Annotated in this window: 35 protein-coding genes and 1 pseudogene (2 of these 36 running past the window's edge); 19 read left to right on the forward strand and 17 right to left on the reverse strand. The window is 41.5% G+C overall.

Annotated features, from left to right (window positions below; translation table 11 throughout):
* The 3 genes from NST84_RS03185 to NST84_RS03195 form a co-directional block, all read left to right on the forward strand.
* On the forward strand, positions 1–230 hold the final stretch of the coding sequence (locus tag NST84_RS03185) for a stalk domain-containing protein (RefSeq protein WP_342564213.1). 3,436 nt of this gene lie to the left of the window's left edge; only the last 230 of its 3,666 coding nucleotides appear in the window; its start codon lies beyond the left edge, outside the window; the stop codon is at positions 228–230.
* A gap of 111 nt (positions 231–341) precedes the next feature.
* Complete coding sequence (locus NST84_RS03190) at positions 342–740, forward strand: hypothetical protein (protein WP_076140575.1); 399 nt, start codon at positions 342–344, stop codon at positions 738–740.
* A gap of 304 nt (positions 741–1,044) precedes the next feature.
* Positions 1,045–5,403, forward strand: a complete 4,359-nt coding sequence (locus tag NST84_RS03195; RefSeq protein ID WP_256715921.1) for an AAA family ATPase — start codon at positions 1,045–1,047, stop codon at positions 5,401–5,403.
* A gap of 545 nt (positions 5,404–5,948) precedes the next feature.
* On the opposite strand, the gene NST84_RS03200 is transcribed toward NST84_RS03195, so the two are convergent.
* A complete protein-coding gene (locus NST84_RS03200) occupies positions 5,949–6,335 on the reverse strand; it encodes a hypothetical protein (RefSeq protein ID WP_342564214.1) in 387 nt (128 codons plus the stop codon).
* Between the two features lie 200 nt (positions 6,336–6,535).
* On the opposite strand from NST84_RS03200, the gene NST84_RS03205 reads away from it, so the two are divergent.
* The 4 genes from NST84_RS03205 to NST84_RS03220 all read left to right on the forward strand — a co-directional run bounded on the left by NST84_RS03205 (position 6,536) and on the right by NST84_RS03220 (position 10,583).
* Positions 6,536–7,507, forward strand: coding sequence for a restriction endonuclease (locus tag NST84_RS03205; RefSeq protein WP_342564215.1), 972 nt, complete (start codon positions 6,536–6,538; stop codon positions 7,505–7,507).
* A 306-nt stretch (positions 7,508–7,813) separates the two neighbouring features.
* Positions 7,814–9,379 (forward strand): DUF6119 family protein, encoded by a 1,566-nt coding sequence (locus NST84_RS03210; protein ID WP_342564216.1) that lies wholly within the window; start codon positions 7,814–7,816, stop codon positions 9,377–9,379.
* A 64-nt stretch (positions 9,380–9,443) separates the two neighbouring features.
* On the forward strand, positions 9,444–9,758 hold the full coding sequence (locus tag NST84_RS03215) for a hypothetical protein (protein ID WP_342564217.1): 315 nt from the start codon (positions 9,444–9,446) through the stop codon (positions 9,756–9,758).
* Positions 9,759–9,821: 63 nt separating this feature from the next.
* A complete protein-coding gene (locus tag NST84_RS03220) occupies positions 9,822–10,583 on the forward strand; it encodes a hypothetical protein (RefSeq protein ID WP_342564218.1) in 762 nt (253 codons plus the stop codon).
* A gap of 235 nt (positions 10,584–10,818) precedes the next feature.
* Here the strand turns inward: NST84_RS03220 and NST84_RS03225 are convergent, their stop codons facing one another.
* Together NST84_RS03225 and NST84_RS03230 are read right to left on the reverse strand one after the other, a co-directional pair.
* Complete coding sequence (locus NST84_RS03225; RefSeq protein WP_342564219.1) at positions 10,819–11,997, reverse strand: site-specific integrase; 1,179 nt, start codon at positions 11,995–11,997, stop codon at positions 10,819–10,821.
* Positions 11,998–12,211: 214 nt separating this feature from the next.
* The gene (locus NST84_RS03230) at positions 12,212–16,225 is read right to left on the reverse strand and encodes a reverse transcriptase domain-containing protein (RefSeq protein ID WP_342564220.1); all 4,014 of its coding nucleotides are present in this window, start codon (positions 16,223–16,225) and stop codon (positions 12,212–12,214) included.
* 168 nt (positions 16,226–16,393) lie between these two features.
* Here NST84_RS03230 and NST84_RS03235 point away from each other — a divergent pair, with 168 nt between their 5' ends.
* The gene (locus tag NST84_RS03235) at positions 16,394–17,761 is read left to right on the forward strand and encodes a hypothetical protein (RefSeq protein ID WP_342564221.1); all 1,368 of its coding nucleotides are present in this window, start codon (positions 16,394–16,396) and stop codon (positions 17,759–17,761) included.
* Between the two features lie 219 nt (positions 17,762–17,980).
* Here NST84_RS03235 and NST84_RS03240 read toward each other — a convergent pair whose 3' ends face one another.
* From NST84_RS03240 to NST84_RS03255, 4 genes are all read right to left on the reverse strand, one after another.
* Entirely contained in the window at positions 17,981–18,910 is a 930-nt protein-coding gene (locus NST84_RS03240) for a site-specific integrase (protein WP_342564222.1), read from the reverse strand.
* 17 nt (positions 18,911–18,927) lie between these two features.
* Positions 18,928–20,028, reverse strand: coding sequence for a tyrosine-type recombinase/integrase (locus NST84_RS03245; protein ID WP_342564223.1), 1,101 nt, complete (start codon positions 20,026–20,028; stop codon positions 18,928–18,930).
* A gap of 14 nt (positions 20,029–20,042) precedes the next feature.
* Positions 20,043–21,533 (reverse strand): tyrosine-type recombinase/integrase, encoded by a 1,491-nt coding sequence (locus NST84_RS03250; RefSeq protein ID WP_342564224.1) that lies wholly within the window; start codon positions 21,531–21,533, stop codon positions 20,043–20,045.
* Positions 21,534–21,650: 117 nt separating this feature from the next.
* Positions 21,651–22,508, reverse strand: coding sequence for a hypothetical protein (locus tag NST84_RS03255; RefSeq protein WP_342564225.1), 858 nt, complete (start codon positions 22,506–22,508; stop codon positions 21,651–21,653).
* Between the two features lie 454 nt (positions 22,509–22,962).
* Between NST84_RS03255 and NST84_RS03260 the strand changes: the two genes are divergently transcribed.
* Complete coding sequence (locus NST84_RS03260) at positions 22,963–23,292, forward strand: helix-turn-helix domain-containing protein (RefSeq protein ID WP_342564226.1); 330 nt, start codon at positions 22,963–22,965, stop codon at positions 23,290–23,292.
* Positions 23,293–24,264: 972 nt separating this feature from the next.
* Here NST84_RS03260 and NST84_RS03265 read toward each other — a convergent pair.
* Positions 24,265–24,600, reverse strand: coding sequence for a hypothetical protein (locus NST84_RS03265; protein ID WP_342564227.1), 336 nt, complete (start codon positions 24,598–24,600; stop codon positions 24,265–24,267).
* A 453-nt stretch (positions 24,601–25,053) separates the two neighbouring features.
* On the opposite strand from NST84_RS03265, the gene NST84_RS03270 reads away from it, so the two are divergent.
* The 3 genes from NST84_RS03270 to NST84_RS03280 all read left to right on the forward strand — a co-directional run bounded on the left by NST84_RS03270 (position 25,054) and on the right by NST84_RS03280 (position 30,851).
* Positions 25,054–25,368: a hypothetical protein gene (locus tag NST84_RS03270; RefSeq protein WP_342564228.1), complete on the forward strand. Its 315-nt coding sequence runs from the start codon at positions 25,054–25,056 to the stop codon at positions 25,366–25,368.
* Positions 25,369–25,558: 190 nt separating this feature from the next.
* Positions 25,559–28,126: a DUF262 domain-containing protein gene (locus NST84_RS03275; protein ID WP_342564229.1), complete on the forward strand. Its 2,568-nt coding sequence runs from the start codon at positions 25,559–25,561 to the stop codon at positions 28,124–28,126.
* Entirely contained in the window at positions 28,110–30,851 is a 2,742-nt protein-coding gene (locus NST84_RS03280) for a DUF262 domain-containing protein (RefSeq protein WP_342564230.1), read from the forward strand. Before NST84_RS03275 ends, NST84_RS03280 begins: the two co-directional genes overlap by 17 nt.
* Before the next feature lie 424 nt (positions 30,852–31,275).
* Here NST84_RS03280 and NST84_RS03285 read toward each other — a convergent pair whose 3' ends face one another.
* From NST84_RS03285 to NST84_RS03310, 6 genes are all read right to left on the reverse strand, one after another.
* Complete coding sequence (locus NST84_RS03285) at positions 31,276–32,346, reverse strand: acyltransferase family protein (protein WP_342564231.1); 1,071 nt, start codon at positions 32,344–32,346, stop codon at positions 31,276–31,278.
* Positions 32,347–32,442: 96 nt separating this feature from the next.
* Positions 32,443–32,994 (reverse strand): GNAT family N-acetyltransferase, encoded by a 552-nt coding sequence (locus NST84_RS03290; RefSeq protein ID WP_342564232.1) that lies wholly within the window; start codon positions 32,992–32,994, stop codon positions 32,443–32,445.
* A complete protein-coding gene (locus tag NST84_RS03295) occupies positions 32,987–33,439 on the reverse strand; it encodes a helix-turn-helix domain-containing protein (RefSeq protein ID WP_342564233.1) in 453 nt (150 codons plus the stop codon). Before NST84_RS03295 ends, NST84_RS03290 begins: the two co-directional genes overlap by 8 nt.
* A gap of 382 nt (positions 33,440–33,821) precedes the next feature.
* A complete protein-coding gene (locus tag NST84_RS03300) occupies positions 33,822–34,880 on the reverse strand; it encodes a hypothetical protein (protein ID WP_342564234.1) in 1,059 nt (352 codons plus the stop codon).
* Positions 34,881–36,719, reverse strand: coding sequence for an HSP90 family protein (locus tag NST84_RS03305; RefSeq protein ID WP_342564235.1), 1,839 nt, complete (start codon positions 36,717–36,719; stop codon positions 34,881–34,883).
* Positions 36,720–37,084: 365 nt separating this feature from the next.
* Positions 37,085–42,559: an S-layer homology domain-containing protein gene (locus NST84_RS03310; RefSeq protein ID WP_342564236.1), complete on the reverse strand. Its 5,475-nt coding sequence runs from the start codon at positions 42,557–42,559 to the stop codon at positions 37,085–37,087.
* 651 nt (positions 42,560–43,210) lie between these two features.
* Between NST84_RS03310 and NST84_RS03315 the strand changes: the two genes are divergently transcribed.
* From NST84_RS03315 to NST84_RS03330, 4 genes and pseudogenes are all read left to right on the forward strand, one after another.
* Complete coding sequence (locus tag NST84_RS03315; protein ID WP_342564237.1) at positions 43,211–47,236, forward strand: S-layer homology domain-containing protein; 4,026 nt, start codon at positions 43,211–43,213, stop codon at positions 47,234–47,236.
* A gap of 405 nt (positions 47,237–47,641) precedes the next feature.
* Positions 47,642–47,728 (forward strand): annotated as a pseudogene (locus tag NST84_RS03320) (alanine acetyltransferase); the annotation flags it as partial.
* A 17-nt stretch (positions 47,729–47,745) separates the two neighbouring features.
* On the forward strand, positions 47,746–50,598 hold the full coding sequence (locus tag NST84_RS03325) for a nuclease-related domain-containing protein (protein ID WP_342564238.1): 2,853 nt from the start codon (positions 47,746–47,748) through the stop codon (positions 50,596–50,598).
* A 12-nt stretch (positions 50,599–50,610) separates the two neighbouring features.
* On the forward strand, positions 50,611–52,452 hold the full coding sequence (locus tag NST84_RS03330; RefSeq protein ID WP_342564239.1) for a hypothetical protein: 1,842 nt from the start codon (positions 50,611–50,613) through the stop codon (positions 52,450–52,452).
* Between the two features lie 111 nt (positions 52,453–52,563).
* Here the strand turns inward: NST84_RS03330 and NST84_RS03335 are convergent, their stop codons facing one another.
* Entirely contained in the window at positions 52,564–53,100 is a 537-nt protein-coding gene (locus NST84_RS03335) for an NAD(P)H-dependent oxidoreductase (protein WP_342564240.1), read from the reverse strand.
* A 188-nt stretch (positions 53,101–53,288) separates the two neighbouring features.
* Between NST84_RS03335 and NST84_RS03340 the strand changes: the two genes are divergently transcribed.
* The gene (locus tag NST84_RS03340) at positions 53,289–53,657 is read left to right on the forward strand and encodes a helix-turn-helix domain-containing protein (RefSeq protein WP_342564241.1); all 369 of its coding nucleotides are present in this window, start codon (positions 53,289–53,291) and stop codon (positions 53,655–53,657) included.
* Complete coding sequence (locus NST84_RS03345) at positions 53,657–55,000, forward strand: hypothetical protein (RefSeq protein WP_342564242.1); 1,344 nt, start codon at positions 53,657–53,659, stop codon at positions 54,998–55,000. The genes NST84_RS03340 and NST84_RS03345 overlap by 1 nt, the downstream gene beginning before the upstream one ends.
* A 26-nt stretch (positions 55,001–55,026) precedes the next feature.
* Here the strand turns inward: NST84_RS03345 and NST84_RS03350 are convergent, their stop codons facing one another.
* Positions 55,027–55,920 (reverse strand): LysR family transcriptional regulator, encoded by an 894-nt coding sequence (locus NST84_RS03350; RefSeq protein ID WP_342564243.1) that lies wholly within the window; start codon positions 55,918–55,920, stop codon positions 55,027–55,029.
* A 190-nt stretch (positions 55,921–56,110) separates the two neighbouring features.
* Between NST84_RS03350 and NST84_RS03355 the strand changes: the two genes are divergently transcribed.
* Positions 56,111–56,677: a sugar O-acetyltransferase gene (locus NST84_RS03355; RefSeq protein WP_342564244.1), complete on the forward strand. Its 567-nt coding sequence runs from the start codon at positions 56,111–56,113 to the stop codon at positions 56,675–56,677.
* 41 nt (positions 56,678–56,718) lie between these two features.
* On the opposite strand, the gene NST84_RS03360 is transcribed toward NST84_RS03355, so the two are convergent.
* Positions 56,719–57,671: the 3' portion of a phosphotransferase gene (locus NST84_RS03360; RefSeq protein WP_342564245.1), read on the reverse strand. It continues 25 nt past the right edge of the window; the window shows 953 of its 978 coding nt (coding positions 26–978); its start codon lies beyond the right edge, outside the window — the gene reads right to left on this strand; the stop codon is at positions 56,719–56,721.

Genomic DNA, 57,671 nt, shown 5'->3' on the forward strand with positions numbered 1-57,671 from the left:
TCTATTGGAATGAGTATGGGGAAGAGGGGATCAACTATCACGTTTATATGAATGAGGAGCTGATCGAAACCACCCCAACCACCCATGTTTCACTTAGGAATCTTAATCCGGAGACGGTGTATAATCTGCGTGTAATTGCGGTTACTCGCGATGAAAAGATCATAGCGTTATCCGATTATTCGGTAACGACACTTCCTATCTACTTTGAGCCTATACCAAGTGACGGCTGATTCAATTACCGTATGTGGAACAAATAAATAAGCAGCTTTTTTGGAGGACTTTACGCTCCTATCATTTGTCTATGTTGTTTAGATAAAGCGAAATGATAGGAGACTTTTTATATGGAGACGACCAAGAGGCTTCTATTAATATTGGTGGCTTCTAGCGATGAAGAATTCTTTATGCGTAAGGACAAAAGAATGATGACAAGGAAAAGTAGGAAATTAGCAATAATGTTATTGATTATCCTTTTTATAATAGGAGGTATTTCGGGAAGCGTAGAATTTGGCGGCATATCGACTGTTGCAGCCGCTACAAACATCTCCGGTCAAGATGGAATTGGGTATAGTGGCTCCATTCTTGGGGATGAAGTGTTAGGAAGAACATTTACTGGATATCAGGCATGGCCAAGCGGATTTATAAAAGGATCTTCTGCCTTTGCCGGCGGTGTCTATGACGGAACTAACACAAGGTCGAAGCGGGAATCGGTTCGAACCGGAGTCGGAGGCCACACGGGCTGAGGAGGCGGTACTTATATTACGGTTGCTTCAACAGAAATAGTCAGGCGAATGCATGTGTTTTTGCCAATAGTTTCGCTGAGCTGAACCCTATAAGGCACCCGGACCGGGTGTCTTTTTTTCGTGCGCCCATAGTATATTTGAGTTAACTTACAGGGGGGGAATTAAAACTAATGGACTCCAAAAGCATCATAGATTAATATTTATAATAAACTTATCTTCCTAACCAAAGAGATCAGGACCTTTCGAACCATCTATAACTCAAAACTTAACTTATATTTTAGGTAGGTGCGTACGATTGTCGGCTATGATTAAGAAACTAAAAGATTACATAAAGGAGCCTCCTATAGAGATTGAAGGCTTCATTGAGCTCTCCATCCCATTGACGGAATTGGTGCTCCGTGAGCATCAAGAGAATGGGATGATCGGATGCTTGAGCCCCGTTAACATCAGTATTCAATGGGATGAAAAGACGGCGCGCATGATAAAGATCGGGGTAGGTAATGCTGCTTATCGGTCTCCTGAGCAATCAGGACGGATTAATCGTGTGCCGGATGAACGCAGCGATCTATACGCAGTAGGCGTTATTTTTTATGAGCTGTTCACCGGACAACTGCCTTTTCTTCCTGAAGACGGTGAAGATTGGAGTACTGTACATATTAGCAGGAAGCCTCAGCTTCATAATCGGTTGGAGGGAGAAGGGCCGCTGCAAAATATTTTGATGAAGTTACTTGCCAAATCTCCGGAGGATCGGTACCAGAGCGCTTACGGGTTACTTGAGGATCTGAAGTGGTGTCGGGACATGCTGAATAAACAAGGATCGCTGACGCCCTTCGAAGTAGGCCGCCTAGACCAAATTCGTTCGCTAGGTCGAACCGATAATTGGTACGGGCGCAGCGCTGTAGTAGAGCAAGTGGAGGCCAAACTTGAGCAGGCGGCTCAAGGGATGAGCGTATTTTCATGGGTGAGCGGCCAGGAGGGCATTGGCAAAACGACGCTCGTTCGCAGATTACAGTTAAAGGTCGCTCGGCGTGGAGGCATGTTTGTTGAAGGGAGAGCAGAACCTCTTCAGCAAACTGCACCGTATGAACCGATTCTTCAAGCTTTGCGACAATGGGTGGATCAGCTGTGGAGCGAGCCGGCAGATGTCATTTCACAGCTTAAAATAAAGCTGCAGGCGGAGTTTGGACGAGATGTGAGGGAAATCGTCACTATTTTGCCCGAGATTCATTCGCTGTTTGGAACCGAGACGGAGGTATCGGCTGCCGTGGACGAAGAAAATGGCTGGGATCGTGCCAGAGATCATCTGCCACATCTCATGCAATGCATGGCCGAATGCAAGCCCCCGCTTGTCCTGTTTATTGATAACCTGGAATGGGCCGACCATGGAACGCATGCGGTACTTGACTCCCTTGTGAAGCATACGGTACCCGGTTTGTTCCTGATTGGAACGAGCCGGATGACAGTTGAGCAAGCTCCCACTTTGGGAGAACCTAATTCGAATCACTTCCCAGAGATTACCTGGTTAGTTGAGAGATGGCGTACCAATTCGGAGGAAATAGTGGCCCTCCTGCCACTGACATACGAAGAGGTGAGCCAATATGTCTCCGATGCCTTGCATGAAAATTCTGCTCGTATTCGTCTTCTGGCCAGATCTGTCTATAATCAAAGCGGTGGTAACCCTCGGGCGATACGTCTGATACTAGAAGGCTGGCTGCAAGAGAAAAAACTCAGCTTTGACGATAATAGGCATCAGTGGTCATGGGATCCGGAAGTCATCCGGCAAATGGGCGATCCAGAAGCTCACCTCCGTCTGATGGAGGTGAGCTTCACTAAGCTATCGAACGATACAAAGCAGCTTCTAGCCATGGCTGCCGCGATTGGCTCTGCTTTCCGATTGTCGATTCTTGCCAAAGCATGCGACATGGTGCCGGATGCCGCTTTCCATGGGCTACAAGAGGTAGAGGCAGAAGGAATCATCTATCGTGAGGATGAGCAGGAAGACAGACAGGATCGAATCTATTTGTTCGTCCATGAGTTCATTCACCGAATGGCATATGATTTCGATTCAGGCCGCAACGCGGACAGGCACCGTAGGATCGGGCAACTGCTACAGCGCAGCTTTCCCAATTGGAGTGATAATACGACGCTGACGGCAATTGATCACTTGAACCTAGCCGCATCGGTTCTGTCAGGGCAAGAGGCTCGGCAGCTGATTGAGCATAATCTTCAAGCGGGAAAAAAGGCATTAGCTGATGGGCGCTATGTAAAAGGGAAAGAATATGCGGAGAATGGGATTCGCCTATTAACGGAATACAAAGAGCTCGAATCGGGCGAGCTCAATGTTCAACTGCAGTTGGTGTTAGCATGGACGGAGTATATGGGCGGACAACCCGACCGGGCGAGAGTACTATTATCGGATTTAAATAAGAACACCAAGGGGATGAGCCGATCGAAGCGTTCTCGCATATGGGTGCCCTTGATTCAATTTTACGCGTTTGTGGACAATGAGGCGGTAATTGCAATCGGAAAAGAAGCGCTGGAGGCTTATGGATGGAAGCTTCAGGAGAATAGCTCCTTGTTGTCCATCGCCAAGGAAGTGACTCGGACAGGGCTTATGTTGTATCGAAAACGCAATAAGTCTTATCTGTTGTCCGACGCTCTTGATGAAGAGCATACGGAGTTAAGCCTGTTATTAGTGCAACTATTTTTCCCTCTCTTTATGCATGACGCCAGAGCGCTGCTGGAATTGTATGCTCGGTTTATCCGTTACGGGCTTCAGAAAGGGTTAAATGAGTCACTTGCCGTCATGATCGGAGGATACGAGCTGATCATACAGAGGGTGCTTCCAAACTGTGTTCAAGCGCCTTCAATCACCGAACGGGTAATTTTGGAAATGGGTAATGTCTCCAAGTTCAGGAACCAACATTCAATTAATTTTGCGATTGGAATGTTTAAGCAAATGGACAAGCCATCGGATGCTTTCATCATGATGTATAAGTCGATGCGCCAAGGGGTAGAGAGCAGAGAAAGAGATTTCGCCAATCTGGCCCTGATTACCTGTCTCGTGACGTACAGCGGTGACCTGGATACTTTAAAGGAACTACTCCAGTATTATGAGGAGAATATGCGACAGTTCGCCAATGACAAGACACAGGAAATAGTACGAATCGCAGAGAGCTACGTGTTAGCACTGCAGGACGAATCCAAGAGGGAAGACTCCATTTCCACTCCGCAGCCTCCGTCAAGCGGCACTTCGAAGCAACAGGAAGTGGATAACTATGATTGTGTCTGCAGGCTAGAAGTGGCCTACTTGTCGGGTAATTATGAGGACGCGTTGTACTGGGCGAAGCAGGCAAGGCAGAACGAGCTGTCACTGGATTGGACAAGAATTCGCAAGCACCGCTTTTATGAGAGTTTGAGCTTAACCGCTATATTTTTGGAGAAAAACGAGGAAGAACGCAAGCAGATACGGCAAGTTATACGTCGTCAATTACGTAAAATGAAAAGCTGGCGAGGATTTCTAGGCAAGACGTCCTCCGCATATCTGCTAATGAAAGCGGAGGACGAACGAATGGCTGGAAATCCGATGGCTGCGGTACACGGATATATGGCTGCGATTGGGCAGGCAAGAGCTGAGAAATACGCTTTATTAGAAGGGATCGCCTGCGAACGGCTTGCAATCTGCTATAAAGATGACTTAAGTAGCGGGTCCGGTGCAATGATTAACATGATGGATGCCTGTGCCGCTTTCGCTGAATGGGGTATCACCTCCAAGGTAGCCCAAATCAAAGGTAAATATGCCGATCTGTTGGTTTACCCAGCTGCCAGGCAGCATGAGGAGCAGATCTTGGGGCAGGAAGTGGAAAGCGACCGTAAGCGCATGGACATGCCACAGCTGAATACTTCAGTGGAAGGCAGGAAGGAGGCGAGGGAAGGTGAGTATGAGCTTGTGCGACAACTCATTGAGGGGGTTAGCAAGCCGAAGCAGACTAACTGGATGACAAGTCTGCTGGAAGCAGCGCTTCGCCAGTCTGGCGCCGATTGGGGTCTCTTGTTGAGCCGCCAAGGGGAGAGGTTTGCTATTGAAGCAGGCGGATCAGATCGGTCGGATAAGCAAACGGTATCCGGATTGTATGCAGAGAGCGTCTTGAGTCATACTGCGTTGACAGGTAAGCCGCTAATTCTCTATGATGCGATTCGGAGTTTTTGGGTGAAGGATTATTATATTGAAGCACAGCAGCCCAGATCGATATTGTGTCTGCCGATCGCGGTTCCGGGTGATCAAGCTTCCTATTTACTCTACTTGGAAAATCGGCAATTACCAGGTGTGTTTACGGATCGGGACGTACAGGTGTTAGAGCTTATCGCGACGCGGATGATCTATGTCGAGCTGCTGGAGGGCGAAGTTGGAAGTGCCGTAGAAAATATCTCGTTGCCTGTCCCAAGTCCCGATCAAACGGAGCTGAGTGATCCACTGACCGACCGGGAGTACGAAATCTTAATAAACATTACAGAAGGGCTATCGAACCGAGAGATTGGCGAGCGGCTCGGTATTGCTGAAACGACGGTCAAGACGCATGTATCGAGAATCATCGGCAAGCTTGGTGTGAAGCGCCGGGGTCAAGCCGTTGTCCGTGCCAGGGAGCTGCGATTGATAGAGTGACGAACAAGGAAGCGAGCCTTTAAGGGGCTCTTCTTTTCGTTTTTTTTGAGGTGTACGGTCTGGAATATCTTGAAGTAGAGTCGGATAGATGGAAGTGATCCCTGTTAAATCCTTTGGCGAAGCCGGCCGTCAGCTGTCGGGAAAGAGTATCCACTTCGCGTGCCCTTAAAATTTCGCCTTTAGAGTGTTACGGGGAACCGTATCATAAATGAAGCGGAAAAATCGTCATTAAACGTTTACAGGACGAGGGACGGGGCTTCCGGGTTCTTGAGGAAGGAGCAGTATTGTGTCACTCAAACCGGACATCCCCGGATTAATTTACCCAGTAGATATAAAAAGGCATGGATTCTTTAAGCCATTTAATACGTGGTGAAAGGTTCAAATAAGTGTTGAAACCGTCAGGCATAGCTACAGCTAGATTAACATCAGGATTCTCCCCATGGTAGAGAACAAGATCGAATACCGCACCTGAAAACCAATGTCTTGCTTAAACGTTGGAACTCTTATCAGGATAACCCTTCACGCTGACCTATAGTTCCTTTCCTTCATGAGAAACGGCAATAATCTTTACCGGCTACTTTAGTTGAAGTATCTGCAACACTGCGGATTGAAAAACCGTTTAAAGCTAGGTGGGTTACCACTTTGCTTTGTACATTGCCTTCCCAATACCAAGATTGATTCAACGTAGGTGCTGATTCTTCAGTGTCAAAAAAAAACTTTAATTGAAGCAGGGGCAGATAATCGGTTAGTTGTTTTTTTCGATGACACTTGTTACATATCCCTCGTTGTCGACAAACAATCGCTGCTTCTGCAAGTGATCGACACTGTGTATATACGGTTTGTCCCGGCTTCACTCCAGAGGCTAAAGAAAGGCAGTCATCGTATAAATCAAGATTTGTAAGCGCTTCTAATATATCTCGCTTATTGGACATCCGATTCACTCCATAACTTTATGTAATTTATACCATAACTAATGTTGATTGCCCTGTTGCAGTCACAGAATTGACAGAGCTAGATTAACGACTTATATTGTGGAGGGGCCTTGAACTACTCTTGTTGAGTAGTGAAAGTCATTTAGCATAATCAAATAATAAATTTATGTAAATACAAAAGCCTAAGGTGATGAGTGAAAATGAAACATAGTATTATATATCACTACCCTCCAGAACTACTTAACCTATTAATTGATACAATCCCTCTTTTGAACCGTTCTAAGAAAGACGTTGTTATGTTCTTCAAAGGTGCTGGTGTTGAAGATGATCTGATGATTGATATTGCAAGAACAGTACAGTTCAACCCTCAAAGCATAAACAAGTACGAAATTACACGAATCATTTTATCCCGCTTAAACGAAAAAGGAGAAGCAAATCTTAGAGAACGCCGAGAGATTCTGAAGAGAATTGTTGAATTTGAGAGTTTTGAATCATGTTGGGATTCTGATCGATTAAAAGCTAAAGGACTTGTTCATGAAATTCGGCAAGTAATTAATGTAAAAGATACCTTTACGCGTATGAAAAATGAAAAAGAGAAATTTGAACAGAACAGTCGTGAAGAGTATTTAAAGAAGGTTGAAGATGCAAATAAAATTACCCAAGCTAAAGCCTTATTTAATGAAGAAATTAGCAAACTCTATTTTATGGAAAATCGTCAAAAGAGAGGTAAACTATTTGAAGACGTTTTGAACCGACTATTTAAATCGTTCGGTATATTGGTTAAGGAAGCATTTACACTCAACGGTAATAACAATGAAGGCATTGTCGAGCAAATTGATGGGGTAATTGAACTTGATGGCCAAATATACCTTGTTGAAATGAAGTGGTGGGGAGACGCTGTAGGAAGAGAAGAAATTGCTAGCCATTTATCCAGAATCTTTATACGCGGCGAAGCAAAAGGGATATTCATTTCAGTAAATGGCTTTACTGCTCCCGCCATCAAATTATCCCAAGATGCATTAAGTAAAGCATTTATAGTATTATGTGACCTAAACGAAATATTAAAAATGCTTACAAACACTGGTGACTTAAAAAATCTATTTAAACAGAAGATTCAGAAAGCAATTATTGAAAAAGACCCTTATTGTGCATACAACCCTGATAATGAATAAATGAGAGTCCCGCATCTACTGAAGCGGGACTTTTTGTATTAATTTCGTTTTGTTTTACTATAAAAAGAAAGTACTATACTCAACCTACATTTTCTTCATTAATCGAAGAAAAGCATTTTTCCTGTTCGAAACGTTATATTTTATAGTATGAGGTTTACGGAGTCCAACAATTCATCGGTTAATCATAATAAATGAGGAATTTGATTATAGAAAACGCAGACCCTTTTTCGTCAAATTTTGTAAAGACAGTTGGATCAGAAGGAAGTAAAATATAGGTAAATAATCCTATTTAAAAGAGGTGATTAAATGAAGCTGTCTATTTACTTGCTTAATGAAGATGTGAAGGATTTCAAGCAGGTAATACAACGAAAATATCTGTCTGGAAAGAATCCTTTTGTTGAATTACCTAAAATGGGGAAATTGAGCTATGAATGTATTGCCTTTGTACAGAGTAACAAAGTTAAAGCTCCTAAATGGCTAGATTTTGTGGGTAAGAACTTTGACTTATCAAATTTTGCATTACTGAATGCCTCAAACTCTTTCTTGATTGTTCTGAGAGTAAAGAGTCGTATATTTGCTGTGCCCTTTGGGTTTGCCTATAGCGCTCTTGAAAGGTCAAGAATAGAACAGGGTTTTGGCATGCGAGTTACTTTAAATGAGATAGACCCCGAACGTATAGAAACGCTAGATACAAGGAATATTGATTTGGTTACCAAGCAAAGAAGAACGCATGTGACGGTGGGAAGTAAGGTTTCCGAATTTGGTTTGAATCAAAATATTGATTGGATTAGATACGTAAGCGGTAAACCAACGACAAAAGAATTTGCATCTAAACTTTCAGGTTCGGACTCCTTAGCAATTACTACAGACACAACCATTAATGAACTTGGTGAACTCTGTGAAGAACTCTTAGAAAAATTTCAGGCAACTACATACAAAAAGCATTTTGAGTTTATAGATTATCTTCGTCCATTAAAGCGTACAGATTCGAAAGTTCAAAAACTAAACATGGAATTAGAAGGATATTTAGATAAAAGATCGACTCAAAAAGTCACTGTCGCATTACCTGAAATTCCTGAGTCCAATATTGATCATTATAAAATTTTCATAGGAGCTCGTAACAGCAAATTGTCTGATGTAACATTGGAAAGGTTTTATGATTTTTTGGATGATAATCCTGATATTAATGATTATCTTGATAAAGTACATATTATTGGTTTAGACAGTGAGGGAGCGCCTGTAACCGCTAAGTATAAAATGCGAGAATTTATAGTGGCAGAAATAGCGAATTCTTCAGAAACCTTTGTATTATCACTGGGGAACTGGTTTCAGGTAGACAATGAGTATGTCAGAATGATTAAAGAAACAGTTAGAAGTATTCCTGATATGACAAATATTTTAAAATTACCTGCTATAAAGGTGGGGGAAAAGGAGGGGGAGTATAACGAAAGGGTTGGTAAAATTAAAAACTGGCTTCTTTTTGACAAGGAACTTCTTTACTTTAGTTCTAATGAGAAATATGAGATATGTGATCTTCTAACTAAGGAAATGCAGTACTTATGTGTTAAGAAAATGTATAGCTCTGCAACTCTCAGCCATCTCTTCGCACAAGGAAGCGTTTCTGCAAGGCTTCTAAGAGGGGACCCTAGGGTAGAAAAGAAAGTGGAAGAGGCATACAGTATAAAGTGGTCTAAACAGGATTTTTTGGCCCATGATGTTCCTGAGTTTATTTATGTGATACCTACAACTAAAGAAGGTGCTCTTAGTGAATGTTTATTCTTTTTTAGTCTTATAAATTTGGTTGATCATGTGCGCTCAATAAAAGAGGTAGGCTATAGGGTTTCACTTTGCAAGGTCGAATATGAAAATTGATTCAACTAATAAATATATATCAATAAAGTAACAGCGGAAATCCAACTAAACACTGGAGGTTAACATGAATAAGAAAGACTCAGAGGAAATTATAAGATTAGCTAGAGAAGGAAAGCATATTTCAAAAATATGGTCAGAACATTTTCATGAATATGATTATTGGGAAGTTTATATGGAAGCATACGGGGCTGGCGAAAGGAGCTCTGTAGGTGTTAAGAGAATGATAACTGCCAGACTAAATAAACTGGCAGATACTGATTCAAAAGATATTCGTGAAGAACTTACAGAAGAAATCAATGAATTAGTCGTTCATTTATATTCAAGATATAGGGCTAGCCAGCAAAAGCTTGAAAAGGTAAGGGAAATTATTAATAATTGATGCAAAATTCAAAGCCTGTGTATAAATAATATACCTAGAAATTTATGTTGAGGGATGGTATTTGTGGACTTTATAACTAGATTAAATGAATTGATTAATGAAGGAAATAGATTGAAAGCTACAGCTGCAGATGATGGGTATATGGGGTTTATTGTCGTTGACTCTTCTTGGTTTAAAGCATGGCAAACAAAGTCTCAACAATGCCTTATGGAATTATTGCAAGCGGACAGCTACTATTTGAAAAGTTTTAATGATCATGTTTCCGATGTTTATGAAAGCAACGTAACAACTGGAATAAGGCTATTAGAAAGCATAAGAGATGAGGCACAAGTAGGTCGAATTGTAGTTAAGCAAGTATTAAAGGAAACACTACCAATAGATAATCTCGAAAATATATTTAATAAATTCCACAGAATAGCAAAACAATTACGCAGTAGGCATAATGAGCGTTCTACATTAGATATTACAGATGAGTATGATGTTCAAGATTTATTACATAGTATCTTGCATCTACATTTTGATGATATTCGTGCTGAAGAATGGACTCCTAGCTATGCAGGCGGAGGTTCTAGAGTCGACTTTGTACTCAAAAATGAAAAGATTATTGTTGAAGTGAAGCGTTCTCGTAAAAGCATGAAGGCAAAGGACTTGGGAGAACAGTTGATTATTGATATTCAAAGATACAAGGTTCATCCAGATTGCAAAACACTTTTATGTTTCGTTTATGATCCAGAAGGTTATATAGCTAACCCTCGTGGAATTGAGAATGATCTTAACAACAAAACAGACAACATGCCAGTTTATGTATTTATTCGTCCAGAGTAATAATATATATACTTTAGGGCTCAATTGCTCTCTGCGAGTAAACAATATCTACAATCCTCAAAGTTAATTCCTGTGATTCATAAGGGAGATATTTTGTCTTGGTTGCTCTGTATATGGGGGATAAGGAACCAGGCTAACATGGACTGAATAAGGCAAAGTTGAAGTGTTCAAAAGGTTAGTGTTACTATCACTAAACAGAAAAAAGAAGACGTCAGAAAATCCTTGCACGTCTTCTTTAGTGTTCTTGTACAGCATCAGATGTAAAAAACGATTCGAACTTATCAGCCGCAGCTTGGTCAGCAGTCCTGAGCGCGTGTCCATATATATTCATAGTTGTGGCGATGCTCCCATGTCCAAGTCGCTCTGAGATAATTTTAGCATGAACGCCCTGGTTAATCAGAATTGTGGCTGAGGTATGCCGGAGATCATGAAACCGAATGTACCGAAAGCCATTCTTCTTTATAAATTGTCTAAACCAAAGGTAGGGACGTTCATGATGAAAAGGTTGTCCATCGGGATGTGAGAACATAAAAAACCAATTTCCGTTATACCATGAATCGCCGACATCATTTCGCTCTTGCGTTCTATAAGCGTAGTATTCCTTTAGCTCCTTTAACATGGAACTTGGCAACGCTACTTTCCGAATAGATTTTTTTGTTTTGGGGGATTTGACGATGACTTCACCCTTAAGAGCATGAATCATAGATTGTGACACATCCAAAATCCCATTGTTGAAATCAAGGTGCTTCCATTCCAGCCCGAGTAATTCGCCCCGCCGTAATCCAGTTATAAGAGCCAAAGTTACCATAACCCTCCAGTGATATGGCTCTCTTTGCAACGCTCGAAGCATTTGTTCTACCTCTGTTTCATTGTAGGGAACTATCTCTTTTGCATTGACCTTAGGTTTCTGCACATCGGTAACTGGATTTCGCTTAATAATTCTCCATTCCACTGCACGTTTGAGTATGTTTTTTAAGATTCGGTGTTGAATTTCGATTGTTCCAGAAGCTAAGCTTCCTGATTTTTTATCTCCACGGCTACCGTTCTTTTCGAGCTGATTCAGAAAATTTAAAATGTGAAGTGGTTTGATTTCCTCAAGCTTTAGATGTTGAAAGTATGGAAGAATTCGAGTCTTAAGATTAGAGTCATAAGTGTATAGAGTCTTGTATGCCAAATGCTTTAAGGCATATTTATCCCTCCATTCTTCTACGAACGTCCCAAAGGTTAGTTTCTGAGGAGACACATATTCATCCGCTTCCACTTCCATCCGAAATTTAGCATATTCGATTTCTACTTCTCGTTTTGTTCGACAATGAACGGTCTTTGTGAAACGAATGTATTTTCCTCTAGCGTCTTTACCAGCATTAACTGTTAAGAACCATGAATTATCTCCACGTTTTTGGATATTAGCCAACTCAAAACACCTTCTACAATGGATTTTTAATAATATTCATTATATCCATTTATGAAGAAGTGAGACCTTAGGCGTTGACTGATTAGCATAATAACTCAATCATATCACTTAAACTATGCTACAGTTGATACTACATAGAGGAGCAAAACACACCGCCCAATTTAAGACGGTGTGTTCATGAAAAATTATTTGGGCATATGTAACTCTGTCTATTTCATACTCGCCCTCGATAACCAGCTGGGGGTGTCTTACGTTGAGGTGGAGTCGGTGGTTGGTTAACGGATTTAAAAATAGAAGCATCGATCTCGAACATGCTGACAGCTACCTGATTATTTCCATGTACATGAGCAATTTGCCGTGCATGTTTTGTTAGAGGGGCCTGTACAGTCGATCCTCCAAACTCTCCGGAATTAGCTAGGATAACAGGTTGGTACATGTGATAGTGTAAAGCGCCCACCATGTTATCAAACGTATTTACATCTTGATTCATTGCAGCGATAACAAAAACATCAGATATATCCCTCAAATCGGCTACTAAGCTGAGATCTGTGGCATCATAACAAATTGCTCCCGCCAAACGAGTCCTCCCAATCTCCTCATTACCAAACTCAACAATTACTTGATACGGTCGGTAGCCCTGTACGTTTAAATCCTGCTCTGATTTGGTCATATGCTGCTTACCCTGGTAAACCAGCGTGAACTCACGTCCCGTAAGACGTTCTGTACGAAGTAACCACAGTGCCTGATTTCGAACTTCATTCGTCTGCGCCGATTGAATGAACGTCATTCCTGCATAAATATTAGCTCCTGTTGCATCCGACAAACCACGCAAAAGGTCCAAATCGTCTGGATGAATTGTTAACTCAGGGAAGACAATCAAGTCCATATCTTGCTTTTTACTGACTTCTCTGCTTACCGTCATGGAGGCAGAATGCTTCGCTTTAATATGACTGTTTACTAAATTACACATAGAAGCAATATGGTTGCGGTGGCGAGCGCGGAAAGATGGCGTCCAGTGTAATGGGTCTTGTACGCAAAAGTCGTCATTACCTGGTAACAAAGGCTGTACAATAGCGACTCTCAAATTTCTATTCTCAGGTTTAGCTCGGGTGAAAGAAGGAATGATGTAGAAAGGTGTGTCTGACAAATTACCATAAATCTGTCTTTGGGCGTCAATTCTCTTTTCAATAATGAACAGGAGGTCACCGATATTTCTGATGGAATCAATGTCTGGAATATGCCCGTCTATTGTTCTAACTCCTGGCCATTGTAGCAAGCGGAACAGTAATTCCGTAACCCATGGCGATAAAGGGCTTGGTTCACCTAATAAACCTTTAACATGATTGTTCATTCCCAATCGTCGTGTATACCAGGTGGAGCGCAATCCTCGATAGGAGTGAAGCTGATCCCTCATCAGATATGTTTGTGCCGTGAAATCATATTCACCTGTTATGCAGGATCTAAGGATTTGGCCTAAATTGTACATCCAGCTAAACTCTTTCTTGACCCAAGATGGTATGTAATACAATTCACTCGTTGATATATCTCCACCTATGGCTACTTCTAGGAACTTCTCTTCTTTAATTTTTCCGGGATTCTGAATGCTGTTCCAGTCTTTGCACTTTACAGTAATTGAATTTATTGAGAGGGTGCTCGTGAGTAGAGCATGTGCTTCCTTATCTTTTAAGATAGTACGGGCAAGCATTAACAAAGCGTTTTCTTGCTTAAAGGGATTTCGGTTCCCTTTAGTTATACGTAGCAACGATAAGTCTGAGTTATTAGTCAACTTGATTTCACCAGAGTTAGAAATCTTTTGCGCCTGCCTAATTTCCGGTGGTATAACATTTCTCCATGTTGCTGAGCGAATTCGTGTAGACTTAAGAATATGATCCATCAAATCCGGTCTATTATAAAACAACTTGTACAATGCTTCTTTACGCTTACTATCATCTAAATTTTGGTCATTCAACAATGAGATAAACCAACTACTGAATCTAACTGGACTGGGATGAACTTGCTGTGCGACTAGAGATACAGTAACGACTTCCGTTAAATTCTCATTTGTTGCATTCAACTTAAATTGACCGACTTCTTTCAACATCTTATGGTGCTTTAGAATTTTAATCTCTGAATTCTTAGCATTAATTGTGTACGAAAAGATGCCTATTGTAGATAGGAAAAGTATCGCTTGCTGTTTTACATACCATGGGTTAGATGACCGATGTTTTAACAACTTTGTCGCAAACTCTCCGAGCGCATCACGGAAGCAAGAAATGTCTGCTGATTCAGGATATATCCGTTCATTCTTATAGCCTATCGTTGTAGCGGCCGCTTGAAACAAATCGGCTGCTACATATTCCGCAACTTTAATTTCACGAGTGCACTCAATTGTACTTATATCTGGCGCAAATAGCTTAGTCTCTAATGCTTCGATTACAACCTCAAGCAATGAAGCATCAGGATACAGATCAAATGCACATCGAAGCAGCAACGTCAAAGATGGATTTTCGGCCCAACTGGCTATTAGCTTGCGCGCAATGGATTCAAATTCATGATCCAGTAATTGACCAGCCTTTACGTTACCATATCCGTCATCACTATTTGCAATCAGCTCTTCTAGGTCTGTCATGGTACGCTTCATTCGCAAAGAGTGCACTACACGAGTTGCAGCAAATCGCTTCAGTGTATCATCCCGAACGTCCACATGTGTAGCAGTGACCCGAGATAACTCCAAGCTATTTCTGGTTTTTCCCCGCTCATCGGATTCATGATATTCGGTCAAATGGAATAACCCATCCAAGGTTCCTATCGTCTGTTGAATCGTGTCTTGGTCAGGTGTTCCGCTAATAGATTGCTGGATTTGGTTCATAACAGCCGATAAATGATAGCCAGGAGCAAGTTGATGAAAAGGTAGTACCTTCGTTTTGTCTTTATTGATCGTTAGCGTGGCATCTTCAGTACTCACTCCAATTCTTTTCTGGTGCTCCTTCAGCTTCTTATCGATCCATTTTTCAAATATATCTTTAACTTTGTTAACTTTCTTTTCACCAATTACTTCTACGACTAGACGAATGTCATCGACATAACGGCAATAATCACGAATAATAAACGACTCTTTACTATTTTCTCGGTTAATTTCTTGCCCAATCATTCTGTCGAAACCGATTAAGTAAGCATTTGCTAAAAAACCACTTGCAACAAGCCCTTGCGGTAACCCATTAGGGGCAGATAGGTTTACAGTTTTTTCGGCTACTAGAGCATCTCGCTCGTTCCATTTCCATGAAAAAACTGTTTCGACGGTTTCCCAAAAGCCCGTTGTGCTCTCTAAAAATTCATCTATAGAATGGAGCGTTCCTGTATCATCTCCTTCAACGGGGAAACTTACCTCACTACTAGAGTTAATGTAATACTCCGAGACATAATGGCGAAGTTGATCGATTAGCGCTTTACGGTCAATATGGTTATAAAATCCTTTTAGATCAAAGGATAGGATGAACAGATCGGAAGTTGGAGGAGCGATAGAGGCGTAATACTGAGCCTGGGAGCGCGGACGTTTTAAAAATGTCTGGTAATCGGTATAGTACTGCCGATAGCAGTGAGAGCTCCCCCAGCTAAAACTAGCCAACTTTCGATTATTAGGCGGAGATGTCCAGGTACATTGAAGCCGATTTCCATAGCTGAAGATTTGATTCTTCTGTGCAGTATTAAAATTCGACTCATCTGATGGACCTTGAGCTGTTTCAATAGCATCAGCAAGACACATCATGAGAGCAGAGGCTATCGTCTGGTCTTTTATCGATAAATGAGCCAGTGGGCGTAAAGGCTGCGTGCTCTCAACGCCTGTTAGGCTAGTTTCTTCATTCTCTTCAGGCAGCTCTGTTTCAGAAGTTGAGTCGTCCTTTTTCTTTTCCTCTAATAGTCGTGGGCTCCAAAGGTCGATCCGCAGCTGGTTTATATCAGGTTTGAAAGTCCACTTGCTGTTTTTTGGTGCTAATACAAGCCTCATCTCGCCTGGCTCATAGGTCCAATTCATTATTTCCTTCGACCACTCAATAATTTTTTGCTCTAGATTGATAGTTGAACAATCCAACTCAAGCGGGTCAGCATACCAATTATGCTTTCGAATGTATGTATGTGTTTTTTTCCAAGCCTCTGCTAATACGACCATATCCCCCAAATAACTAAGTAAGGGGTACAATTTATCGTAATTTTCCTTAATAATCGACATTATGATTTCTCCTGTCCATGACGTTAGAAGTATACCTAATACCTTATCCCTATTACTTCTATTTTACCACATATAGACAATACTCTTGTATTCCTTGTATTATCACTTATAGGTTATTATTTCTACAATTAATCAATAAATGATATAAAAACAGGAGGAAAGTAGACGATGAATATAAACGAGCGTCTTTTACTGCATTTTCGTAATGGAAATGGGGCTGCGAGGTATTTAAGGAACCGCATTATGAACTTCGACAAGTTGCTGGTCGACTTTTTCAGCGCACGCTCCGACATCAAGCGGGTTATCTTTGGGGAAAAAGTAGCGGAGAAAGTACTAGAAACAATGGAGTACACAGAAATCTTAGGCTTACGTAAAGAAGTTGCTAGTCTGGAAATCAAACGTATTATAAATTATGGAAAACAGAACGATCACACGGCCCATACAGTATATTTGTTTTTACTCGGTATCTGGATGTATGATAATGTTTCTGATCTTCGCGAGGCGATTAATTCCAAAATAAATAGCAATCAAAAAGAAAAAATGTTTGTATTCCAGTGGACGCTTGCCGCTTTGTTACATGATATTGGATATCTCTTTTACGAAAGTCGGATGGTTGGCAACGAAACAGCTAACGTATTCCCAGACTCTAGTAAAGAAGAACAACTTCAAGCATTCCGGGTATTTGGGGTTTATTACGATAAATTCTTTAGAGACGCATTTGAAGGGGAATTCGATGATTTTTCGTGGGTAAAAGATGAAGTTGAGCTTAATGTTGCGAAAGACACTCTTAGAGAGATTTGGAATCAATTTGAGAAAAAGTTTATACAAATTAATACTCGTCATGTTGAAACACCAATGGCGATAATTGAAGAGCTCTCAAGGGTTCCTTGGTTGAAAGTACTCGGTATAGAACCAGTATCCGGAAAAGGAGATTCTGGGTTTGATTATCTCATTTCGCCAACGGTGAAAGAAGATCTGGTCAGAAACGCTGAGAAGATAGCAAGTTTTGGGTACGGAAACGAAAAAGAGGATCCTCGAGTCGATCACGCAATTGCCAGCGGTTTAATGTTGTTACAATACACCTCCATATGGTACTGGCTTTCCGCTGAACTTGAGAAAAAAGTTGATGTTAAGAGTCCAGAGGATAAGAAATATAAAGAACTATACCATAACTTATATACTAACTATCAGTATCCTGTTAAAGTTTTGACTGATTACGTGATACCGGCTTGCCGAACGGTAATCTATCACAACATGAATGATAAAGAATCTATTAAGCTTGAAAATGAGCCGTTGTTGTATTTGGCGATTTTATGTGATGAATTGCAGGTATGGGATAGATTTATCTCTGGTAGTGCTCACCTTAAGGCTTGGGACAATGCAGAGACCCACTGCATGGCAGAGAATGTTATGGCTGATGCGGAGGGGGATGAGTCCTTTGTCTCATTCGGTTTTGAATATAGTCGCTATCGTCACAAAGTCAAAAGTACGTTAGACAAACGACTGAGTGGTTGGAAAAAATATGTGAAACTATAGGAAAAAGCTATAGTAATTTCGGAACGAGTTTTCTCAATTGCTACTTAAGAGAAACTGATCGTCGGTAGACGATCAGTTTTTTATTGTTTTATCAGCCTCTAAAATAAATAGAGATGATTTTGGAGAAATAATGTTATCTAATAGAGGACCGCCTTGGTGTAAGATATTGGCGTATAAGCGATCTAGGTCCTGCATTATGAAAGAAGATACACCCTCTCTTCATGTGTCCTCAAGAATCTTAGTTAAATCACTCAGTGGAGGTACATAACGAAGCGTGGTTCCTATATTTTTATGTCGCATCTGATGCTGGATATCGATGATGCTCATGCCGCCAGTCTGCATCAAATATCCTGCTGTTCGTCTAAGATCATGTGGCCGAATATGTCTGCCAAGGCCTGCATCTTGTGCTAACTCAGATAGTATCCGTTTAATCTTATCGACGGTCATGATTTTTCCTTGTTGATGGAATAGATATTCATCCCCCTGATTCGCATATTTAAGATATTCAGGATGTTGGATGTACCGTTCAAGTTCTACTGTGAGATCCTGAGGGAGGGCGACAGGTCGTTTCTCGGTTTTTTGTGCATCAAACACGTGGACGATCCGTGTATTCAATTGTACCCGTTTCCGCTTTAGGTAACGGACCTCTGAAAGTCGAAGACCCGTGATCAGCATGAACCAGAGAAACACAAATTCTTGACGGTAGAACGGGCTTCTATGCAACGCAGATTGTAGAAGGGCAAGACACTCTGCTTTCGACAAGGCCGTGTTTTGAATGGGGGACTCGAATTTTGGCCTAGGATATCCAAGCAGTGGGTTATGTTGAATCAGATCCGCCTCATACAGGAATTCAAAGAAACATCGTAACACGGTAATGGTAGCTGCGAGATTCATATTCGACATATTTTCATGATGTTTTAAGTCCATAAAAAAACGATCAAAGACCTGTCGTTGAATGGGGAGGAATCTGCCGGGATGCTCACGACTGGCATGAAATTGATCAAAATCAAGTGCTCCTTCAAAACCATTGTCGAGTAAGAAGGTTTCGAATTTTTTGATTACGCTTATATATTTTTGTTTGGTTGAACTTCTTAATGTGAAATTGTTGCTCCAGATCTGGAAGTAGGCGGACTGAAGTAAAAAAGCCATAGGGATCGCCTCCTGATTCAAAAGAGATCGCTTGCTTTAAGCTGAGCGAGGGGATGCTGGTCGATTGCTTTAACCAGCATACTATCAAACAATTTTAAATAAACCTCCGTGGAGCTCAGCCACGAATGTCTCATTAGTTCCTTAATCGTGTATAGATTTACACCGGATTCAAGCAGATAGAGTGCAAAGGAATGCCGCAAAGAGTGTACGGAAAGCTTATAAGGTTTTTTGTCGGATTCGGGTATAGAGGTTGCTTGATCAATCAAGGCAGTAAACATCTTCTGAACCGTACTTTCGTGTAAAGGGGATTTTCCACTATCGTCCGAAAAAATATATCGTTCCAGATAATCTTGCGCGTCTTTCACGCCATGGTAACGAAAGCTCACGTATTTACTCAGTATTTCAAGGGAGGATTTGGTTATTTTGCTAGGCTGTTTGTATCCTTTTTTTCCTTTTCCACGTACAAGGATCTCTTGCCGGGATGAAACAATATCACCAATCTGTAGATGTAACAATTCACTCAGCCGAATACCGGAACCTAAAAAGGTCCATAAAATGGTGAAATTTCGGTGCGCTTCGCGACCAAGCCTAACAAGGCATAGTAGCTCATCCAACTGTTCCTTGGCAAATGCACGTGGCTCACGGTTTTGATCTATTTCCACCGAGAGGGTTCGTTTGAGTTTCCGGATATCCTGGTTGAAGAAATGAGTAAAAACCTCTCCTAGAAAACTTCTTAAAAAAGCAGCTTTTTTGTTGCGTGTATTCAGTTTTTGAACAGGGGCTAGATAGTCGTTTAAAAAGGCTGCAGAAGAAATCTCCTTGATGTTTGGGTTTGCTCCTTTTGAGCGTTCGCAATACCGTAAGAACAAATTCATTTCATAGCGATATGCCTGTTGCGAGGTTTTTGCTAAGCTCTGAAACGCATCACTCTCGTAATAATGGAGAACCGCAACATCCAGCAGAACCGATTCCTTCATTTTTATCGCATCAGCATGGTTTTGAGGAGACAGGCGCTGCAGCATGCGTTTAAACGCATCTGGTCCGTATTGATCCGCCAGTTGGAGTAGGTTTTCTTCAAAAGCAATATCATTGGCTATCGTATCATCAAATATAGGCATAACGTACCTCCTCCTTACTCATATTTGAGCAGATCAATTTGACTAATCATGTGCTGATCTCGGTGTGCCATATGCATGTATAGCCCTACGGTATCCAGCATTCGTACACGGGCTAATTCTTTTATCGCTTGAGGAAGGACGCCCTTGTATGCAAGACGCGTAATAAACATATGGCGAAAGATATGAACGCCACCTGGAAACGGCCAACCGGTAATCATCGCATAAAGAATGAAATATTCATATACCTCGTGTTTAATCGTAGAGATACTTTGTCCCATGATGTAGGTTGTCTTCGGCTGTGTGTGAAGCTCTTGTAAAAGGGAATAGAGCTTTCCAACGAGAGGTAAAACGTGACTCTTCTTGCCTTTACTGTGGATGACGATCGTTCGTGTTCCTAAATTAATATCACTCCATTTGATATGCGCTACTTCCGATAAGCGTAACCCCAGATGGAACATCAATCGGTACCCAATCTCTTCACGGACAGGATTTCTTGCGTATTGCGCCACCACATGAAAGAATGCTTCGATTTGCTGATCCGTTGGAAGTTCACGAGGGCTGTATCGGGGGGCCTTTATGGAGTAGAAGCGCTGTAAGGGGGCCTCATAGCCAAATTTCTCATGCAAAAAGCGATAGAATAAGCGTATGGCATATATACTGTGTGCAAATGAGATTCGGCTGTTGCCATCATCCCTTACGAGCCTTAGTTTGTAGGTGCGGTACATCAGCAAATGTTCATTTTGGATTTGGAAAATTGAGATCGTATCTGGACTTGTTGTCCTAAACATCTGGACATTTGCACAAAGCCAAACCAAGAGTTGGTGTACGTGGGTAGCTGTATTCCGAATATATTTACGAGATAGTCCTTTTTCTTCCATATGTATTTGGAGGTTGAGGATTCTCGGATGCATTCGTGACTCTTTGTCTGATGCTTTAACGAATGGGAAGTCTTTATCTAATATTCCGTTATGAATGGATTTTCGCATTAAAAAGTGGAATAGAGTTGACGTGACCCCATCCTTCGCTAGTTGTTCAAAACCCTGGTGAAGGGTTTTGGGATCAAGCAAGTGTCTATCTTCAATTTGAGAAGGAGCGATCTCAAAAAGCTTCGCAGTGTGAAGCACAAGATTGTGAGTAAGTTGGAATTTTCTGAAAAAGTTATGCGGTGTATTGTGCATCCTACGACGTAAATATTCTCGTAATAAACTTTGAGGGATTTCAGGTTGCACTCTGTTTTCCCATATCCAATTATTGATCCCTTCTGCACCCAGATACGTGTTGCCCTCGATAGGTTGAATTTCAGGTATCCGTTGTTTGGCATACAGCATAAGTTCCACCTTCTCACGCGTGACTTTTCTAATATCATGATCGTCACTGAGCGTGGGAAACATACCCTGAACGTCAAGAATCTTTTCGGCAAAAGAAAAATTCTGCCGAAAAGATTCTTGGGTCTCATCAGTTTTCGACTGCTCGTTCTTCGTGATTAAGTGGTTTTCATGATCCATTTGTTTAAGGCCTCCATATTTGATCTTTACCTTTATGATGGCCATGAATGAAGTGAACTTTATAATTTCTCAGTTAGACTGAGAAAGCCGTCTCCGGAAGGAGACGGCTTATTATGGCTACCTTAGTTGACAGTGGACTGTAGCATCTCTAAATGTCTTGAACTCTGTAATAAAGCCCTTATAGTCTTGCTCCCGGCCCACTTTTGGCATCATGATCCAAAGGGATCTCATTTTTGATCTAAATGGGATGTAGGTTCTTATCACATCGTTTGCTAATGGAAATGCGTCAAGGATGCGTTTTTGTAAAGCTTTGTCCAGTACGGGCTCGTGGTAGAGATGGAACTCGAAGTAATCCATTTCAGGATAAGTGGTAACCCAGCGTCCGGTTACAGGAGGCAGTTCTAGTGGAAATAGCTCCTGAGGGTTTAAAATGACAAAACCCGCAATGCTCTTTACTTGGTTTCTCTCAGTAAATAGATCCTTAATGTGAATTTTTTTTGCAACTGCTGGGTCGAAGTACTCTGCTGGTGTAGAGTATGAAAATTCCTCAGGATTATTTTTGTTAACCAATTGCCAAGGATGATTAAGTAAAATGGAAAGTTGGAATGGTCTAGGCCAATGTGGCATTCCAGATGAATTAAATAAGTTATGTGCCGCGCCTGCTCTTATAGCAGAATACCCAAGTGCTTCTGCTACATCAGGCTCTGAAAGATTAAATAATCTTCTGCAGAGTGTGCGTCTAAAATAAAGGTCTGAATCATTCATGAGTAAATGCCAAAGCTCAATGGAGTTTTGTAATGCCAACACATCTACATAATCCAACTGACATAACTTGCGTTTTGTTGATTTTAATTTTGCTTGTAGACGTTTTAAATCACTTTCATTCTCTAGCTTGTGCATTATTGAAAAATACTCATCTACAAGAGAACGAATATGACTTTGATAGACGCCATCATATTTGATGGTAGGGTTCATAGTATCACCACTAACCATATTAATGCATTTTCGTTAGCATTATAGAAACTCTCAGTTGAACTGAGAGATTGGAACCAATGTATTGAATGGGGGAAACTGATAATAAGACACCTCCGAAGTACTGTTGTTGAAAAGACTCTTGAGTTGATTAGAGGGAAAAATGATTGTGTAGTTCATCGGATTTGCTTGAATATTTTATATCTGTAAGTCCTAGGTAGAACTTAGGAATGCTGAAGTGAGTTAATACCTAACAGCTACATTACTAAAACTACAATTAGAAAAACAAAGATGTTAAAACTCCAAAGATTAAGCATTCCGGCAATAACACGTCTATACGGAATCATATCAAGTCGGAATCTGTATCCTTAAAAAACTCTAAGCAAAAACGTCAATCACTGTTACTACAACTTTATGTAAAGTTTTGAATTAAACAATACTATTGGAGGTGAACTTTATGAAAGAATATGAATTATTACGAATTCAATTATTAAAAACACTAGTACAAATGGAAGAGAAGCTTATAGGTGTCGAGAAGAAAAAGCTTCAATTTTATGATACTGTTGAAAGTAGAGATGAGAATTTAATCTTTCGCCAAAACAGTCCTCAGCAGCAAGCTATAATGTCTGTATCTGAGTTGTCTGAGTATCTCGGTGTCTCTACAGACTGTATTTATACAATGGTACGTGAAAATCAAATTCCCTTTATAAGAGTACGAAGACGAATATTATTTGCCAGAGAGTCAATTAATGAATGGATTCACATTAACACCCCATATTCTGAATAACGGTTTAACGTTAATTAGTCTCATTTACTTCCAAAATGAGAGGGAAAAACCACCACGAAAAACCACCACAAAAAAACCCTCCGATTCGGATGGATTTGACTGTGGTGGTTGATCACTTAAGATTACTGTATGATTAAAATTCAAACAAGCGGTAAATAATTCCTAGTTTTAAGGAATTGGTTTTTATAACCTCTACCTCGAAGTTACAATGGTGCAAGGCCCTGACGTCCGGGTTGGTCATTATCATGTACATCGCCATTAATTAGAGAAAGTGTCGCAGACGTGGAAGGCCCATCTGCCCTAATTATTGACAAGTATATAGCATAGAACGTATTATTAGGTTAACTGAATACAAAAAAAGCGGAAAGCATCCGTAAACAGGCGAAAGCCTTGTTTATGGATGCTTTTTCTATTGAGGGGACTTTTAATATGATATCACGAGTTAGAATAACTACAGATTTACAAATCGAAAATTATATTTTTTGTAAAAAACGAGTGGAGGTATGGATAGGTGAAGATATGGTGTATTATGGTAGAATATTTTCTTTTACCTCGGAATCTATTACCGTTCGTGATGGGAATCTCTATTTGCGTGAATGTTGTTCAATTAAATCAAGATACACATATCTTGAAGTAGTAGGGAATTAATTATATGAAAACCTATCATTAAAATCTCTAAATTTATGCCGACTATTGTTCGAAGAAAATAAAGTATTAGATTGACGTTGTTGATTTGACGCGGTTTTTTGGTTGCAAAATCGTCAGGTATTGAGAAATGAGTTTTAGACTTATCAAACAAGTGAGTGAAACTAAAAGCCAGTAATGAAAAATAAAGCATTAGACTGGAAAAATCAATAATTTTAGTCTGCTACTTCATGTTTCATTTTTATTAAGGGGAACTAAATCGACCATCGCCTGTTTCAACCAGAATTGATAGTGAAAAAAATTAAAAGATAGATCGACTCAAAAATGTCAGGATCGATGCGAAAGCAGCTCCGTCTCATCATCGACCAATACGACATCATCGGCTTCGATAGCTGCTTTTGCGCCTTTAGAAACCATACGTTTGTAAAAGGAAGGGACCATATCTACAATGAATAGCTTGTAGCCATAAGCGTTAGCTACAGTTAGGATTTCATGGAGCAAACCAAATCCGTAACCCTTATTATGCTCTGTGATGGGAATGAAAATATTAGACAGGTGAAGTTGCTTAGTTCGGTGAGAGATACCCAACTGGAGAACAAGAGTTTCAGTAAGTTTATCCTTAGTTTGTTGAACTTCCACTCTCAGCGTTTCATCATAATCCATAGAACCAAAATAGGTTACATCGTGAGAATACATTTTTTTTAAAAGGGGAGATAGAAAAGTTTTAAATATGAAAATGGAATAGATCCTTAAAAGTAACCAAGCATTTCAATGAATTTATATCAAAGAGCCGGAGAACAATCTCAAGGCTTTTTGTTTTGTCTTTTTCTATAGAATTACGTGATGATTATTAGATTCCAAGTTTATTCAAATATCTATATTTTCATGCTATTTGTTATGGTAAAATAATCCTACATAACAAACATGAATTATGGAATTCTAATCACAGGAGACTACATAAATGGGGCAGAGATATATCAACAGAAAAGAATATTAGAAATATTAAAAGAATAAATATTTCTATTTGTAATTTAAGATTGATTCTTAATGATTTCTTAAAATAAGGAAATTCTAACACTTCAAATTGATGAACTAATGTCTAAGGAGTCGTAAAAAATGGAGAAGCTAACACTTAGTATTTTTGAACGGTATAACCTCCTATCTCTTGCAAAAAAACAGAAATTGGGGAAAGGTGATAGTAGCGATTTAAAACAATGGGATTATTTATTATCCAAAGCTTCATTTACACCAAAAGGATATTATATATCTGAAAGAGTAAAACATGAATACATAAACTATGTAAAGCAATATCATCCTTATGTGTATGATTATGAAAAATACTTCATGAATGATGATGTGATTAAATTTTCAGTTAAAAATGACAATAAGTTAAGAAAAATATTAATGACTTATCAAGGAAGAACATTGTAAAAGGAAAATTATAGTAAACCTGTTGAAAGATGCAATGATCGTAATTTATATTTACCCCTATCTTTTAAAGAGGGGGTTTTTGTTTGTAAATACAATAGAAGATAAGATGATAATTACGATGGGGAACATCCAACTTATTTTAGATAATGAAAATAAAAAAATATAATCCTAATAAGGAGTGATAGACTAAGTGAGTATTGAACTTTATTATAAATCGGTAAAAGAGATATTACATTTCCATTTTATTGTTCCTTCCTATCAAAGAGGCTACCGCTGGGGGAGCAAGCAGGTTGAACAACTTATTGATGATATATATAAAGAGCAAGGTAAAAAGTATTATCTTCAGCCTCTTGTTATAAGTAATGTTGCTAACTCTGAGCTGAAATGGAATGTTATAGATGGCCAACAGCGTCTAACAACAATATTTATTATAATAGGGGCTTTAAATTATTTAATCTCACAAGATCCGGGCAAAACAATTCATGATCCAAACCTAACGATGACTTTAGAATATGAGAGCCGTACAAGCAGTGCTATATTTCTGAGTTTTTTAACTGACTATAAAAACTTAGCTGATCTGCCAATGGAGGTCTTAAACCAAGAGTGTTTATGGGAAACGTTTAAACTGTATAAAATAGGAGGAGATGTAGAGAAAAATTTGGATTTTGAATACATGCTCGATGCATTTTGCACATCCGTCAATATAGTAAATGAATTATTGGGAAAAAGTGAGTTGAACAATTTAATTGTTTTAAAGCAGCGATTATTGAATGAGTGTGTTTTCATTTGGTGCCCAATCAATGCAAATGAAAATGATAAGAGAAATTCGGAAATAACACAATTTTCAAAGATAAACATGGGGAAAATAGAACTTACAGATGCAGAACTTATAAAAGCAGAGATAATGAATCCTTCACGATTAAACAATGAACTCGAAAGAAACGAGATTAAAGAAAAACAATTTGCTATTTCAGAAGTATGGTATTCTATGGAAAATGAATTGAGGAAACCGGATTTTTGGGCTTTTGTCCCTCATGAAGGCCAATATAGTATTGAAAATCATAGTAGGTCTAGAATCGATGTTTTATTCGAATATTTATTATTGGAAAATGAATTAGAACATAGGGGGGGAGTGAATAGTTATATAGAAAAATTAAGTTCATTATATAAATATTCGTTATTTGCAAGAGTGCAGCAGCTTCTAGATAATGATAATACTTGGGGTAAAATCAGAGATATTTTTGAACAATTGAAAGAGTTGTATGAAAGTGACGGAAGAACTCAAATAGAAGATGATAAAAGTAAGCATACAGCTGGGAAGGACGCTAGTATATACAATTTACTAAGTTTTATTACCCTTTATCAACAAAAAAAAGGCGAGAATAAAAGTTTTTTTTATCTGAAAAGCTATGAAACATTCTATAGATTATTAAAAAGAGATCGGGATGAACGCATCCCTTATATTAAAAGTAAAATTAGAGAAATGATGTATGGAGAAGAAAACATTGAAGATAAGATAAAACGTATCAGATATGGAAAACGTGACGAATTGCGGGAAACATTACTGTTGTATAATTTGGTGATTTTATCTAAAACAACTGGAATTGGTAATCGATATAATTTTTTGGAGCATAATAATATTAAACGTGAGTGGACTAGAGAGCATATATTTCCTCAAAATACTAGAATTTCTTTAAAAAACACACTGAAGGCACAAAAAGATCTTTTACATCTGTTTACTAGTAACCTTGATGTAAAAGACAATATTGTATTAAAGAATGAAATGATTTTTAAGTATATCAATTATTTATACGGGAAAGAGAATCTTTCCTATTCTCCCGTTAATCTTGATAACTCTGGAATAATCAATTGGACTAATGATGAGGAGGCAATTGAATTATTTATAAAACAAAAAAACGATGAGGATGAATACGAAAAAGAATATGCTAAAAAACTAATGCTGATTCAAAAATCCATAAATTTATTATCGAAAATCAAAGTTTTGGAGAAAAACAATGGATTAATATACGGAAAAAATCAGGAAGCCGTGATTAAACATATAACAACCAATAATGATATATTTAAAAGCATTGATGTGGAAAAGATTATCTCATTATTTGAAAAAGAACGTGAAAATTGCATTAGAGTTTTGAAGGAATTACTACCAAATATACAATTTACAGATTTTATTACTGGGTACGTAGATAAATATATGAATGGATCTATATTTATAATGAATTCTAAAGTTTATGAGGAGGGTCAAGAAGGAATTATAAATTTCAATAGAATATTTACAAGGATGTATGAAGCTATCATTGATAATATAGAAAGCATAAATAACATAAAGACATGTGCCCATTATCTTCCTTTGTTAAAGGAAATACTCACCCTAGTAAACCAGTCAATCGAAGTTGAGGTAAGTCGGTTTTTTAAAGATGATTTTAATTATTTAATGTCTGATAATTCAATTGGAAATATGGCATTGTTAGATAATATAGTAAATGGAAGCGAAAGTGTCGGCAATAAACCATTTAATAAAAAAAAGGATGCAATCTTCAAAAAAATGAAATCGGGAGAATTTATCCCTTTGGCAACTATTTTAGCCTTTACAAATGTATATGCAAAAAAACGATTTACAAATGAATACTGGATGTTTGAGAGTAGATATGAATATGTGTATGATATTATTTCAACAATTAAAGATTTTCTAGAATATAACAAGGATGGGAAGGGTAAAAGGAATGTTAATAAAGGATGAATATGTCTTAACCATACCCAAACAAGAATATTCCTTATATAGATTATTAGAGGAATATAATATATGTATACCTGCCATTCAACGAGATTATGTTCAGGGACTGAATGAGGTAAGTATAAAAAACAAAAGATTAAGAATGATCCAAGATGTAAAAGAGAGCTTACAGTCTAGAAAACAATTGAGTCTGAATATTGTATATGGTTTGCATGAAGGTGAAGGTGATAACCTTACATTTTATCCTATTGATGGACAACAGAGGCTTACGTTCTTATATTTGCTGCATTGGTATTTGGCACTAATCTCAGCAGAGGGAGAATTTGAGCGCTTTTGCGAGCTGAAGTCTTTTTCCTATGAGACAAGAAATTATGCGAATGAATTTTTTAGCTTTTTGAGAATTAAGGACAATAAAGAAATGTGGCTAAATATTTTTAAAAGCCGTGATCGCCATAAACGCACACTGTTAGAGCAAATTAAATTGAAAGCGTGGTTTAAGTCTCAGTGGCTTACAGATACTACGGTTATTTCTATTATTAATGTGTTTAGCGATTTTATAGACAATCTTGAAACAAAAATTGATGTTTCTAAGGCCGCGGAATTTTATGATCAATTAAAAACTAGTACTTTAATTTGTTTTGATTTTCTTTCTGAATTGGCTAAAGATGCAGAACTTACTGCTTCTACCAATTATATTCGATTAAATGCCCGGGGAAAGCAGCTGGATGAATTTGAAAATGTAAAAGCAATTTTATCTTTGTTAGAGAACAAATTGGGAGGCGAAATTAAAGAATATCAGAAGTTTGTATACCAATATGATCAGAAGTATATTGATATTTTCTATAAGGAATGCTCAGAAGAGACGAAATTAGAAGAAAAAACAAAACAAATTAATGATAAAACCCTCAGACTGTTGATGAGTACATATATCTTTTTGCGATCTATTAGAGGTGAAGCCAAGGATGAACATATAACATTCGATACTTATTATTCTATTATATATTATGAATCCCAAGAAGATGAAATCTCAGGATTTTGGAAAGAGTATTTTGAGTTTTTGAATATTTTGCTAACAACAATAGCTGGTGATGGTAGAATTCAAAAACGCTTGACATTATTTTGGGAACAAGTGTATGAGCCTAAGACAAATGATTCTGATAACCTGGTATCTAGCTTGCGGTATGTTTATTATTATTACAAATCACAACAGCAATATCTCAATATAGATAAGCTTGAACAATTGGATTATGTACTTCTTAATTTGAAATATAGGGAGTGGAGACAGAACGGGTTTCAAACAATTGAATTACTTGCTCGGTATAGTGCATATTATCCAGATGTATTCGAATTTTTTGCTCAAGAAACACTAGATAAAGTGATTGCAAAGTTGAATGTAAATAAGGAAAATTGTGAGATTACTGATGTAAATGATATAAAAGTAAGATTTAAAGAGCAGTGTATAAAAGCGAGTATTATAAAGCGGTTAAATGAAGATTACCAGCTGTTTGCATCGTTAGAAGGTAAATCGGGCAAACGGCAAATTCAATATTTATTAAGTATAGCTAACATGTGGGTAAATGAAATTACAAAAGAGAAAATAGATGTTTTATTGCGATATATGGAGATAGCAGAAAGATTTCTTTGCAGTCAGTCAAAACAAGAACAGCTACTTTGGAAAAAGCTCTTTGCTGTAGCGAGTTACTGGGATGTAAACAATAATCATTTATTAACGTCCTATATGATAAACCAACAAATAAGTGCTAAGGATCGGTCAGGAAAACGAAATGTTCATTATTGGAATAATGACTATTATTTCATAAATGATGATATAGAAGATAAAGAAAAGGAAGGTCATAAGCTAAATGAGCATAAATATGAGCTTGTAAAAAGAGCATATGATATTTGGATCTCCTATGGATTATCAGATGAACAGCAGAGGAAAGTTTGGTTAAAGGATCAATTTGCTGATTCGGCATATGAAGCAAGTTGGTTAAAATATGCAATTGATAGAAATCGTCTGGAGCTATTAGATAACACTGTTTCGTATGACGATGCGCAGGAAAGAGTTTATATCGATATTAAGCATAATTATAGAAATCCCAATTGGAGATATAATTTTTTTTCCACAGTGTATATGTTTGATTTTTTAGAGAATCAACCAGAATACAAACATAATATGTATAACGCTTACGTTTGGGACTATTATGGGAGAGCATTTTCTGCAGATTCTATTGAAAATGGAACTCATTTTTATCCAAATCTAAAAATTATCAACCAGTTTGGTTTGCGGTTGCTCTGGGATGGTTTTAGACGGAAAGAATTATCTTACAAATTTGGTGAGCAATCATGGGAAGTAAGAGGTGTTTTTGGTTATAACCACTCTATTGATTTCCCACACGGACCTAATTCTAATATCACGATTACCCATAAAGACGTTATAATTACAGAATTTTTAAAAGGGAATCAATATAAGCAGTATATATATAATCTTGATAAGTCCAGTGAATTATCCGAAATTGAAGATAGAATACAGGATTTCAAAGTGAAGATTAATGGACTTAAATATACAACAGATGCTGAATATGAACATTGGTCTAGCCGCAATTACTCATACAATTATAATGAAGTATACAGATATCATTATAAGAATAGTATCATAACCCAAATAAATAAGGAGAACTTTGTTGATATCGAAAACATCCAATTTATTAAATGCAATAATCTCCTTTAAATTAGAGCAAGTATTGGAGGCAATGGTGACATACTTTGTAGTTTGGGTCCATGACACAAATAATTAGATATATGCTTCATTACAGTGGAGATCTAAAATATAATTGATGTAAAATTGATGTAAAACATCAACAGAACCACCCGGAAACCAGCCATCCAGAATGGAAGTCCATTGTCTAAAAGCCCGTCAGATCAAGGCTTCCGCGTATTGCAACAGATCACATCCTAGTGCTATATGTTCCCGCATACGGTGCATGTGGAGAGCGTTGTGTTGATGGAAAGACAATAAAACATATGGATCATAAACTATTTAAAGCCACTGAGCGCGTATATAGCATTCAGTGGCTTTACTATGTGGAAATGTCAACGCACCATTATGGGAACAAGATAATATTACGTTTGAAGCCAATGGTTGTGCCCTATATTTACCTTTCCTTTGTTTTTAATTGCTTCCACACGTTGCTAAGTATATAGGAGGCAAATAAAATAGAAATAAGGAGCATGACTTCTGTTAAGTGGGATAGGGAAATGGAGAATAGTGTAGATAAAAACCCGATTATTGTCCATTGGATGACATAGACTGAATTGATATTTTTACTTAAGCCAGACATAAAAGTAATAAATAGCCCCTCTATTCTATTAAATAGTAAATGTAAAAGACCGATCCATCCAATCACCAGGATAATGTTGAAAATCATACCTATAAATGTCATAAAGAAGAAGGAATTTTCATCACCAAACATTCCTTTTTTTGCGATATAGCTATAAGTAATATAGGTTACGGAAATTACGAGTGCGACAGGTGTAACCATAAGGAAAAACCCTCGCTTATCTTTTAAATACCGATACAAGTGAGCAAAGTAAAACCCTGCAACAACAAAAATGATCCAGTTCACAAATGGGAATGTCACATGACCATTTGTTGGTATGAACAGACCCACAATATCAGCAATGACATAGTTGGCGGATCTGTAAAACGCAAAATTTCCTATTAGTGAACATATTAGGGCGATGAATATAACGGCTTTAGCCGGAATGTTAAATTGCTTGACGATTCCAATAAAAACGAATGCCAAAGCTGCGAATTGGAGAATATCCATCATAAGAAAATTATGTAGTGCAGTTATATGGAAGGCGTCTCCATAAATGAGTGTTCGAATGCTTTCAGGGATGATCCACCTGCTGACATTCAGAGCAAATCCAATGATAAAAAGATGTAAACCTCTTTTGAATAAATTGGAGGGATGGTTATTCCTGGAATAGGTTATGCCCATCCCCATAGTAAACATAAATACAGGAGCAGCAAAAGGAGAACCTAAAATACTGACAGCGAAATCTTCAAAAGCACCATACGTTGGAACATTAAACACACCAAGGATATGCTGCCATATCATAAATATAACTGCTAGCCCTTTTGCGATGTCCAATTCCTTCTGCCGCCCACTGTTTACGGCTTCCTCCCCAAAAAAACTTTTTAAATGATTGACTATGGACATATAAACCTCCTATTATACGAAACATAATGCATAGAACCCCAAGTGGATGGCATGGTGCCTGCCAAAGATTGTCCCTTACTTTCTCTTTTGTGAAAGCTAATCTGCTTTATGAGTCTTGTTTTTCATAAACTTAATAAAATTGAAAAATCCGTCATCAAAACCGTCACTATCATCAGAGAGGTCTTCTTGCTGTCCATGGGGATCTGGATGGTGTTCACAGAAAAACTCATTGATTTGAAAGCCGCATTTATTCACATAAAAGTGAATGTTTCGCTTCTCAAAATAAGGTGTGCCCGTTTGCCAGATTTCGGTTTCGGGATATTTCTCTTCGATGGCTCTCCACACCTCAAAACCGATACCTTTGCTGTGATGTTCCGGATCGATAAAGAAGAAATCCAAATGATTATGGTTTGATAAGTGATTAATGGACACAATGATGCCGCCGACACGCTGACCACTTTTGTAGACGTTATAGGTTTCTGCCTCTTTGTTGTAATAATTTCTTTCAATGTCTTGATCAGATGGAATAGGCTCGTCGGAAGCTTTTTCATTCATTGCTATTATCGCTAGAGAAAAAGCGGTCTGGAGTCTCTTCTTAAATTCATCTAATGCTAATTCAATTACGGGTTCAAATGTGATTTCATTCATGTTTACTTTCTCCATTTATGTTTTTTAGTGAATTTTCAAGTGATAAGACAAATTGAGAAATCGCTTCCGTCACGATATCTGCACATGGCTCTAAAGTGTGTTTAAAAGCATTGGCCTCTTTTTGGAAAAGATCGGAGAAGATTGCTGTAAGATAGGCATTTCCAGATTCTGTTATGAACAATTCCTTTTCTTTGTGGCCGGTAGGGACGAGATCAATATAGCCTAACTTTACAAATTTTTTGGTGACGGAGTTGATTGTCGTGCGAGGTACCTGCCAGTCGTCACAGATTTGGCGTTGTGAATGTGGTTTCCCGTCTGAAAGGGCATATAATAGCACAAACTCATTCTCATGAACCCCAATTTGTTTAGCAATAGAATAATATAAACCGTCAAGTTTATTGATTGCGATCATAAAATCCAATATTTTCATGCGTTCAGAATTCATAGTTGTTCTCCTTGTAAGTACGATATCGGATTAATTATAATACGATATCGTATTTTTTCAATAGGTTGAGATTGATTAAGTTTAAAAATCATTTGTTTTTACCATGCGTAACGAATCGGATATAATGGGACAGTGATCTAAAGGGTGAATACAGTCACAGCTTAGTTTAAGCTACCGTCAGCACTCATCCTATGTGGAGGCTGTTTGTTCCTTAATTTATAAGGTTTTTTTAATAAAAATAATAGACCGCATGCCTTTGCCGGCAGGGCGGTCTATTATTTTATTGGACAGCAGCGCTACGATAAGCGCATCAAAGGTTAGTATAAGGCATCATTAACACTGTTCCTATATTAAGATTGTGAACACAGAACAAGAACATATACTACAATCGTTGCAGGAGTGCGGTATAGTAATCGTTACCGTTTCGCTTATCCAGTTTTTCCGCGGTGGCGAGAGCGGCTTGCTGGAAGTGCTTCGCAAGCAACGTTACCTCCCCGGACTGGTGCTCACACGGGTGTCCTGCCGGAAGCTTGACCTGGAACTTGATGGATTCTCCCGCCAGCTGGCGGAACAGCTTGGCCGAATAGGCGTTGAATATCATCCGGTCGACCGGGTTCTCATGATCGAGAGAGGAGGCGATATACTCTTCAAAAACCTCCAGCGCCTTGATTGGATCGGTCAAGGTCAGGTATCCGATGTGCTCTCCCTGGTGATACAGAAAGTCGCGGTTACCCTTTACCAGTTTGAAGCCCTTCTTCTGAAGCTTATCCGCTTCCTGCTGGCGGCCCAGCCGCAGGAGGGGGAACAGTACCTTCGAGATGGTCACATGGGGCACCTCGCCGCAGCTCATTTTACCTTTGAGAATCGGCTCGGCTGCCTTCACGGTCCCTTCGTCGTCTCCCCGCTTCGCCAGAAACTCGACAAGGCGGTTCTGCTCACAGGCCGGACAATCGCTCATCTCATCCCGATCCATGGCCTGTACGATGTTCCATTCTGCCTGCGAATGGTTCAGCTCCCCAACCTCTGCGAAGATGTGCGCCCGGTAGTAGTGATAGGAACGGCTGCTATAGCCTTCGGCCGCAAAGCGTATCCTCATGTCCTCCAGCAGATTATCAATCTGGACACGGCTAATATCGGCAAAAGAGGTGATGCGGTCCAGAACCCACTTGTAGGACCACAGCAGGGTGGAGCTATCAAACCGGTCCGGATTTTTGTCATACTGTCCCAATTGCCAGGAAAAGGCGACTAATGCCTTCATTGGATAGCCGTGGAAGCTGCCCGTCTCTACGATTTCACTGCGGGCTTCAAAGCCCTGATCGATATCCCCTGCGGCATCTGCCACCCGTACCGCCTGCTCCAGCAGCTCCAGCTTAGCTTTTCCTCCGGGCATGTCGTAGGCTTCATCCATCAGCTCTTCGAAACTCATCTCGGTAAGATTCATCTATACGTCTCCTCCTGTTGAATGACTGGCCGTCATACCCCAATCAATGAATTGGATGATGCCTTTGTTCAGAAGCGCTATCTCCTGACGGTTCATCGGATAATGTCCCATCATTAGCGCATTGCAGTACAGCATCTCGACAATAGACGGCAGCATCGCCTTGTGTGCCGGATGAAAGGCCCGCTCAATGACGGGATTGTTCAGGTTAAAGTAGAGCGTTGCGTATGCCGCATCTTTTAATGTAGCACCCAGGCTGCCCAGAACGGAGGACAGAGCATCGGTGCTCACTTCTTTGGCCGCCTCCATAACACGCCACTGGGCAGACTCCTGGGACAGCGTGTAAAGCACAGGAATCTCCTCTGGCTTGAAGCGGCGAAGCTGCACCTGGCAGCGGAATTTCTGCAGCACACTATCCGCCAATCTTATGGATTCATAGTAGTCAAGCCGCTCTTGAGGTGTAATATCGGTAAAAGATAACGATACCTCTTCCGGCAGCAACCGCTCCGTCTGCACATCCGGGTCAATTAGGGGCAGCAGGGAGAGCAGCTCGGCATCATAAATATACCCGCCATTCACCACCAGCATGGATTGGGCCGAAGCCACATGGGTAATCTGGCGGTATTCGTCCAGAGTAGCAGTAAAGTAAAGCGGGGACTGCAGCTTCAGCTCGCCAAGCGGCTTCGTACCAAACGTGCTCTCAAACGGGAGCCACTCGTGAATAATCGAGTAGAACGACGAATCTACCACCGCGAGGGCCTTCATGGATAAGGCGTGCAGTGAAATGATGGACTGCAGGCGATCCGGATCATATTCCGCCATCCGCATCAATTCCTGACGAAGGGTGTTCCCCAGTTCTTCCCGCACCTGTTCCAGCTGGACGTTTTCATAGAAATGCTCCCGGGAAGCGGTCGGCTGCAGCTCATCGGTCCAGATCATGCATTTGACGAAGAACGCCCAGTCCGGCAGGACATTGCCGGCGGCTTCGGAGACCAGCATGTGCTTCAGGTACACCCGGTGATTGCGTTTGGCGCCCAGGTTCACTGCCTGCGGCAGGATGAAGGCAATACCTCCTGTCCGGCCTGAGGAGGTGTGCAGGGGAATGAAATCGCGGAACGTCTCCCCGAGCACCTGCTTGCCAAAGGCCAGCACCTCGCTGCGATGCTTCCGGGCCAGCTGCGGATCTTTGACCCATAGCGGGGAAGGCGGATTAATTAAGCGAGTGGCTTGGTTGGACACCAACTCGATGGGATAAGGCAGCAGAGCACCATAATGGAACAGCCATTCTTGCAGATTGTCTGTCTTGAAGTACGGCTCGGAGCCTTCTTTGCAACGCAAAAAAACTTTGGTTCCCGGAGTGTGTATCCCTTCGAGCTTGCGGATCGTATAGGTTCCGTCCGGCTTCCCGCGCCATTCCAGTGCAGGTCCGCCCTTGGCGGATTGTGTAACCAGGACGATATCGTCACTTACCATAAAGCAGGACAAGAGCCCGATGCCAAACCGCCCGATAAAAGAGGTGTTGGTCTGAAGAAAATCCTCGCCCCGCTTGGAGGATTGTCCGATCATCGCCAGGAACTCATGAATATCCGACTCGTCTAACCCGATCCCGTTATCTTCTACTAATAGGGTCGCCCCGGTTGAAGCCTCGCTTACTTCGACATGAATCCTGCCCTCGTATTCATCCTGGGAATAGGCCTGCCGTGCAGTAATCGCATCTATGCCATTTTGCAGCAGCTCCCTCAAAAATACCTTCGGGCTGCTATACAAATGGTTAGACAAAATGTTGATCATGCCACTTAAGTTAACCTGAAAGCGATATGTATCCTGGGTTTGATTATTCATTTTTGTTCTCCTATCTTGTAATAATTGCACTTATCATCCACAGGAAGGACAACTGTATTGTCCTTTATGCCAACAACAGACCGTTATGTAGGCGGATGCCGCTCTATATATTACCCCTAAGCTGCTTTTTAAGAATCAGATATTCCCAATAAAATCCCATATTTATACAAACTTTTAAACGTGGCTTTGTTCCGAATAATTAATATGCCCCTGCAACTAATGGTTGCAGGGGCATTACTTTCAGGGTAGAGAGGGATCCTCTCGAAAAGATATGCTGTCTCCGAATTTCAATCGCTGAGCGGTTTAATCATCCGAAAATGTGGAGACAGCAGCAATTGCAATTGGAGGAACAATCTGTTCGTGGCCTAATTTTCGAAGAACTGGCTTTTATCTGTTCCAGTAATGGTTAATGTTATCTCTGCAGAGTTTGCGACAAGTTGGAATTGGGTATCATTTACTTTTTTTGCTGTGACGGATACTGATGCTAGTTGATAATTTAGATCACTGACCAAGTCATCCATATCGAGATACTCCCATTCTAACAAAATAGTTGCTGTGTTGGTGCCGTCACTGATGTTAAACGTACGGTTTTTGGTGCGATCTTCGTCAGTACCGGTGTAATGGTTATTATCAAAGAAAAATGACCAGTCATTCCCGCCTAATGTAACAGAAGCATCTGATCCCGTTTTAAAGGTGGTTATAAAGAACGTGTCTCCGAACCCCATTCCAGCTACTGTCCGGTTCCCTAAATTGATTCCATGTGCATTATAGTAGTCTTGGATAAAACTATCTACCGCTGAGCCCACTACCTGTCCTGAGCTAAATCCATTTAACGGAATATTCCAGGTTAGGTCAACGGGAATTGTAACCGTTCCATCACTTATAGTGAAATGTTTCGGATTACTTTGGAAATCCGTTGAGGTTATCTTTTTGCTTTCTTTCCTCGCTTGTGTAGCATATTCGAATGAGAAGTCAAAATTTGTTACGGCTTTACTTGTAATACTCTCAGGTTCAATATTCTCCGCTTGAACATTGATTGTAAATTCTTTTGTATCAGAAACAGTTCCTGAGGTAATTGTCGCTATGAGCACTACGTCAGTATTAGCTGGTAATCCTGCTCGGTTAATACTCCCCGTTGAAATATTTACAATTGATGATTGTACTGAATCTTTTAATATCCAAGTAACAGCGGCGCCATCTTGAACACTTGGCAATGTAACTTTATCATCGGTTCCATTGTACGTTACATTCAAATTCTGTTTAGCCGTTGCTACTAACTCCAGCTCAGCAATAGCTGCCTCCGCATCCGTCAATCTAGCGATATCTCCCACAAGCGTTTTCTGGGCAGGGGTTAAGGCATTCAAATCCGTACGTGCTTTAACGACAGCCGTTTTGTCGGCTAGAATGACTTCTGCTTTTGCAGGCAAGGCAGCGATTTGGTCCTTCACCAGGGTTGCTGCGGCCAGGTCAAGAACAGCTTGAGCTTCCAGCTCAGCAATCGCTGTCTCCGCATCCGTCAATCTAGCAATATCTCCCACCAGCGTCTTCTGGGCAGGGGTTAAGGTATCCAAATCCGTACGTGCTTTAACGACAGCTGTTTTGTTGGCTAGAATGACTTCTGCTTTTGCAGGCAAGGCAGCGATTTGGTCCTTCACCAGGGTTGCTGCAGCCAGATCAAGAGCAGCTTGAGCTTCCAGCTCAGCAATCGCTGCCTCCGCATCCGTCAATCTGGCAATATCTCCCACCAGCGTCTTCTGGGCAGGGGTTAAAGCATCCAAATCCGTACGTGCTTTAACGACAGTTGTTTTGTCGGCTAGAATGACTGCTGCTTTTGCAGGCAAGGCAGCGATTTGGTCCTTCACCAGGGTTGCTGCAGCCAGATCAAGAGCAGCTTGAGCTTCCAGCTCAGCAATCGCTGTCTCCGCATCCGTCAATCTAGCAATATCTCCCACCAGCGTCTTCTGGGCAGGGGTTAAAGCATCCAAATCCGTACGTGCTTTAACGACAGCTGTTTTGTCGGCTAGAGTGAGTTCTGCTTTTGCAGGCAAGGCAGCGATTTGGTCCTTCACCAGGGTTGCTGCAGCCAGATCAAGAGCAGCTTGAGCTTCCAGCTCAGCAATCGCTGCCTCCGCATCCGTCAATCTGGCAATATCTCCCACCAGCGTCTTCTGGGCAGGGGTTAAAGCATCCAAATCCGTACGTGCTTTAACGACAGCTGTTTTGTCGGCTAGAATGACTGCTGCTTTTGCAGGCAAGGCAGCGATTTGGTCCTTCACCAGGGTTGCTGCAGCCAGATCAAGAGCAGCTTGAGCTTCCAGCTCAGCAATAGCTGCTTCCGCATCCGTCAATCTAGCAATATCTCCCACCAGCGTCTTCTGGGCAGGGGTTAAGGCATCCAAATCCGTACGTGCTTTAACGACAGCTGTTTTGTTGGCTAGAATGACTGCTGCTTTTGCAGGCAAGGCAGCGATTTGGTCCTTCACCAGGGTTGCTGCAGCCAGATCAAGAGCAGCTTGAGCTTCCAGCTCAGCAATAGCTGCTTCCGCATCCGTCAATCTAGCAATATCTCCCACCAGCGTTTTCTGGGCAGGTGTTAAAGCATCCAAATCCGTACGTGCATTAACGACAGCTGTTTTGTTGGCTAGAATGATTTCTGCTTTTGCAGGCAAGGCAGCGATTTGGTCCTTCACCCGGGTTGCTGCAGCCAGATCAAGAGCAGCTTGAGCTTCCAGCTCAGCAATAGCTGCTTCCGCATCCGTCAATCTAGCAATATCTCCTACCAGCGTCTTCTGGGCAGGGGTTAAAGCATCCAAATCCGTACGTGCATTAACGACAGCTGTTTTGTTGGCTAGAATGACTGCTGCTTTTGCAGGCAAGGCAGCGATTTGCTCCTTCACCCAGGTTGCTGCGGCCAGGTCAAGAGCAGCTTGAGCTTCTAACTCAGCAATCGCTGCTTCCGCATCCGTCAATCTAGAAATATCTCCCACAAGCGTTTTCTGGGCAGGGGTTAAAGCATCCAAATCCGTACGTGCTTTAACGACAGCTGTTTTGTTGGCTAGAATGAGTTCTGCTTTTGCAGGCAAGGCAGCGATTTGGTTCTTCACCTTAGTTGCTGCAGCCAGATCAAGAGCAGCTTGAGCTTCTAACTCAGCAATAGCTGTCTCCGCATCGGTCAATCTAGCAATATCTCCCACAAGCGTTTTCTGGGCAGGGGTTAAAGCATCCAAATCCGTACGTGCTTTAACGACAGCTGTTTTGTCGGCTAGAATGATTTCTGGTTTTGCAGGCAAGGCTGCGATTTGGTCCTTCACCAGGGTTGCTGCAGCCAGATCAAGAGCAGCTTGAGCTTCTAACTCAGCAATAGCTGCCTCCGCATCCGTCAATCTAGCGATATCTCCTACCAGCGTCTTCTGGGCAGGGGTTAAGGCATTCAAATCCGTACGTGCTTTAACGACAGCTGTTTTGTTGGCTAGAATGACTTCTGCTTTTGCAGGCAAGGCAGCGATTTGGTCCTTCACCCGGGTTGCTGCAGCCAGATCAAGAGCAGCTTGAGCTTCCAGCTCAGCAATCGCTGCCTCCGCATCCGTCAATCTAGCGATATCTTCTACCAGCGTCTTCTGGGCAGGGGTTAAAGCATCCAAATCCGTACGTGCTTTAACGACAGCCGTTTTGTCGGCTAGAATGACTTCTGCTTTTGCAGGCAAGGCAGCGATTTGGTCCTTCACCAGGGTTGCTGCGGCCAGGTCAAGAACAGCTTGAGCTTCCAGCTCAGCAATCGCTGTCTCCGCATCCGTCAATCTAGCAATATCTCCCACCAGCGTCTTCTGGGCAGGGGTTAAGGTATCCAAATCCGTACGTGCTTTAACGACAGCTGTTTTGTTGGCTAGAATGACTTCTGCTTTTGCAGGCAAGGCAGCGATTTGGTCTTTTACCCGGGTTGCTGCGGCTAGGTCAAGAGCAGCTTGAGCTTCCAGCTCACCAATAGCGGCCTCCGCATCTGTCAACCTAACAATATCACCTACCAGCGTCTTCTGGGCAGGTGTTAAAGCATCCAAATCCGTACGTGCTTTAACGACAGCTGTTTTGTCGGCTAGAATGATTTCTGCTTTTGCAGGCAAGGCAGCGATTTGGTCTTTCACCAGGGTTGCTGCAGCCAGATCAAGAGCAGCTTGAGCTTCCAGCTCAGCAATAGCTGTCTCCGCATCGGTCAATCTAGCAATATCTCCCACAAGCGTTTTCTGGGCAGGTGTTAAGGCATCCAAATTCGTACGTGCTTTAACTACAGCTGTTTTGTCAGCTAGAGTCAGTTCTGCTTTTGCAGGCAAGGCAGCGATTTGGTCTTTCACCTGGGTTGCTGCAGCCAAATCAAGAGCAGCTTGAGCTTCCAGCTCAGCAATAGCTGTCTCCGCATCGGTCAATCTAGCAATATCTCCCACAAGCGTTTTCTGGGCAGGTGTTAAGGCATCCAAATCCGTACGTGCTTTAACGACAGCTGTTTTGTTGGCTAGAATGACTTCTGCTTTTGCAGGCAAGGCAGCGATTTGGTCCTTCACCCGGGTTGCTGCAGCCAGATCAAGAGCAGCTTGAGCTTCTAGCTCAGCAATAGCTGTCTCCGCATCGGTCAATCTAGCAATATCTCCCACAAGCGTTTTCTGGGCAGGTGTTAAGGCATCCAAATCCGTACGTGCTTTAACGACAGCTGTTTTGTCGGCTAGAATGACTTCTGCTTTTGCAGGCAAGGCAGCGATTTGATCCTTCACCTTAGTTGCTGTAGCCAGGTCAAGAGCAGCTTGAGCTTCCAGCTCAGCAATAGCGGCCTCCGCATCCGTCAATCTAGTAATATCTCCTACCAGCGTCTTCTGGGCAGGTGTTAAGGCATCCAAATTCGTACGTGCTTTAACTACAGCTGTTTTGTCAGCTAGAATGACTGCTGCTTTTGCAGGCAAGGCAGCGATTTGATCCTTCACCTTAGTTGCTGCTTCTAGATCTGCTGAATTTTGTGGTGTCGGGGTAGGAGTGGGTGCCGGCGTTGTTGTTGGTGTAGAAATAGGTGTTGGTGTTGGTATAGGTGTAGATGTAGGTATTGGTGTCGATGCCGTCGTTGTTGGTGTAGATATAGGTGTCGGCGTTGGTGTTGGTGTTGGTGTAGGTGTAGTTGTCGGCGTCGGTGTCGGTGTCGGTGTCGGTGTCACAGACTTTTGTTCATCAATCTTAGTCTTTTCGGTTAAAAACTTAGAAGCGACAATAGCTACATCCTGACGGCTAGCATTATTAACCGGGTTGAAGGTGCCATCGGGATTTCCATTCATAAGGCCCAATTCAACGGCAGCACCAACTGCATCTTTAGCCCAGCTGGCAATTGAATTAGCATCTGAAAATTTTAAATTCTGTCCTTTTCCGGTACTGTTAACACCTAATGCATTCACAAAGATTACAGCCATTTGTTCACGGGTGAGGCTTTGATTGGCACCAAATGTTCCATTACCCATACCTTTAAAAAGGCCTGCTTTAACTGCAGCTTCTACGGCAGAAAAGGCATAACTGTTTACCGGGACGTCTGTGAAAGTAGAGGATTGTGGAGGGGTGCTAAGGTTCAAATTGAGAGCCTTCGCCAGTATAATAGCAAAGTCCTGTCGTTTAATATTACTTGTCGGATTGAATTTGCCGTCACCAGTACCATTGATAATTCCTTTTTCGACTAACTCAATAATGGCATCTTTGGCATAGCTGTTTGAGATATCGGTCAAAGACTCCGCTGCAGATGTATGTGGTACCAGGGCACCAAGCAAAGCAGCTGTAGATAGGAGCGATATCGACTTCACTTTAAATTTTTTCTTCATAAATGTCTCCTTAAATTGTAATTATTAAAATTTTAAATACATAACGTGACTGATCCCTGTCACATTCGCTTCTTTGGCTCCCCCTAGCATGGAATATTCAAGTATGTATTCGTGCCTTTCTATACGTCATAGGCCACTCGTTAGTGGATCACAGTTAAATGAATGTCTCTAGTATCAATATCGGACAGTCCAAATCTTCATTGAATAGGTTCGCAAGAAAGCCAAAATATTTCGATCAATCGGCTTATCTTTTGAACCGTGTAAGATGAATATGCTAATAGCATCTTTTTTTGCTAATGCAGAATCAGATAAGAAGTGATCTATTTGCGTATTATATTAAAATGATTCGTGCATTACCCGTATTTAGACTTTCCCCTCCTGTTGTTATTATGAGAGCTGTTACAGCAGCAGGGCTGCATTCAAATGTCATGGCTGCAGATAATCGAGCCCTTCTGCCCATCTGCTTTTGTGAATGCGTTTTCAAGTTTTGTCTGTCTTATATGTTCAGAGGGGGGGATTATTCGTTAAGTCAGACTTGACGTAGCCAAGGAGTAAATTTTAGCAAATACGAATACCCAAAACAACCTATCAATTGGGGGGACTCTAATACGAGACTTTAGAGGTTTCCTTAAGAAAAGGAGTCAAACAAAGATGAACAGCCGAAAATGTGTAATCCGCATCTCCCGCCTCCTCATCGTCATCATGTTGTTCTCCGTATTCACGTATACTCCCGTCCCGGCTGCTGCAGCCGGAGAAGAAGGGACGGTTGAACTGAATGAACTCATTGCTGAGGCCGAAGCTTTAATAACCGGCAGTCAGGAATTCCCGCTCCAAGTCAGTCAGTCTGTCTATGGAGCCGTCTATGGTTCCGATGTGAACCAGGCTTTTCCTTGGGTGCATGAGAGCGAACTCAAAGCTCTTAATCATGCTCTTGAGCTTGCGCGCAATGCCAATACCCCCACTGACGAGGCTATAGCCATTTTAAAAGAAGCAATCGTGATTTTTAATAAAAATATTAAATCAGACGGTTCCGATCCCTATTTCCGTCTTGATCCGGGTCCCGGTAAAGTTCCTGTAAAAGTCACAGCGCCCACTAATAACTGGACGGCAAGAACGCCGCTGGATAATCGTGTTCCCGCTGACTTTGCCGGTGGCACATTCCAAATGATTCCGTATCCTTTTGCAGATTCCCAAGGCAAGGCTGAAGTTCTCCAGATTAATTACGCCCATAGCGGAAAAAGCACATTCGGCGGTATAAGCATTGAATCCCCGCTGTCCCCGGCTGTAAAAGTAACAGAGGGGTCAACGATTGAATTCGATGTCTATTATCCCAAGAGCGCACAGGGCAAATACATGAGGTGGAGAATCAGAAATGCGAACACGAACCTCGACTCCTACCTCAGAGATTACCAGTATAATAACCTTAATCCCGACTGGGTGGGCAGCTACAACGGTGAATCCTGGTTGAAGGCTCATCACAGCATAAACGCCTCGACAGGCGATTCCTCGAATTTTATCCTTGAGCTCCATGGCGAGAATGCCCGTTCTGCAGAAACCGGTATGCTGCTTGTCTCCAACATCCAGATTACTGCACCTGATCCTAACGGCATTGCGCTTCCTGACGTAGTCAACAAGGAACACCAGAGTGCTGTAGCGCCTCTAAAGAGTGTTTACAATAAGGAGAATGGCCTGTTCATGGTTGGTTCCATCGGAACCGGAGCCGTAACCGGAACCAGAGCCAATCACTATGAGATTTTTGTAGACGGCAATAATTTAAAGGCAGATGGGACACATCCCCGTGGTCCCGAATGGCTGAAAAGTGTTACCGGCGCAGCACTGAACGGTGCAACGACTAGCCCTGGCTTAGCTGAATACAGCTTCCCGACCAGCGCTTATCAGGCGATCAGGGATTCCGGAACTCCCGGACAGTATAAGTCTCACGGCCATGTTCTGGCATGGTACAACCAGGCACCCGGATGGATGACTCAGATTATTCCCGCGAACCTGTCCTCCGGGTACAATGGCTCGGCCGATTTCTACGGGCTTGGCAACGGCGTGACAACTACGGTTAAGGTAGACAAAGAAATGGCAAGAAGAGTGCAGTTTAATCACACCATGTATGTGATGCGGCACTTTCTGACTACAGATACGAAGTACGGTTCAAGCGAAACGCGTGGAGTGATCCCCTTCAATTCATGGGATGTGCTCAACGAAGAGGTTCACGAAAGCCGCCACAGCGAACTCATCCCAGAGGATGCGAACAGCTGGAGAACGAGCCTTAAACACACCAACTGGCTAGCTGCCATGTCGGATGATCAAATTGGCGGCGACATCACCGGGCATTATATTTATCTGCTCTTCAAAAACGCGCATATCGCGGCACCGAACGCCAAGATGGCTGCGGCTTACAAGGCTAATTACGCTAACCTTCCGGAGTACATGAAGCTCGACGGACACGACAAGGACGGCAGCATTGACGCTTATATCGTCGACAATCCTCCAAAGCTGACCTACAATGATTACGGACTTGCAACCCGCAGCAAGGCCAGGACGGTATATAACATGGTTCTCGAATTAAATACCGCATGGCTCTCCGATCCGCTGTATGACGGAAGACCCCTTATCGAAGACATTGGTATCCAGGGACACGATGCGGTTGGCAAAACCCTTGCAAGCGATAACCAATACGCGATGGCTCTGTATGCCTCCCTCGTTGACCGGGGCCTGCTGTCTGGGATTACCTATTCAGAGCTTGATCTTAAGGTTCCGACCGATGCACCCGGAGGCGGCGCGACTGCTCCCGCAGTGCTAAATGTCAGACAGTCGGATGCCCTTGGTTATGAGTACGCGCTGCTCTACAAAACCTTTACCAAGTTCGCCCCGTATATCGATCACATCATCAGCTGGGGCGTGTCCGGTTCAGGATGGCAGGGAAGCTATGTCCTGTTTGACGGTCAGAGCAATGCAAATGCCGGCTACTATGGCGCCATGAATCCGGACAGATTCATACTTGGACATTCGTATCTGGATGGTTACTTTGCAGGCGAATACGAGACCATCCGGAGCAATGCCATTGACCTTGGCGATCTTGGAGTCTATATACCTAATAGTGTAAATGCAGACCTCAGCGCCTTGACACTGAGTGCGGGAACACTCCTGCCGGCTTTTAACGCAGCGGTCACAGCGTACGAGGTTTCCCTGCAGGATGCCAGCAGCATTGCCGTAACAGCATCTGCGGCAGACAGCAGGTCATCCATTAAAGTGAACGGCACTGTTGTTGCCAGCGGGACAGCTTCCGGAGCCATAACGCTAACACCTGGTACAAGAGCGGATATTAAGATAGAGGTAACGGCTGCAAACGGTACGGTAAAGACGTACACCATAAAAGTCACAAACGGTAGAACAGAGGCAACGCCTACACCGGGCTCCGGGACACCTTCTGCAACGCCAACACCGGCAACGCCTGCACCAGCAACGCCTGAACCCGCAGCTCCTGCACCTGTAGCATCTGCAACTCCTACACCTGCAGCACCGGTTGTTCAGGATCAAATAGTAACCATGCAGACGACCGTGAAGGATGGAACTGCATTTGTTAAGGCGCTGGAACTGGAAAAGGCAAAGGAGTTTATGGAGAAGAATGTTACCCTGGATATACCTGTGGCCCAAGGAGTGAATGCCTACTCGGTAGGCTTGCCGGCTGAAGCGCTGACAAGCGGAACAAAGGATGACAAACTCACAATTTCGACTGAATTTGGTCTGGTAGTAATCTCCGGTAACATGTTGGCAGGCACAGCTGAAAGCAGCGGCAAGGAAGTAGCGCTGGAGCTTGGAAAAGGCGACAAGGCCAAGCTTCCGGCGGATGTAAAGGCGGCTCTAAGCGATAAGCCGATTATACAGCTTAGTCTTAAGGTGGACGGAAAAGAAACGGTCTGGAGCAATCCGGATGCGCCCGTAACCGTATCCGTTCCTTACAAGCCGTCTGCAGATGAATTGAAGAATCCCGAAGGAATTACTGTCTGGTACATTGACGGAAACGGAGAAGTTAGCTCAGTACCGAGCGGACGCTATGCGCCGAAAACCGGTCTGGTAACCTTCACAACCACTCATTTCAGCAGCTACGCAGTAGCTTACGTATACAAAACGTTTACTGATCTCGGAACGGCAGGATGGGCCAAGAACGCAATTGAAGTACTTGCGTCAAAGGATATTCTCAAGACAGAGGGTCATGTATTTAATCCGTCAGCCGATATCACAAGAGCGGATTTCCTGTACTCCCTTGTCAGAACACTTGGCTTGACTGCAAAAGTAAACGGGAATTTCAGCGATGTACAGGAAAACAACTATTACTATAATGAAATTGCAATTGCCAAAGCTCTTGGTATTACAAATGGCATAGATAACGTCAGATTCGGCAGCACCCATAGGATCACAAGACAGGACATGATGGTGTTGACCGAAAGAGCTTTGAAGCTCGTGAAGAAGCTGAATAATCAGGGTGAGGCTGCGGATCTGGACAGATTCTCTGACAAGTCTGAAGTTGCTTCCTATGCGGTGAACAGCGTAGCTGCGATGATTAAGGAAGGGTTGATTGAAGGCAGCGGCAACAAAGTCAATCCTGCTGGAAACACAACCAGAGCAGAAGCTGCGGTGTTCCTTTACAGACTGTATAATAAGTAAAAATATCGCATAATCAGGGGTGTCCCTTAAGTCATGATAATGACAGTGGGACACCCCTTTTTATGCTGGCTAAACGGCAGCCTGCGCATTAATTGTCTTCCGCATCGTGTATTACCCGGGGAACACAGCTTTCTTAAAGCAAATGTCCGCCAGACACTTCAATGTCCTGGGCTGTAACCCAGCCGAAATCATCGGACAATAAGCTCACAATGACCTTCGACATATCTTCGGGTTGCCCGATTGTGCCAAACGCAGATTGCTCAGCCAGCGGCTTAATGTTTATCGAATACTCGCACAATAGGAATGGCACTCTAGACCAGAGGCTATGTGATTCATTGCGGGAGCGCTAATGCTCCCGCTTTTTTTCGATGTAATACAGGAAAAAGCAATTTCTCATTACCTTTCAGCAATATGCAGGCAGAAGTGATACCTTTAAATAAGACTTCAAAGAAGGTATTGTTAAAGAATGGATTCATCAAGGAAGGAACATTATAGGGAGGCAGAATGATATGTTAGAGGTTCGCAAGGGCAAATCCTCAAAATCGTACGAAAACGAATTTTTCAGAAAAATATCGGTTGAATTATCTAAAGTGTTTGAGCAAAGGCATTGGGACGGTATTTTACTTGGGATGCCAGAGTGTATTGTGCGAGAAGATTTGCAAATAGACTGCTTGTTGGTTACTGAAAACCAAATTATTATTATTGATTTTAAAGATTATAGCGGAACACTAGAGCTTCCATCTGAGGAAAACTTCAGATTTGGTAGATGGACGTTAAATGGTGGTGTAACTGTTAAAGGAGGCAGCTCTCCGAATCCATTTAGTCAACTTGGCAAGCAACGGATGAAGCTGATTGATGAACTTAAATTTCGATTATACGATTTTGAACGTAAGTCTATATCAACTGTAGTTTGCTTTCAGGATAAGGTAGAAGTGGTTGGTAGGATTCCAAGACAGTTCCAAATTAGTTTTTCGATTGTTGATTCAAACCATTATCTCAACAAAATTGTCGACATAATTGATGTGCTGGTTGATGAGAATATAAATTATTTGTCGGAAAAGGGAAGACAAACGTTTACAGAGACTTTATTTGCTGCGGATGAATACCACTCAGATATTCATTTCGAATCGGAGTTACAAGAATTTCCTGTTGAAGAACGAACTAAAAATGGAAGTTATCTACAGCGAATTCGGGAATTTTTAATATCTGACAGCAAAGTTATGACCCTAACAGGTAATACGAGATGTGGTAAGACTGCACTCATTCCAGATATTCGAGAAATAGCCTTTGATTTAGGTTTTAATGATGCTCCAGTATTTGCTTACTCTAATCGGTTGAGAAGGAAGATGCTGAGAAACAATCCTGAACTAGAGGAAGTGGATTCACTATTTAATTCTGTATATGATTTCAAGCGTGAAACAATCGATGAATTTTACAAAAAGAATATTCCTTTAAAGGGACATGATGAAATCCATGGTCAAAATAAGGCCTTGTACATTATCGATGATAGTCAACTGATTACGAATTCGAGTTTTGATTCAGACGTGCTACAATTCGGTTCCGGGTATTTGTTAGATGATGTGTTAAGTTATCTTGATTTCGAGTCTAATCCCGAGCGAAAGGTTATTTTCATTGGAGACAGAAATAAGCTGAGTTACGGGTCGAACACTGAAAATGCAGTTAATCCAGAATACTTGGGAGCGCTTCTTGCTAGTCGGAATATTTCTTCAGAGATAGGGAATATCGAGTTGCCAGATCATGAAGGGAGCTCTGAAATCATTAAAGTATGCAATAAGATTTCAAAGAATATACGGGCTGACCGATACAATGAGCTATTTATGTATTCAAGCGAAGAGATTACCGTTTGTGAGAAGAAAGACCAAACAGAGGTGTTGAAGGAAGCCTATTTAAGTCCAAATAGCAGTAAGATTCTGGTTTTTTCCAATGAGCAAGCAAATAAAGTGAATACTTGGATAAAAAAGCATCTTATTAAAAATGGTCGAGAAATAGCAGCAAAGGATTATGTGGTCTTTAACACAACCATTCACGCTTATCGGCCGGCTTTGGTGGAAAACGATATCTCGCCATTTGATAGTATGGAACAACCTTTTTCTTTTGTGGAGCCTAGAAGGGTGGACAATGGTTATTTTGGCGAAGTGATCACTGTTGATCAGGATCGTATAATCGAAAAAGCTATGGTCATTAAAGGCGAAAAAGTAATACTGCGATTTATTCCTTGCCAAATCAAGCTTCAAGACGGATGTATCATTGAAACGCTTGTATTTGACAATTACTTGAAAGCTAATAAGAATGAGCTGGAAAAAAACGAGATGATTGCGTATCAAATGGTTTTATCTAGCTATGAAGAGGCTGCTTTTAAGAACGAACCATATGAAGGTAGCACCGAATATCAAGAAATGTTACAACATCCTGACCAATATACGATAATTGAAAAAGATGGGAAAGCACTTTATCGGGATTCCAAAGACAAACGGAAGTTGACTTGTTTTGAGAAAACATACAGAGATCGAGTGCTGGAACAATTAAAAGTACCAACAAGCGAATATTTTAAGCTTTTAAATGTTGCGAAAGTAAAGTTTGGTTGGGCGATGACAGTGAATAAGGCAATGGCTTATTCGTTTGAAACGGTGTTCTTTAATACCAACCAGGAAGAAAATCGAGGTAGAACGAATAAGGAATATTTCAAATGGATTTATACAGGGATATCGAGCGGATTAAATAATGTTCGTCTAATTAATTGGAAACCCATCTCTCCTTTTTTGAAAACGGAATTTTGTGAGTCATCATCTGTAAGTACTCCAAATAAAAAGAACTACATTTTGTCACTCACCAAGGGGGAACAGACTTCTACCGAACAGCTTCAAAACTATTTGGAAACTAAGCTGTCAGGTGTGGCAACTATCTTAAATATAGCCCCAAAAAATTATTTGGAAATTGTCACTCTGGAGATGAATAACCGAAAAGTTGAATTGTTCTTCGACTATAATGGGAAAGGTGAAATGAAGATTCCCAGATTGAAGTCTGGCGAAGAAGAGGATTTTGGAATGATTTTGCCATTATTGGAACCAGCTCGAAAGGATGTCTCTAGTGAAATTGGTGTGATGAAACCGTATATGCAAGAGCTTGCTGCTATTTTAGAAAAAGATGAAATTCAAATGAAGGTTTCGGGTCATCATGAATGGAATTTGTTATTACATTTAGTGAGTCGAAATAATAATGTCGATGTCCAACTTTGGTATAACGGTGATGGAATGATTTCTAAATTCATTTACATTGAGGGAAGTAAGGAACTTTTCTCAAAAATCGTTGAGTTGATAAAGGAAGTTTATAGTCTAGACTAATGGAGGTGCAAAATGTACACAACAAAAAACCATAACGATGACTTGTATCATATTTGCACCAAGTACTTTGTAAAATTCAAATTGTTGCAAGACTTCGCAAACCAGCGGATCGATGAAAGTCTTTTTGTGCAGCAATTAAAACTAAATAAAGAAGATAGTGAAGAAATAACTGAAATACTAACTGAGTTAAGAAAAATAACTGAGAAGGTCCAGCGCAACGGCGGGAAACTGGATCAAGACCCCATTGATGAAGCAAAGAAGCTGAGGAAAATGGAGAAGCTGCAAGAGGCATTCCAAGTAATCCTTCCGTATCTTAAAGCCAATCAAGACAATGAAGATGCAGTAATCACTTTTGGCTGGATTATGTATGATTATTTGAAAATTTCTGAAGGGAATATGGACCGGTACAGCAACAATTTAAGAATTTTGAATGATCATGCAGCGATATCTTTTGAAAGCTGTTTTTTCAATGAGTCTACAACTGACGATTCAAAGAAAATGTTAGTCAATTCAATCTTATGGTCCATTCGAAGGGTAATAATGAAAGGAGAACTGTTTGCTAATAAAGTTTTTCCAGAGTTGTTGAGGTTTTGCGGCCATGAAGCGAAGTTTATTGAGAACAGAGGGCTGTATGTGAATAGTAAATCTTCCGCATCGCGTTTCCTAATTAAGGAAATGATCGGGAGATTAAATGATTCTAATTACCTCCTGTTTATGGATGTCATTGGATTCGATTGGTTTGACCGGGGAGATCTTCAGAAGACTAACTTTACTAATAATAATGGCGAGAGTGTAGAAGTTAGGCCATTGGCAGAATTTGTTCTGAATTTTCATGCAAAGAAGCTGTTATCATTGGATCTTTATATGGTAACGGAACAAAGGCTGCATTCCATGATCGATATCCTGAATATACATATACGAAAAAATCCTTCGTTTGAATGGCTCCCGTATTATAAAGCGAAATTATTGATAAAAGTGAACCGAAAAGATGAAGCCCTTGAAACTGTTACTTCATTTGCAAGAACGAAAAGCAAGGACTTTTGGGTTTGGGATTTAATTAGTGAACTTGGAAATGATGATGAAAAATTCAATTGCTTATGTGCAGGATTACTATGTAAGTCTAAACCGGAAATGATAGTTGGCTTACAAGAAAAAATCATCCCGATTCTTGTGGAGAAAAAGATGTCTTCACATGCAAAATTTGAATTGGATGAATTGATCTCAACTCGAATGAAGAAATGGGGAAAAATATCTCAGCAGCTTGAAAAATGGAAAAGTGAAAGCTGGTATCTTGAAGCGAAGCCGGCTAAAAGTAGAGATGACCTGAAAGAATTCGCTGACCAAGCTGAAGAAATCCTATATCGAACGCTTCCTTTTACCAATATTTTTGTTACCTATATCAATAAAGATAAAGGTGTAGTCAATTTTGCATACCTGGGAAATAGCAGCCTTTCAATGATAAAAGATGGATATTTCTACATGGATTCCATTAAAGAAACGCATCATTGGATAACCGATGAAGCTCTAAAAGTAAGAATGGTTGAAGATAAAAAGCGACCGAATTTATTTAAGCTTTATAAGCTTGCACCGGGGGATGAAACATTTCTATCTAATTTTGTTCAAACCGGGAGCGGTTATGTTGACAAGGAATACACGAAGCCATTTGCATTTGTAAATGATGCATTTATCTCTCCTAAATTGGTAGAGGAACACAACATTCAAACTAATGACAAGGTCGATTATATCCAAAAGAGAAGGTTCAACAAGAAGAAAAACGCATGGGGATGGACAGTGGAAAAAATAACGTCTGTGGAGAAGAGTGAACAAACGGAATATGAGGATGAAGAGTATTAGATTTGTTCCCGCATACAAAGGCAGGATCTAAACCCAACCCTGTTCAATATAATACGCACATGCAGATACGGGAGATTATATAGGCTTGAGCTTGTATAATCTCCCGCTTAGTCACTGCCTGCTATACCTATTAATATAGCTGATATAATCCCTTGCACTTTGATCGATTTCCTCATCGCTGGCCTGAAAGGAAGCTCCGTAGACAGCGAAATAGGGTAATGCAACTGCGCCTACATGTTTTACACTGGCTTTGAAAGGCGTTGTCACCTGATCTACGGTAAAAGAAACGGAGCCCTCAGGCAGATAATTTTCCTGCTTATCCCCGATGGACATGGCGAGTCCCAGCTTTTTTCCTATTAAGCGGTCTCCCTTTGATCCGTATGCCCATCCGTGAGTGAAGACATCATCAAACCATTTCTTCAATAAAGGCGGATAGCTATACCAATATAACGGGAATTGAAAGACAATATGGTCATATGCCTCTAATCGTTGTTGCTCGGCTGGAACATCAATGCTCCAGTCAGGATACTCTTTGTAAAGCTCATGAAGGGTAACATCGTTCGGATATTGCAGCAGCTCTTCTTTCCATCGTAAGTTTACTCTTGAACGCTCCAGATCGGGATGTGCCAGAATCACCAGTGTCTTCATTATGAAATCTCCTTTAAACCCGTAGGGTTGTTGATACCATTATTATGTTGCAGGCCTTGGCAAATGAAAATACACACAATAAAGTAAGATGGTTACCTCAAAGTGTGTACTGGACTCGACCAGACACGGAATGCGATAATAAATCTTTTAACTGGCTTGATAGATCAGCATGGACGGGGTGTTATTATATGAAGCAATATCATCTGGGCATAGAGGCGACTCTGGAAATTATCGGCGGCAAATGGAAAGCGTTAATCATATGCTTACTGATGTCCGGCACTAAGAGAACCAGCGAGCTACAGCACAGTATTTCCGGTATTTCGCAAAAGGTACTGATCCAGCAGCTTCGTGAGCTTGAAAGGGACGGGCTGGTTAAACGGCTTGTCTATCAGCAGATGCCGCCAAAAGTCGAATATAGCCTGACGGAATATGGAGTTACAGCCAATAGAATCATTGACGTGATGTGCTCCTGGGGCAGAGAGAATATTCAGATTAGACAGGAACGGGGAGAAGCTATTATTTTGCTCGAGGAGCAGCCGCCGGAGGTTAGCAATTGATGGGGAGAAAATGGACTAAAGCTCAATTTAAAGAGGCCTTTAAACGGGGACTGGGCAGTTCATATCTCATGTTAAAAGAGAGTAATAACCGTGAAAAGTACATGGATATTGTTCTTTGGTGCTGTCTTCGGAATACCCGCTATGATATGCAATGTGAAGGCGGGCGTGGAAGCTTTTTATATAAGGCTATTTGTCTTTACGAGGATAAGAGCTGCTTTGAAGAGGCAATCATCCGGAAATTCATGCAAAAGAATCTGGATACAGGGCTATTCAGTCAGTTGTGCGAGCTTCTATATCTGTTTGCGGCAGAGGGCAGCACTAAACCCAGAGAAACGTTATATGAAAAATATAATGCACTGCTCGGATTACTCTCCCGCCGTAACAATCCTGCTGTAAAGGAGAGCCTGGAATGGCTGTGCGTATGGCTAACCTCTCTGGATGGATTTTCTGCGTTTAAGAGCATTGTTATGCACTTAGGGGAGTATGCGTTCAATAATGGTGAAGCTACAGATACGGATTGGTTCTATTCAAACGCGAAAAACAAGTTCGGGGTTAAACGTGTTGATACTTTTTTGCAGAGTAATGCGGCTAAATCTGATTATGTAAAAGCTTTTCTAAACTCCGCATCACAAACTACGAATCATGATAGACGTGCTTTTGAACCACCGGCATTAGAAGAACTGATAGAAGCAGCAAAAGAAAAGCAGGGCGGGTTCCGCAGCCGGGGGCTGGCACTCCGTTTTTCAAGAACCGCTACAGAAGATGAACTGCTTAGATTAGCGGAATACGCTGTTCAGGAAACCGATCTGGAAATAAAGCTGGAACTGCTGTGGTCGTTTAAAAAGGTTCGTTTTCCGCTGGGTGAGCAGTTTATTTTCGAACTGGCCGAATGTGATAATGAAGCGATACGCGCCGTCGCCTTTGAGATGCTGCAGCATTTACCGTCAGACCGGATTCACGGCTATGCGATAAATCTTATTAAGCAGAAGAAAGAACTTGCTAGTGCGCTAAGCCTTCTATGTTATTGCTATGAGTCAGATGATGAAGCCATCCTGCTGGAAGGTATTCAAAGCCTGCCAGTATCCTATGAGGATGGCGGATGGCATGGTGTCTTTAAGGACGTTGAGAATTTATTAGATAACCGGTTGGTTAGAATGGATTCAGCCGTATTTACCTACATCTATAGACAAACGCTGTGTTCCTATTGCCGTCATAAACTCATTAAAGGTATGTCTAAAAGGAAAATGCTTTCTAAAGAGATGTTGGAAGAATGTGTGCATGACAGCTACAAGGATACAAGGGATTTTGCGATACGCAGACTAGGGAAGGGCCCGGTAAAATAAACAATTGCGGCCCTGTCAATATGCTTCTAGATATCAGATGGGGTGTTGATAGCTTCCTGCAGCTCCATAAGAAACTTTTCTGCCGCTTTCGAAAACACCTGATACTTCTTCCAGACAATATATAAAGGCGCCTCTAACCGCGGCTCCAGAGGCTTGAAGCAAAGACCGGAAACGTTACTGGTATTCACCAGTTTATCTAAACATAGCGCGTACCCGATCCCTTCCTCCACCATGAGAGCGGCGTTATAAATCAGATTATAGGTGGCAACGATGTTCTGATGCTCAGAACCCTCCCGGAGCCATCCGGATAACTCGTTTCCGGCAAGAGCCTGTCTGGAGCAGAGCAGGGGGAGGCCGAGTAAATGCTCTGGCCGAATACAGTCTAGAGATGCTAACGGACTGTCCTTTTTCATAAGTAAGCCCCAAGTATCTGTTGCCGGCAGGCGTAAATAGTCATAATTCTGGATTTGGGCTGCCCCGATAATCACTCCAAAGTCCAGCAGCCCCTTATCCAAACGCTCCATTACATCCTCGGCGTTACCGCTATAAAGGTGGTATTGGATATGCGGGTGCTCCTGCTGCAGCTTCCTTACCGACCTGGCTATATAGCGCATAGCAGCTGTTTCACCGCCCCCGATATAAAGTTCCCCGCTGATTACCTCATCCGCGCCGCCGATTTCTGCTTCCGTTTTATCCACCAGCTCCATAATTTCCTGCGCCCGTTTACGAAGCAGCATTCCTTCTTCTGTGAGTGCAATTCTCCGGTTTCCCCGGATAAACAGCTGTTTACCCAGTGTTTCCTCTAATTCCATCAGCTGCTTTGAAAGAGTGGGCTGTGAGACATTGAGCGCTTTTGCTGCTCCTGTAATGCTTTCTTCTCTTACTACTGCCAAAAAATAACGCAGAACCCGAAATTCCATCATGCATGCTCCTGTTCTGTAATCTTCTTGATTCTATTATAACTATTAGGTATTCCTTTTAACTATGGGAGGGCATACTTAATAAGTATTACTTATTGGATGGACATTCCGAATATAATCAGGATGTGACGGTGCACCCGTTACAGCAAAACTAATCGCTAACCATCAGCGGGAAAAGAGGATAAAACCTATGAACTTAAACGAACTGTTAGATCATCTGAATCAGGGACGGACAATCACCGGAGGCTCGGAAGCGCACCTTTTTATGGTTCAGATAAGTAATGAGGCCATGCGCCTTACTATGGAACTGAACAACGCTTATCATACACCAGAGCAAGTCCGTGCTGTGATGGAACAGATTACCGGCAAGACAATAGATGAATCCTTCTCTATGTTTCCGCCTTTTAACACGGATTTTGGGAAAAACATTACTATAGGCAAAAATGTATTCATCAACTCAGGCTGCAAGTTTCAGGATCAGGGAGGAATAACGATCGGGGACGGTGCGTTAATTGGTCATAATACAGTGCTTGCTACCCTCAATCACGCCATGGCACCAGAGCAGCGCAGTGATCTTCACCCGGCCCCCATCTCAATAGGGAACAATGTATGGATAGGCTCGGGTGCAACGGTTCTGCCCGGTGTAACCATTGGGGATGGTGCCATTATTGCCGCTGGTGCAGTAGTGAATAAGGATGTCGAGGCGAATACTATTGTGGGCGGCGTTCCTGCTAAATTTATTAAAAAGGTTGGATGAAAAAAAGACGACAGCAACTTTTGGCTGCCTAAAGTGTCCGCCTATTCCCAGTAAGGTTTCCCGCTAAAGAGGAACGATTGACCGTTCATATACGCACTAACCTCCCTGCCCGCTAATTTACCAATATGATCAGGCAGCCATTCCTGCCAGTCAGGCAGACCCAGCCAGAAATTCATCGTTTCAAGCTGCGCTGCAATAAAAAAGTCCTCCAACAACTCAACATAGTTATCCGGTAACGGATAATACTCCGCATACGATTGAAGCAGCTGTTCTCTAAATGCAGGATGGATGTAGGAAAACGTCCAGCCAAGATCAACTAAATAGTAGCCAAACCCGCAAGCGCCAAAATCGATCGGCCGTACTTCTTTTCCGAGAAAGACTAGATTATTCGGAATTAAATCCGCATGAATCATTCCCCAATTACCGGGAGTTCTTTCCATAGCGTTCATCATTGTGATGACTCGCTGACCGGCTTGCTGAAGTAGCGCTGTATCATCTGCGTTAAGCATGCCTGCATCAGATCGCTCTCCAAGCTTGTCCAGGGATTGCAGGATCCGGGAGCTGTCAAAGGAAGGGCGTTCAAATACACCTGGGATGCTCCAATTCGAGGCTTGCCGATGTAGTTTGCCGGTCATTTCTCCTATAGCCGCCGCGTCCTCTACTGTAGGAATAAAAGGCTTCTGCTCACCTTCCACCCATCTTAGTAAAGTACAATTAATATCATCTACGTTCGTGATGAATTCCCCGCGGATATTCTTAAAAGGTGCCGGCACAGTTACATCTGTTTCCAAGGCCAAGGCTTGAAGCCAGACCATTTCAGAACGGATCACTTCCGGCTTACTCCAAAAGCTTTCAAGAGTATCACCTTTGGATAAGTGCAGGCGGAGGCTATAGCTGTTGTTGTCCTGGTCAGTGACCTTATAGATCGTATTTCCGCTTTGTGCGATAAAATCAACCGACTTGCAAGTTATTGCGTAGTTACTTAAAGCTTCCT

The sequence above is a fragment of the Paenibacillus sp. FSL R7-0345 genome, assembly GCF_038595055.1.
Classification (GTDB): Bacteria; Bacillota; Bacilli; order Paenibacillales; family Paenibacillaceae; genus Paenibacillus_AQ.

What these genes read in the sequence shown, in the direction of transcription:
- NST84_RS03190 (WP_076140575.1), top strand. Translation starts at nt 342, where the DNA reads ATGGAGACGACCAAGAGGCTTCTATTAATATTGGTGGCTTCTAGCGAT.
- NST84_RS03195 (WP_256715921.1), top strand. Translation starts at nt 1,045, where the DNA reads ATGATTAAGAAACTAAAAGATTACATAAAGGAGCCTCCTATAGAGATT.
- NST84_RS03200 (WP_342564214.1), bottom strand. Translation starts at nt 6,335, where the DNA reads ATGTCCAATAAGCGAGATATATTAGAAGCGCTTACAAATCTTGATTTA.
- NST84_RS03205 (WP_342564215.1), top strand. Translation starts at nt 6,536, where the DNA reads ATGAAACATAGTATTATATATCACTACCCTCCAGAACTACTTAACCTA.
- NST84_RS03210 (WP_342564216.1), top strand. Translation starts at nt 7,814, where the DNA reads ATGAAGCTGTCTATTTACTTGCTTAATGAAGATGTGAAGGATTTCAAG.
- NST84_RS03215 (WP_342564217.1), top strand. Translation starts at nt 9,444, where the DNA reads ATGAATAAGAAAGACTCAGAGGAAATTATAAGATTAGCTAGAGAAGGA.
- NST84_RS03230 (WP_342564220.1), bottom strand. Translation starts at nt 16,225, where the DNA reads ATGTCGATTATTAAGGAAAATTACGATAAATTGTACCCCTTACTTAGT.
- NST84_RS03235 (WP_342564221.1), top strand. Translation starts at nt 16,394, where the DNA reads ATGAATATAAACGAGCGTCTTTTACTGCATTTTCGTAATGGAAATGGG.
- NST84_RS03240 (WP_342564222.1), bottom strand. Translation starts at nt 18,910, where the DNA reads ATGGCTTTTTTACTTCAGTCCGCCTACTTCCAGATCTGGAGCAACAAT.
- NST84_RS03245 (WP_342564223.1), bottom strand. Translation starts at nt 20,028, where the DNA reads ATGCCTATATTTGATGATACGATAGCCAATGATATTGCTTTTGAAGAA.
- NST84_RS03250 (WP_342564224.1), bottom strand. Translation starts at nt 21,533, where the DNA reads ATGGATCATGAAAACCACTTAATCACGAAGAACGAGCAGTCGAAAACT.
- NST84_RS03255 (WP_342564225.1), bottom strand. Translation starts at nt 22,508, where the DNA reads ATGAACCCTACCATCAAATATGATGGCGTCTATCAAAGTCATATTCGT.
- NST84_RS03260 (WP_342564226.1), top strand. Translation starts at nt 22,963, where the DNA reads ATGAAAGAATATGAATTATTACGAATTCAATTATTAAAAACACTAGTA.
- NST84_RS03265 (WP_342564227.1), bottom strand. Translation starts at nt 24,600, where the DNA reads ATGGATTATGATGAAACGCTGAGAGTGGAAGTTCAACAAACTAAGGAT.
- NST84_RS03270 (WP_342564228.1), top strand. Translation starts at nt 25,054, where the DNA reads ATGGAGAAGCTAACACTTAGTATTTTTGAACGGTATAACCTCCTATCT.
- NST84_RS03280 (WP_342564230.1), top strand. Translation starts at nt 28,110, where the DNA reads ATGTTAATAAAGGATGAATATGTCTTAACCATACCCAAACAAGAATAT.
- NST84_RS03285 (WP_342564231.1), bottom strand. Translation starts at nt 32,346, where the DNA reads ATGTCCATAGTCAATCATTTAAAAAGTTTTTTTGGGGAGGAAGCCGTA.
- NST84_RS03290 (WP_342564232.1), bottom strand. Translation starts at nt 32,994, where the DNA reads ATGAATGAAATCACATTTGAACCCGTAATTGAATTAGCATTAGATGAA.
- NST84_RS03295 (WP_342564233.1), bottom strand. Translation starts at nt 33,439, where the DNA reads ATGAATTCTGAACGCATGAAAATATTGGATTTTATGATCGCAATCAAT.
- NST84_RS03300 (WP_342564234.1), bottom strand. Translation starts at nt 34,880, where the DNA reads ATGAATCTTACCGAGATGAGTTTCGAAGAGCTGATGGATGAAGCCTAC.
- NST84_RS03305 (WP_342564235.1), bottom strand. Translation starts at nt 36,719, where the DNA reads ATGAATAATCAAACCCAGGATACATATCGCTTTCAGGTTAACTTAAGT.
- NST84_RS03310 (WP_342564236.1), bottom strand. Translation starts at nt 42,559, where the DNA reads ATGAAGAAAAAATTTAAAGTGAAGTCGATATCGCTCCTATCTACAGCT.
- NST84_RS03315 (WP_342564237.1), top strand. Translation starts at nt 43,211, where the DNA reads ATGAACAGCCGAAAATGTGTAATCCGCATCTCCCGCCTCCTCATCGTC.
- NST84_RS03325 (WP_342564238.1), top strand. Translation starts at nt 47,746, where the DNA reads ATGTTAGAGGTTCGCAAGGGCAAATCCTCAAAATCGTACGAAAACGAA.
- NST84_RS03330 (WP_342564239.1), top strand. Translation starts at nt 50,611, where the DNA reads ATGTACACAACAAAAAACCATAACGATGACTTGTATCATATTTGCACC.
- NST84_RS03335 (WP_342564240.1), bottom strand. Translation starts at nt 53,100, where the DNA reads ATGAAGACACTGGTGATTCTGGCACATCCCGATCTGGAGCGTTCAAGA.
- NST84_RS03340 (WP_342564241.1), top strand. Translation starts at nt 53,289, where the DNA reads ATGAAGCAATATCATCTGGGCATAGAGGCGACTCTGGAAATTATCGGC.
- NST84_RS03345 (WP_342564242.1), top strand. Translation starts at nt 53,657, where the DNA reads ATGGGGAGAAAATGGACTAAAGCTCAATTTAAAGAGGCCTTTAAACGG.
- NST84_RS03350 (WP_342564243.1), bottom strand. Translation starts at nt 55,920, where the DNA reads ATGGAATTTCGGGTTCTGCGTTATTTTTTGGCAGTAGTAAGAGAAGAA.
- NST84_RS03355 (WP_342564244.1), top strand. Translation starts at nt 56,111, where the DNA reads ATGAACTTAAACGAACTGTTAGATCATCTGAATCAGGGACGGACAATC.